Raw genomic sequence first — 56,556 nt, 5'->3', positions numbered from 1 at the left:
TTTTAATTTTTGTTGCAAGTATTCGTGTTATAGATGATTATGAAAAAAAAACAGGAATTCACGATGACAAACACATAGTTATCGATGAAGTTGCTGGGGTTTTTCTTGCTTGTGCTATTGCAGCAAGTGTTGAAAACTCGATAGTCAATTTTGTTTTGGCTTTTGTTTTATTTAGACTCTTTGACATTACAAAACCTTCTATTATTGGCAAGATAGATAAAAAAGTCAAAGGCGGACTAGGTGTAATGCTTGATGATATGCTAGCAGGATTGTTTGCTGGACTTTTAAGTGCGGTAATTTACGGATTTTTACTTAAATTTAATTTAGTTTTTTGGGATATAAATTTAAAAGATTTATTTTGAAATTTTGCTTAAATTAATTAAATTTTAAATTTTATTCTTATATAATTTAGTCTTTAATTTCAAAAAAGGAAAATATAAATGGCAAACCATAAATCTGCTGAAAAAAGAGCAAGACAAACTATTAAAAAAACAGAAAGAAATAGATTCTATAGAACAAGACTTAAAAATATAACTAAAGCCGTAAGAGAAGCTGCAGCAAATGGAGATAAAAATGCTGCTAATGAAGCTTTAAAAGTAGCCAATAAAAGCATTCATGCTATGGTAAGTCGCGGTTTCATTAAAAAACAAACTGCTTCTCGCCGTGTAAGCCGCTTAGCCCTTTTAGTAAATAAAATCGCATAATTTTCTATATAGTTTTTAATGTTAGCTAGCAAACTAGATCCTTTTTTAAAACGCTTTGAAGAGTTAAATTCTCTTCTTAGCAGCTCTGATATACTCAACGATATCAGTAAAATGACTACACTCTCTAAAGAACAAAAAAATTTAGAACCTATCGTTTTAAAAGCTAAAGAGTATTTAAAAACTTTAGACAATATAGAAGAAAATAAAGCTTTGCTAAACGATCCAGAACTTGGGGAACTTGCGAAAGAAGAACTAAAAATTTTAGAAGAATTAAAACCAAAACTTGAAGAAGAGATTAAAATTTTACTTCTTCCTAAGGATCCCAATGATGAAAGAAATATTTTTCTTGAAATTCGCGCAGGCACAGGTGGCGATGAGGCATCTTTATTTGTAGGAGATCTTGTAAAAGCTTATGCAAGATATGCTGAAAATCGCGGCTATAAACTTGAGATTGTAAGCTCTAGTGAAGGAAGTGTAGGTGGATTTAAAGAAATCATCATGCTTGTTAAAGGAACAGGGGCTTATTCAAGACTTAAATATGAAGGTGGAACGCACCGTGTTCAAAGAGTTCCTCAAACAGAATCTCAAGGACGTGTGCATACTTCTGCTATCACCGTGGCAGTAATGCCAGAAGTTGATGATATAGAAATCGAAATCAATCCAAACGATCTTAAAGTTGATGTGATGCGTTCTTCTGGACATGGTGGACAAAGTGTAAATACTACTGATTCGGCTGTTCGTATCACTCATATCCCTACAGGTATAGTTGTAGTCAATCAAGATGGAAAAAGCCAACACAAAAATAAAGAAAGTGCGATGAAAGTCCTAAAAGTAAGGCTTTATGAAATGCAAGAGAGTGAAAGACTAGCAAAAGAAAGCGAAGCAAGAAAATCACAAGTAGGAAGCGGAGATAGAAGCGAACGCATTCGCACTTACAATTTTCCACAAAATCGTATCAGCGATCATAGAATAAATCTTACTTTATATCGCTTAGATGCCATTATGCAAGATGGGCTTTTTGATGAAATCATAGAACCTTTAATCACTCATCATCAAGCCCAAGCTTTACAAGAACAAAATTTATAAGATTTTATACAAATTAATGCTTATGTGGGAATTTATGTGGATTTCCACTAGCACCTACATGTGCAACATTTCCATTTTCTATATCATAAGCTTGACCAAAACCTTTTACAAAGCGTCCTTTTTTAAATTCAAGCTTTACTAGATGAAAATCAAGCATCTTGCGTATAGTTTTAATGCCTCCTTCTCCTCCGGTTTGTTTTTCAAACTCATCATAAATTTGATCAAATCTTTCACCTCTCTCTAAAAAGCTTGCATTTACTCTATAGCGCAATCTTTTGCGAAGTATCACAGAAGCAGCTTTACTCTCATCCTCTAAAAACATTATTTCCATATTGTTTGGATTTACTTTGATGTTGTTAAAATGTTCACTTACTTCACTTATATAAATATAATTTCCCCATTGTGTGCTTACAAAAGGTGCATACGAGCAAACAACTTCTCCATTTGTATTTAAAGTTGCCAAAGCTACAGAATTAAAACTTAGCATAAATTCATTTAATTCTTTTTCTACGCCACTAAAATTTTGCTCGCTCTTTGCACTCATGCAAAGGGATATTATAGCATCTTTAATCGTGTTTTCATCGGCTTTTTTAGGAAATTCCACTCGTAAATTTTCTTTATCATTGTAAACAAGATCTAAGCCATTAAAATCAACACTTTTTAGAAAAACATCTTGTACTTGCTCAATACCACCAAATTTTTTACAAAGATCGACTAAATTTGATTTATGATGATCATTCATATGAGAAATAATGCTTTCAAAATTCATTTTTATCCTTTCTTGATTTTAAAATAAAATATTAAAAAAAATGGTATCAATTATCAAATTAAAAAGCACTTAAAATATATAAATTATCTATTTTAACAAAAATTTATACTAGATTAAGTTAATAAAGGATAAATTTATTTCTAAATTATTATGATATAAATTATCATTATTTATTTTATTTAAGGAGTAAAATTTGCACCCAAATAAAAAAGCTTTTAAATTATCTTTATTTGCATTATTGCTAATAACTAATTTAAATGCACAAGAATCAAATAAAGCTATCAATCTACAAAAAGTTGTTGTTAGTACAACAGGTTTTGAACAAGATGCGGATTCAAATTTACGCAATGTAATCAGCATAGAAGGCAAAGATCTACAAAATAAAGGTTATGTTTCCTTAGAACAAGCCTTAGAAAGAATTTCAGGCATTAGTTTTGTAAATTTTGGACTTGGACGCAATATAGATATGCGTGGACAAGGAAATAAATCCAATATAGCTGTAAAAGTTATGATCGATGGGCGTGCTATTAATGTTCTTGATAATTCCCATGGTGTAACCCCACTAGATAGTATCAATTTAGATAATGTAGAACGCATAGAAATCATACCTGGGGGTGGATCTGTGCTTTATGGAAGTGGTACTAGAGGTGGCGTGATTAATATCATTACAAAAAAACAAAAATCAGATGCTTTTGCTATAAATTTAAAAAGCAGTGCTTATGATCATGGTGGACTAGGTGGAAATTTAGGTATCAATGGTGCCAAACAAATAAATGAAAATTTAGCTTTTAGCTTTGATATACAAAGTTTTAACCTTGATGGATATCAAGAAGGTTATAATGAAAAAGGTTATTTTATCAACACAAAAACCTATATTGATATTAATGATAATAGCGATTTAACTTTGGGTTATAATTATTTTAAAAGCAAAAATACCAGCAGTGGCTATCTAACAAAAGCACAAGCTCAAAGCAATCCAACTCAAAAAGGTAAGAGTGATAATATCACACAAATCAATCGCCCTGAAATTTCTTTGGATTATCATTACTATTTTGATGATATATGGGAATTTAACCTAGAAACTTTTTGGCAAAATCAAAAGATCAATTATCTAAAAGATGAAATTTCTATGAAGGGAACTACAGCTTATCAAAATGGAAGTGGTTTTGAAGACACACTTACAGGAATAAGTTTAAAAAACAAGCTAAATTATGCAAATAATTCTTATTTTATTTTTGGTTATGAATTTACAAACCATGATGCAAAAAGAACAAGCATTATTCATTATGATGTAAATGCCGGCAAATTTCAAATGAGTCACACCATGACAACGCTTATGGATATGACTAAACAAAGCCATTCTATTTTCGCTCTTGATTCTCATGAATTTAATGATATTTTTAGTATTTCAGGTGGAGCAAGATATGAATATAGTCTTTATGACACAAATAGAAATTACACTAGCAATATGGTTATATCAAACATTCCTAAACCAAGCACTCCAGAACTTTTTTCAACCGATGATACAAGTCATAACTTCGCCTTTGAAATCACTCCAAATTTTAAATACTCAGACACAGGAAAGCTTTATATCAAATACGAAAGAGGTTTTGTCTCTCCAAGTCCAGCACAATTTGTCAACAAGGATAAAAATTCACAAAAGTATTATTCTGCAAATTTAAATCCTGAGATCTTTGATACCTTTGAACTAGGTATTGATGATTTTTGGTGGGATTTTTACGGCTTTAATCTAACTTTATTTTACACCCTAAGCAAAGATGAAATTTCTTATCTTGGAAACCCTCATTCTACTAGTGGATCTTGGTGGAAATATTATAATATAGATCAAACTCGCCGTTTAGGAGTAGAATTAAGCCTGAGTCAAAATTTTTTAGATGATGATTTAATCTTTAGAGAAAGTCTAACTTATCTTGATGCTAAAATTTCTAAAGGTGTTAATGACGGCATGAGAATTCCTTATGTTTCAAAAATCAAAGCCACAGCTGGGCTTGAATACGCTTGGAATAAAAATTTCTCAAATTTTATTGATTTAACCTATTTTTCTAGAGCAAAAGATGGTGGAACTATAGATGAAAATACAGGAAAAATGTCTAAAAATTCTTGGATAAGGGATTATTTTTTAACAGATATTGGCATGAAATATAATTATAAAAAATTACAAATTTTAGCAGGAATTCGCAATCTTTTCGATAAAAGATACTACACCTATCAAGACAGTATAAATGATCAATACCTAGTTGGAAATGGCAGAAACTACTATGTTGAATTTAAATACGCATTCTAAAATTTTAGTGATTATAGGGCTTTTGGTAGCTTATATAATCGCTTCTTTTACAGCACTTTGCTTAGGAGATGAGAATTTAAATCCAAAAGAGCTTTTTTCATATATCTTTAGCCAAGATGAAATTTTAAGACAAATCATCATAGATGGACGCTTACCACGCATTATAATGGCGATTTTAATCGGTATGCTTTTAGCTAGTAGTGGGGCTATCACTCAAAATGTATTTTCAAATCCTATAGCCGATCCTTATATCATAGGTATAGCTTCTGCGGCAACCTTTGGAGCGGTTTTGGCGTATTTGTTAAAATTGAATGATTATTATTATGGAATTTTAGGTTTTGTTTGCTCTGCCTTTTTTGCCCTAGGAGTTTTTAAAATTTCTTCTAGAACTTCTATAGCAACTTTACTCATTATCGGCATAGCAGCTTCATCTTTTTTAGGGGCTTTTACTTCTTTTTTCACTTATCTTATAGGCGAGGATTCTTTTAAAATAGTCGCTTGGCTTATGGGAAATATAGGCAATGCTTCTTGGTTTCGTGTGGGAATTTTAATCTTGCCTTTAATTTTTTGTTTGTTTTATTTTTACGCTCATAAAAACGAATTAAACATACTTTTAAGCGGAGATGATGAAGCTAGAAATCTAGGGGTAAATGCTCAAAAATTAAAGATAAATTTACTCATTGTCTCATCTTTGGCTGTATCTTTTGCGGTTGCTTTTAGCGGACTTATAGGCTTTGTTGGACTAATCATTCCTCATACCATAAGACTTTTGCTTAAAAATTATGATAATGCCTTAGTTATCCCTTTATGTACAGCATTTGGAGGATTATTTTTACTTATTTGTGATACTTTAGCAAGAACTCTTTTAGCTCCTGTGCAAATTCCGATTGGAATTTTAACTGCATTTTTTGGAGCTCCTATTTTTTTATACTTAGCTTTAAGCGCTAGGAGATTTTTATAATGCTAAAAATACATGATTTAAGCTTTGCTTATCACCAAAAAGATTTACTAAAAAACATTCATTTAGAACTTAAAAATCAGGCTTTTATAGGAATTTTAGGGCCAAATGGCTCAGGTAAAAGCACTCTTTTAAAACTTATACTTAAAAATTTAAGTCCAAATAAAGGAGAAATAAGTCTTTTTAATACAAATATCAAAGATTTCTCTCTTAAAGAATTTGCCAAAATTTGCGGCTTTGTGCCTCAAAAATCAGAATTAAACACCCCTTTAAAAGTCATCGATGTGCTTTTAATGAGCAAATATGCGAATTTAAAACACGCTTTTAGTTCTTATTCTAAAGAAGATATTTTAGAAATTAAAGAATTTGCTAAGGATTTAAGACTTGAAAAATTTCTAGAAAGAAGCATACTTTCTTTAAGTGGTGGTGAATTTCAAAGAATGCTTTTAGCAAGAGCTTTGCTTAAAAAGCCAAAAATTCTTTTTTTAGATGAACCTACTTCAGCCCTTGATTTAAACTATGCTATAGAGCTTTTAAGCCTTTGCGAAAAACTAGTTAAAGAAAAAAATATAGCCGTTGTTGCTATCTTGCATGATTTAAATTTAGCTTCTATGTTCTGCGATAAAATCCTTTTTTTAAAAGAAGGGGAAATAAAGTATTTTGGAACGAGTAAAGAGCTTTTTACTCAAGAAATTTTAAAAGAAATTTATGATTTAAACTGCGAGATTATTTATAAAAATTCTAAACCTTATATTTTAGCTTTAAAGGAGAAAAAATGAAAAAAATTTTAATTATTATGAGTTTGTTTTTAATCACACTAAATGCAAAAGAACGCCTTGTAGTGCTTGATCCTGCAAGCATAGAAACCCTTTTTATGCTTAAGGCTGAAGATCAAATCGTAGGCATTGCCACTTTACAACACTCAAATATCTATCCTAAAGATCAAACCTCAAAACTTACAAGTGTAGGCACTTTTTCAAATCCTTCACTTGAAAAAATAGTAGCACTAAAACCAAGTTTGGTGATTTTAAGCTCTTATTCTTTAAATTTAGAAGAAGGACTTAAAAATTTTGGTATCAAAAGTATCAATTTAAAAGCCGAGCGTTTAGAAGATATAACAAAAAATATCACAACCTTGGGCCAAATCACCAAAAAAGAAAAAGAAGCGGAGCTTTTAGAACAAGAATTTGCTCAAAATTTAAAAAAATTAAGCGATAAACCCTTAAATAAAAGTGCGATTTATCTTTATTCTAGCAACCCTTTAATGGCCTTTAATGATAATTCTTTAATAGCTGATATTTTAAGACTCATAGGGATTAAAAATTTAAGTCCGCAAAGTCAAATTTCAAGACCTGTTATATCAGCAGAATATATACTGAAACAAAATCCAGACATACTCATTCTTGGAATGAATGCCAAAAACAATCTTTTAGATACAAATGCTTTATTGAAAAATACCAAAGCAGTTAAAACAGGAAGTATTTATTTTAACAAAGATACACATATATTATTACGCCTTAGTCCTAAGATAATAGACAGAATTCAAGAATTTAAAACAAAACTTCAAAATAATAATTTTTAATCACCCAATCTTGCTTTAAAAAATTCGCAAGTTTGACAAAGTTTTTCTATGCGTTTATCTTCTTCAAAAGCTTTTTTCATCATCTTTATACGCGGTGATTTAAAAAGCTTATCAAAGTTATTTTCAAAAACATTTCCCAAGTTAATATCTGCTTTAGTATCCAAACAGCAAGGCACTAAACTTCCATCACTTAAAATCCCAATTTGCTCTTTTAAAGCATGGCATTTTCCTTTTTTATAAAGGGGTTCATCTTTTAAATTTGGCCATTTAAAAAGTTTATTTTGATGAAGCAAAATATGTCTTTGCAAGCGATTTTTACTTAAGTTTGTATCGATCTTAACTTCAAATTCTTTAGCTAAAAACTCATAAATTTTTAAATTTGACTTAGGTGCTTTAAAATTAGCATCTAAATTCCAAAGTCTTAGATTGATAAAAGAAAGGCTTTTTTGCTCTAAATGCTTTTTGCAAAGTTCTAAAATAGGCTTAAAATACTGTTCTAAAGAAATTTTGCTTTGACTTAAAAAAGACATTAAAGAAATATTGATTTGATGGATATTCTCATACCCTAACAATAAAGCTTGATTTTTAGAATTTAGATAAAAGCCACTTGTAGTGACTTCAAGTTTCATAGCTTCACCTTTTGCAATTTTTATATAATTTTCCAAATTAGGTAAAAGCAAAGGATCACCCAAAAGATGAAAAGTAAAAAGCTCAGCTTTATTAGAAATTTCATAAGCTAAGTTTTGAAATTTTTCTTCACTCATTACCCCGCGAATTCCTTTTCGAGAAGGACAAAAATCGCATTTTAAACCACAAATATCACTTAATTCTATATATATTTTTTTAAATTTCATTATATTTCCTAGAGTAAACATTTTACCAAAATTTATGAAATTTATTAAAATATGTAACATTTTTATCGATATTTTTATCTTTTTTATTTCTCTTCTTTATTTTTAAATATATTAAACAAAAATCACACTATACTTAAATAAAAATCTAAAATTAAGGAAGGGTTTACGCAAGAGCTTGCTCGCGCGAAAAAAATTCGCTCTATTATTGCTGCAAGTAGTGGAAATTTAGTAGAGTGGTTTGATTTTTATATCTATGCTTTTACAGCAACTTATTTTGCTCATACTTTTTCAACTTCAGATAATCCTGTTATCCAGCAAATCAATGCCTTTGGGGTTTTTGCAGCAGGATTTTTTATGCGTCCTATAGGCTCTTGGCTTTTTGGCTCTTTAGCTGATAAAGTAGGTCGTAAGAAATCTATGGTTATATCAGTGGTTTTAATGGCTTTGGGCTCTTTTATGATAGCAGCCTTGCCAAGCAAAGATACAGTGGGCGATCTTGCTATTATCTTACTTTTAGTAGCAAGACTCATTCAAGGCCTTAGTGTAGGTGGGGAATATGGCATAGCAGCTACTTATCTTTCAGAACTTGCTACAGAAGGAAAACGCGGTTTTTACTCATCTTTTCAGTATGTAACCCTAATAGGTGGTCAACTTTTGGCCGTTGCAAGCATTAGCATAATGTTTTTATTTTTTAGCATTGATGATATGAAAGATTATGCTTGGAGAATACTTTTTGTAATAGGCGGAATTTTAGCACTAGGCTCGCTTTTTGTAAGAAAAATGATGAATGAAAGTGCTACAAAACTTCACCAGCATGAAGATCGTGGTACTTTAAAAGCATTATGCAAATCTTGGAAACCTTTTTTAATGGTGCTTGGGGTTACTTCTGGAGGTTCTTTAGCTTTTTATACTATTACAACTTATACTAAAACTTTTATGGAAAATACGGGTATGGATAAAATGCTTGTTAATAATCTTTTCTTAGGTGCTTTATTTATACTAATGATCATTCAACCTCTTTTTGGATATATAGGAGATAAAATAGGTCACAAACGATCTTTAATTGTATTTTATATTTTGGCATTGGTAGGAATTTATCCTATTTTTTCACTTATAGCCAATAACACACAAAATAATCCTTCTTTGACATTTATGTTGGTGGTATTATTGTTTGTTGTTTTAAGTTTTTATACTTCAGTTGCAGGGATTTTTAAAGCAAAACTTTTTCCTGAGCATGTAAGAGCTTTAGGGACAGGTTTAGGTTATGCTATTTCAAATGCTGTTTTTGGAGGATCTGCTCCTTGGGTTGCTTTACAATTTAAAAATGCAGGTATAGAAAATGGCTTTTTTATCTATATAGCTATTTTTACAATCATCATGCTTATAGCTACTTTATGTTTGCCTAAAAAATCAGAGCTTAATTAATTTTAATGCTTTTAAAGAAAGTGCCGAAAGTGCGGTACTTTCTAACTCTTTTAAGGTTTTAAATTCATAATTTTTATTTTCATTGTTTAAAATTTGATGATAAACCTTGATATTAAGTTTATACTTAGTATAGCCGTGCTTAAACTCCCCTACAAAACCCATATCTTTAGAAAGTTTATACTCTCCTTCTTTAAAAAAAGGAAAATTATACATACCCTTATAAAGCTTATCTTGGCTTTGCCCTATGGCAAATTTTTTATTAAATTCAAACAAAAAAAGATTTAAATTTACACTCTCATAAAGTATTTTTTTAGCTCTTGGATAAAGCTCTGTATGAAATTTGCCTTGGCAAAAATCATACAAAGGACAAATCCCACACTTTGCATTTTTACTCACACAAACCAAAGCCCCTATATCAAGCAAGGCTTGGTTATGATCAAAAGCATGATTTAAATTTAAAAGCTCTTTAGCTCTTTTTTCAAGTTCTTTCATACTAGGATTTTCCAAAGTAAAAAGACGAGAAAGCACACGGCGTATATTACCATCAACAAAAGAAACCTTTTGATCATAACCAAAACAAGCTATAGCGCCTGCTGTATAAGCTCCTATACCGCTTAATTTTTTTAGATCCTCAACTTCTTTGGGTAATTTAGCCCCAAACTTATCCACACATTCTAAAGCTGCCTTTTTTAAATTTCTAGCACGAGTATAGTAACCAAGCCCTTGCCAAGCCTTTAAAAGCTCATCTTCATTAGCATTAGCCAAACTTTCTAAAGTAGGAAATTTTTGCAAAAAGGGGAAATAAAACCTTTCTAAAACTGATTTAACTTGAGTTTGCTGAAGCATAATTTCGCTGATATAAACCCCATAGGCTCTATCAATATGCTTTAAACTTTCATCACAATTTTGACTTTGTAAATTACGCCAAGGTAGAGTTTTGCGTCCATTTTTTTCATACCAAAGAAGTAAATTTTCTTGTAGTTTTTCAAGCTCTTTTTTTTGCATAAATGAGAGTATAACAAAAAATTTTAAAATTTTTTGTTAAAATTAGCTCAAATTAAATTATTAAGGATATCCATGTTAGCTTTTTTTAAAGGTTTAGGTATAGGTTTTTTATGTTTATTACTTTTTGTTGCAGGAGTAGTTTTTAATGTAGAATTTTTAGGCAAAAAAGACTCTAATCATGATTTATATTTTTCAAGAAATATAGAAGTAAGCAATACACTAAAACCCGATATTTTATATGCAAATATTAATTTTTGGGCAAATGAAAATTTAAGCTCAAAAATCACATTAGACGATAGTGAAAAAGCCGAAATCACAAATACTTTCAATCAAATTTTAGAACGCTCAAAAAAAGAAAATTTTTGTAGCGGAGGAAGTTTTTCTTTAGAACCTAATTTTTCCTATAAAGATGGTATACAAACTCCAAAAGGTCAAAGATTTGATGCGAATTTAGAATGTGAATTTAAAGAAAACCAACTTGCAGATTTTAACAAGCTTTTAAATGACATCAATTCTATCATAGCTAAAAATAATTTCATCAGCGTTTCAACACCAGCCATACAAACAAAATTTTCAAAAGATACACTAAACAACAACAAAGAAAATCTCTACAAAGAGCTTTTAAAAACATCATACGAATATGAAAAAACTTACTCTTTAGATCTTAATAAAACTTGTGTATTGAAAAATTTACAAGTAAATGCCAATGCCAATATCGCACCTAGAATGCTAAATGCAAAATCTGATAATATAGAACTTTCATCTCCAATTATCGGCGAAAAAGAACAAATTTTAAGTGCAAAAGCTTTATTTATTTGCAAATAACTTAAGGCAAAATAAACTCCTTTTAAGTTTATTTTGCTATACTTTTATCTTCAATTCTTTCAGAAATTTATGCGGGAATAGCTCAGGGGTAGAGCACAACCTTGCCAAGGTTGGGGTCGCGAGTTCGAATCTCGTTTCCCGCTCCATAATCACCCGCCCGGGTGGTGGAATTGGTAGACACAAGGGACTTAAAATCCCTCGGAATTTTTCTTCCGTGCCGGTTCAAGTCCGGCCTCGGGCACCACTTTTTCAACATTATCAGGGCGACATAGCCAAGCGGTAAGGCATGGGCCTGCAAAGCCTTGATCTCCGGTTCGAATCCGGATGTCGCCTCCAAAAAGGCAAAACTTTACTTTATCGGGAGATGGCTGAGTGGTCGAAAGCGGCGGTCTTGAAAACCGTTGAGGGTCACACCTCCAGGGGTTCGAATCCCTTTCTCCCGGCCACCAAAACTTTCTAGTTTATCAAGCTTATGTCATTCCTAAAATTATAAAGGATGCTACAGATGAAAAATAATTTCGGTCTTACTATTTTTGTTATATCCTAAAAAACTTAGAAAAACTATGGTTAATATAACTAAAAATAAGAAATACAAATGGAAAATTTAGAATTTATTATCTTAAAACAAAAATATAAAATTTTAAAAATATGTCAAATTTTAAAATACAAGGTAGCCAAATGAAAGAATTTTATATGAATTTAGCTTTAAATGAGGCTTGGAAATATCAGTTTTTAACCTATCCGAATCCGGCTGTAGGCTGTGTAATCTTAGATAAAAATGAAAAAATTTTAGCCATAAAAGCTCATGAAAAAGCTGGATTGGCTCATGCAGAACTTAATGCCATAGCTCATGCTTTTAAAAGTTTAAGACCTGAAATTTCATTGCCTAAAGAAGCAAACGCTTTACATGAGTTTATTTGCAAAAACCATCAAGGTGTATTTAAAGATAGTATAGCTTTTGTAACACTTGAACCTTGCTCTCATCAAGGAAAAACGCCTCCTTGCGCAAAACTCTTTAGCGAGCTAGGTTTTAAAAAAATTTTCATCAGCGTTAAAGATGAAAATAAAATCGCAAGTGGTGGGGCTGAATTTTTAAAAAAACAAGGCATAGAGGTTGAATTTGACATACTTAAAGAAGAAGGAAAAAAACTTTTAAAACCTTTTTTAAAATGGCAAAAAGGGCAATTTAAACTTTTTAAATTAGCCCTTTCTATGAATGGCTCGCCTCTTGGCAAAATCGTAAGCAATGATCTAAGTCGCACTTATACACATAAAATTAGAGCGGTGATTGATTTGCTTGTAGTCGGTGGAGAAACCATAAGAAAAGATCACCCTATACTAGATGCTAGGCTTTGCAAAGCAAAAGCGCCTAATCTTTGTATCTTAAGCCGTCAAAATATAGATAATTTTGATAAAAATATCCCTTTATTTAAAGTTCCAAACCGCCAAATTTATACCCAAATTCCAAGTGAAGCTAAATTTTTAATGTATGAGGGTGGAGAAAATTTTCTCAAAATCTTTAAAGATGAAATAGATATGTTTTTGATTTTCCAAAGTTCAAGTTTAAATGATGAAAAAAATGTTACAATACCTTTAAATTTCAAGCCACTTTATAGGAATTTTTTAGGGAGCGATACTTATGGCATTTATGAACTTTAGTGGATTTTTTTATGCGAGAAATGATTTAAGATTATTTAAAATAGAAAAGAAAAATGAATTAAAATCCTTTTTTTACAAAGACTACACCTTATCAAGCTATAAAGATGCTTTAAATTTAAACAATGAAATCTTTTTTTATCAAAGTTTAAAAGAAGGCTTATTTAAAGAAAATGATGAAATTTTAGTTTCAAATTTGGGTAAAAAGATCATACTTTTTAGAAATTTCACTCAAAATTGCGATAATTTTAATGAAGCAAAATTAAAACAAATATTGCTTTTATTTTTTTTATTATTAGCGAGTGTATTTTTTGCAAGTTTGGCTATGATTAATGAATTTGGAGCCATAGATCTTGTTTTTTTAATGATTTGCTTATTGCTTTTAGTGATGGGAGTAATTAATCTTGGCTTGCTTTTTAAGCAAATTCGTATTCTTAAAAGTTTTTCCAAAGAAGAAATGAAAGAATTTTTAAGTCAAAGAATGAAAAAATACACTAAAGTGTAAAAACACTTTAGCATACTGTTTTTAAATTTGTAGCAAGACCACCTAAAGAAGTTTCTTTGTATTTATAATTCATATCTTTTCCTGTTTCATACATGGTTTCTATAACCTCATCAAGGCTTACCATAGGAGTAGATTTACGTGTCATTGCCATTCTAGCAGCACTTATAGCCTTAATAGCTCCAAAGGCATTTCTTTCTATGCAAGGAATTTGCACAAGCCCTGCAACTGGATCGCAAGTTAAACCTAGATGATGTTCCATTGCCATTTCAGCAGCGTTGCATGCTTTAAAAGCATTAGCCCCTAAAACTGTTGCCATAGCCGCAGCTGCCATCGAACTAGCACTACCAATTTCTGCTTGACAGCCTGCTTCTGCTCCGCTAATACTTGCATTTTTCTTATAAAAAGAACCTATAAGCATTGCTGTTAATAAAAACTCTATAGCCTTTTCATCGCTAAAACCTATAGTATGATTTTTAAGATAAAGCATAACAGCAGGGATAACAGCACATGCTCCATTTGTTGGCGCGGTTACAACTTTTGCTCCGCTAGCATTTTCTTCAGCAATCGCAATAGCATATAAAGAAATAAAATCTATAATGCCCATAGGATCAGCTGTCATCGCCACTCTTTCTTTAAGTCCTTTGGCTCTACGCTTTAAATGAAGTTTTCCAGGCAAATAATCTTCATTTGGATGCGTACCATTATAATACACTTCTTGCATTACTTCCCAAATTTCAAGACAATAAGCACGAATTTCCTCTTTAGTGTGAAATTGCAATTCATAACGATAAGAAAGCTCTGCTAAATCCCAATCTCTTTTATCGCAAAGCTCTAAAGCTTCTTTTGCATTGTTAAGCTCTATATCTAGTTTTTTCTTTTTATTTTGGTTGGAATTTTTACCTTTTTTTTCTAATTGTGCAGCTGTTAAAACAAAGCCTCCACCTACAGAATAATAAGTTTCTTCATCAACTAACCCACCTTTACAATCATAAGCTTTAATCTTCATACCATTCTCATGTAAAGGTAAAAAATCTTTGGAAAATATCAAATCTTTTTCATAATTAAAACAAAGTTTTTTCTCACCACAAAAATCAATTTGAGCATTTTCAATAGCATTTTTATTTACTTCATCTTGTATTGCTGCGCTTAAATTTTTAGCTTCTAGGCCATTTAACCCCCAAATTACAGCCTTATCACTCAAGTGTCCTTTACCTGTTAATGACAAAGAACCATAAAGAGTAACCTCAACTCTATCAATTTCATCAAGCTTTTTAGCAACTTTTTTACAAAATAAATTTCCGGCAAGCATAGGCCCTAAAGTATGAGAAGAAGAAGGACCGACACCTATTTTAAAAATGCTTAAATTACTCATTTTTTATCCTTAATTTATAAAAGATTGTGAATTGCAGCAGAAATTGCAACTATTCCCATTACCAAAATAAAAAGATCTAAAAATTTATTACGAAATCTTGCCAAAATATCAAAACGATAAATACAATAAAGCGGCATCAAGAAAAGCAAAATAGCCAAAACAGGACCACCAATAGCCTCAATAATTCCTATAACACTTGGATTTTTATACGCAACAAGCCAAGCGATAACAAAGGTAATGATCGCTGTTAAAGTTTGAGCGAATTTACCTTGAATTTTACCATTACTTGCTTTATATAAAATACCGTTTAAGCCTTCTTGAGAACCAAGATAATGTCCTAAGAAACTTTTACTAATGGCCACAAGTGCAACAATAGGCCCAACATAAGTCAGCAAAGAAACTTCAGGAAATTTATTTGCTATAAAGGTAAGAATATTGATATTTTGATCTTTTGCTGATGCAAAATCTTCTGGTGTAAAAGTTAAAGCGCAAGAAAAAACAAAAAACATTACAACAAAAACCATAAGAATAATTGCCAAAGAAATAATTTTTCTAGCGCGAGGTTCAGCATAATCACCATATTCTTTTTTACAATAACAAGCAAGTGAAGAAATAATAGGAGAGTGATTAAAACTAAATACCATCACAGGAATAACAAGCCATAAAGTAACCCAAAAATTACTTGTTGAAATTACGGAAAAATCAACATTTGTAAATAATGATGAATTCCATTGTGGAATTAAAAGCAATGAAAAAATAAATAAAAATATAATAAAAGGAAAAACAAGAAAACTCATTGCTTTTGTTACAACATTTTCACCAAGAATAGAAATCAAAACCAAAACTCCAACAATCAAAAAACTCACCCACCAACGAGCAGCATGAGTAAGATCTGCATTGAAATTAAACTGATTGATTAAGAACTCAAGCAAAGTTGTTGTAAGATTAGCACTATAAACCAATAAAATAGGTAAAATAGCAAAAAAATACAAAAGTGTAATTAAAAATCCACCGCCCTTGCCAAAATAACTTTCTGCAACAAAAGTAATATCATCTTTTGGATTAGAACTTGAAAGCACAAAGCGACATAAATTTCTATGAGCTAAGTAAGTCATAGGAAAAGCTAAAACAAGTATAACTAACAAAGGTATCAATCCACCAAGCCCAGCACTAATAGGTAACAAAAGTACACCGGCTCCAATAGCTGTTCCAAAAAGAGATAAAACCCACCTTGTATCGTGACTAGTCCATTTAGGAGTATTCATTATTCTTCCTTAAATTTAAGATTACATCTCTTTTATTTTAGCAAAATATTTATAAATAATTGTTTTTTAAAAAAAATATTTTAAATCTTATGTAACATTTTGTAAATTTAATTTTATAAAAAAACAATCACTTGTATCAATAAAGTATTATTTTAAAACTAAATATATTTTGGGTTTTGCAATCAAAAAAGAAAAAATTTGGAAGACTATGCTTCCAAATTTTTGCATCAAATTTTCTAAGGGAGTTAAATTTTCAAAAATTAATCTAATTTTTGACCTAGGACATTTCCTTGCATATCCGTATAAACTTTCATGTTATTATTAAACTTAAATTTATAACCATTAATTTCTTTATCTATTTCAAGAATTTGAGCATTTGGTTGAGTTGCGCTTACTTTTTTCATAACACTAGGTAAAATAGTATGTGGTAAAGCCTTATATTTTCCATCAACTTCTTTCCAATCTCCATTGATCATAAAATCAATTTCAGTTCCATCATTTAAAATTACATCATAAGAATCTATATCTTTTTTCACCAAACCAATTTGAGCGGTTTTAAAATTTTTAGAAATAAATTCTTTGGCATTATTTGGAAGTTCGCTAGCAGGAACAACCATATCTTTAGCTAAAAGCACTGTAGCACCCAACAAAGCAAGTAAAGTTAATTTTGCTTTCATAGTTTCTCCTTTTTTGTCTTGGTTGGCGAAAGTTTAACTCAAAACTGTGAAGTGAATGTGAAACTTAAAAAATAATTTTCAAGCTTTCGTTCTCAACACTTATACCTTGACTTTTTATAAATTTTATTTCTTTTCCATCTTCAAATTTTAAAATATCTTTATCTTTTAGATTAATATCATAAGTTAAAATATGTAAAACAATATCATAAATACAAAAGAAAAGTTCTTTTTCTTCTATGTTTAAATCACAAACTTCAAGTTCTAATTTATCAAAATTTCTAAGCCCATAAGTATAAGCATTAACTCCATTTTCACTAGGATAAACACTAACATATATCCAATTATATACCGGTAAGCGATTATCATCTAACATTTTTGCATTTTCTATATAAAAACTGGGCTCTAGAACAACTGCACCTGTATAAAAACCTAAAGCATGTTTATTATCCAAACATAAAGCTGCAATTTTCGTAAACATTTTAGCTTGTTCTAATTTGCTTTGATCTTGACTTAGCACCGCTATAAGAAGGTGAGCTTTATGTTTTTTAGTTTGCTCTAAGGCATCTTTCCATATAAAATTAAAATTTGCATAGTATTCTGCTTCGTGATTAGGTATAGGATTTTTAATCAAATTTAGAGTAACCAACATATTTTCATGTGAAAAAATCACTCCCTCTTTGGTAAAATTTTCATCAGCTATTTTTATATTAAATTTATCTTCTAAAATGCTTTTTAACTCCGAAAAATTAAAATCAACTTCATCAAGAAGAACAAAAGAGGTAAAATTGTGATTTAAATCTATAGTCATATTAAACCCTATTAAATTTTTATAAATTATAACCTAATAAAAATAAAAACTATAAACAAGAATTTCTTAAAAATTATGATAATTGATATTAATTATAAATTTATTTTTTATATAGTATAATCTTTTAAAATTTAGTAAGTATATTTTTGGAGAAAAATGTGGCATTTCTAAAAGATTACATCGATTTAATTATCTTTTTAATTCTAGGAATTATGGCATTTATAGCTTTTTGGTGTGTTGTAGAAAGAATGCTATTTTTTAGAAAAATTAACTTTAAAAATTATGAGAATCAAGAGCAATTTGATGATGCGATTAGTGAAAATTTAACCACTATATATATCATCTATTCCAATGCCCCTTATATAGGACTTTTAGGCACTGTAATAGGCATCATGGTTACATTTTACGAAATGGGCTTAACGGGCAATATAGATGTCAAATCTATAGTTGTGGGACTTTCTTTAGCTCTTAAAGCTACAGCCTTAGGACTTTTGGTTGCTATTCCTGCTTTAATGGCTTATAATACCTTACTTAGAAAAGTTTCCCTCTTAAGTAATGCTTATAAGGCAAATAAAAATGCTTAAACTACCAAAAAATGAAGGTTTAAATATAGTTCCATTTATAGACATTATGCTTGTTTTGCTTGCTATAGTACTTAGTATTTCAACCTTTATTGCGCATGGAAAAATTCAAATCTCACTTCCTTCAAGTGAAAATGCTACCAATATAAGCAATAATGAAAAAAAACTTCTTATAACCATAGACGAAAAAAATACTTTTTATTTAAATGATAAATTAGCTGATTTAAATGAAGTTCAAAATGCTATTTTTTCACTTGATAAAAAAACCATAGTAGAACTAAAAAGCGATAAAAATGCTAAATTTGAAAGCTTTGTAAAAATTATAGATTTTTTAAAAGCCAAAGAACATGAAAATTTTCAAATTCTTACTGAGAAAAACAAATGAAAACTTTATTTTTAAATCATAAATACCAAGCTTCTTATATAACTTTTATAGTCTTTATACCTTTGCTTTTTGTCATTTTTCACTCAAATGACTTTTTTAAAATGGAAATTAAAAATGAAGATTCTTTTTCTTTAGCAATAAAACAGTTTACCCAAACTAATCCAACAAATGAGACTAAACCAACAGAATCCATTATAGAACCTATCAAACCAAAACCTCAGCCAAAAGTTATTAAAAAAACTCCTGAAAAAATGCAAAAAAAGATAAAAAAAACACCTTCACATCCAATACCAAATAAAATCCCAATAGCACCAACTCAAGAAGTTAAAACTTTTACAAAAACAACTGATACAAATGTCAAACCTAAAATCACCCAATTAACACAAGGAAAAGATAATCACCCTGTATTAAAAGAAATCCAAAAAGCTATACAACAAGCACAATTTTATCCAAGGCAAGCAAAAAAAATGCGTATGCAAGGAACTGTAAAAGTAGAATTTTTATGGAAAGAAAATAAAACTTTAACAGATTTAAAAATCATAGAAAGCTCAGGATATGATTTGTTAGATAAAAGTGCTTTAGAAAGCATAAAAAAAGCTTCTTTAAATTTTCCACACTATAACGGGGATTTAAGAATTACACTACCTATTATATATGATTTTAAAATCTTAAGAGGGTAAAATTATAATTTGCTACACTCTCTTATCTACAATTTGTGTTTCTTGATTTTCAATTTTATTTTGAAAATCTTTACTTAAATTCTGACTTAATTCTTGCAAAGATTTTTGCTTCAGTTTTTCAAATTCTTCAGGATTGCTAGCCTCAAGCTTTGCCTGCTCATCAGCACTTAAAGCACTTAAACCTTTTTCTTGGGCTTTTTGAAGTAAATCTTCGTCTTCTTTTTCTTTGATATTATTTTCCTTATCATCTTTTTTATTGATTTTTTGCGGATCTATGGTTTTCATAGCATTAGCTCCACCACCTGATGCTTCTTTAATGTCGCTTAAAATTTCTCTCATGCTAGGCTCTTTAACATCACTATCATCAACTTTACCATCTTTATTTACATCTTTATCAATAAAAAAATTTAATTTTTCTTCTATATTTGCATCATCAGATATTTTTTCATCGCTTGTTTTAAAGCCTAAATTTTGCATACTTTGTTGAAGGGTGCTTGTATTAAAATTTAATTTTACACTTTGTTGTTTATTATTTAAATTTGAATTTAAAGAACCAAAATTATCTTTTACACTTTCAAACCAATTTGAAACAAATTGGTTTGCTTCGCCATTAAGCCTTATACTACCATCATTTCTAGCAACATAATTCGTATAAGAACTGAAATTTTTTTGTAAACTACTATAATTTTCATCGCTTAAATTTAAAGCTATAAGTTCACCTTGCTTATTTTCAAAAACAACCTTAACACCATCGCTATTTAAACTCGAAAGATCTTGCACGGGAATTTTATCTTGATCTTCTTTTTTTAATACGCTAAGCTCTTTTTTATCAACATTATTAGTTAAAGAATGAGTTAAACTAGTAGAAGTATCGATTTTCATTATTTATCCTTTTTTACATTTTGCAAATAAACCTAAACGACACATTTTTCTCTCATGTGAATTTTTTAAAGAATTACACTTTTTAAGTTCTTGCTCGTAGTTAGCACAAGAATTTGCAAAAGCAAAAGAACTCAAAATGCTTAAAACCAAAATTATTTTTAACATTTTCCAATCCTTATTTTAAAGATTTTTTAGTTAAAATTATACCTTTTATAATCGACAAAATCTTAAAAAATTTTATAATCTCAGAAAGGAATCAATGAAAGCATTAGCTCTTTTTAGCGGTGGGCTTGATAGTATGCTTGCAATGAAACTCATCACTGCACAAGGCATAGAAGTTAAAGCTCTAAATATCAACATAGGTTTTGGAAGCACAAGTGATAAAAGCGAAATCATGAAAAAGCGTGCGGCAATGGTAGGTGCAGATTTTGAAATGATAGATGTAAGAAATTCCTATCTTCAAGAAGTGCTTTTTAATCCACAATATGGCTATGGCAAACATTTTAATCCTTGTATAGATTGTCATGCTTTTATGTTTAAAACTGCTCTTGCTATGTTAAAAGAAGAAAATGCAAGCTTTATCATCACAGGAGAAGTTTTAGGACAACGCCCTATGAGTCAAAGAAGTGATGCGATGGCAAAGGTTAAAAAACTTGCTCTTGATGAAGAAGATTTAATCTTACGTCCTATGTGTGCAAAAAACCTACCTCTAACCAAACCTGAAAGAGAAGGTTGGGTAGATAGAGAAAAACTCGAAGGTATTAGTGGAAGAAGTCGTAAAAGACAACTTGAACTTGCAGCTAAATTTGGCTTAGAAGACTTTGAAAGCCCAGGTGGAGGTTGTTTGCTAACTCTTGATAGTTTTGCTAAAAAAATTCGAGATTTCATAGAATTTGACAAAGATATGCAGGTTAATGACGCACAACTTTTAAAATATGGTCGTCATTTAAGATTACCCAATGGAGCTAAAATGATCATAGGTAGAAATGAACTTGAAAATACTCTTTTAAAAGGTTTAAAAACTCCTAAATATGAAGTAATAGAACTTGGAGATTTAATCGGAGCTTACTCTTTGGTAGATGAAAAAATTTCAGAAAAAGACTTAGAACTTGCCTTAAAAATAGCCCTTACCTATACTAAACACGAAGTAGGAAAAAGCCATGAACTTAAATTTAAAAATCAAGCTTATACAAGTATAGCTTTTGAAAATAAGGCTGATATTAATCAATTTTTTATTAGTTAAAGTATAAAGTATTTAGCAAAACAAGCGATATAGTATTTGAATCTTTTCAAAATATTGCAATCAAGCCCATGAAAATGGGCTTTTTTATTTTAATCCATAAGCATTTTTTAAATTGTTTAAATTCGCACTCGCATTCAAAAGCAAACAATCAGCCAAAACCAAACGCACCATAGCACTAGCTACAACACTTCCTCTAACACCTACACAAGGATCATGCCTACCTTTGAGTTCAAATTCCAAATTATTGCCAAATTTATCTATACTTTCTTGCTTGGCAAAAATAGAAGGAGTAGGTTTAAAATAAGTTTTTAAAATAAGATTTTCTCCATTTGAAATTCCTCCTAAAATTCCTCCACTATGATTGCTTAAAAACTTGCCATCTTTTAAAGCATCATTATTACACGATCCGCGCATTTTGCTTGCATTAATACCTTCGCCTATTTCAACTGCTTTAACAGCATTAATTCCCATTAAAGCATGAGCTAATTTAGAGTCTAACTTATCATAAAGAACTTCTCCAAGTCCCACAAGCATACCACTAACTTTTGTAAAAACAGCAGCGCCTACACTATCTTTTGAATTTCTAGCATTTAAAATTTCATTTTTAAAGTCACTTTCTAGTTTTGGATCAAGGCAAAAAATTTCACTTTTCTTAGCAAATTCAAAATCAAATTCTTCTTCTTTCAAATTTGATACAAAAGTTCCTATTCCAAAAACACCACTTTGAACACAAATGCCAAATTCACACAAAAGCATCGCTGCAACTGCACCACCAGCCACTCTAGCAACACTTTCTCTAGCGCTTGATCTACCTCCACCCCTATGATCTCTTATGCCATATTTATAAAAATAAGCAAAATCCGCATGAGCAGGACGAAATAGATCTTTTAAATTATCATAATCCTTAGAATGAGCATTTTCATTAAAAACTACTATAGCTATAGGATGACCCGTTGTATATCCTTCAAAAACTCCACTTAAAACCTGAGCTTTATCGCTTTCTTTTCTTGGTGTTGCAAATTTACTTCCGCCTTTGCGTTTATCAAGCTCATTTTGTAAAAATTCTTCATCAAATTTAACTCCAGCAGGCACTCCATCAATAATACATCCAACAGCCACACCATGAGACTCACCAAAACTTGTAAATTTCAATCTCGTACCAAAGGTATTCACTATAAAGCTCCTAATTTCTCAAGTGCAATTTTTGCTGCCATTTGCTGTGCTTCTTTTTTGCTTCCCGCAATAGCTCTTGCAAGTTCTTTACCATCAAGCATTAAAGCGATTTCAAATTGCTTTAAATGATCAGGACCAAAAGCACGCACTGTTTCATACTGCGGAGTTTGTCCGATTTTTCCCTGTGTAATCTCTTGTAATTTTGTTTTATAATCTTTTATAAGAATTTTTGCATCAATTTGAGGGAAATTTTTTTCTATAAGTCTTAAAGCAATAGTTTTTGCAAACTCAAACCCAGCTTCTAAATGTATAGCACCTATAATGGCTTCTAACGCATCTGAAAGTATAGAAGGCTTTTCTTTTCCTCCATTGTTTTCCTCAGCAACACTCATAAAAATAAAATCGCCCAAATTTAAACTATTTGCAATTTTTGCAAAAGACTTTTCATTCACTAAAGCCGCTCTAAGCTTAGATAAATCTCCTTCGGCATCTTTGGCGAATTTATGAAAAAGGTATTCACCCACAACTAAATCAAGCACGGCATCACCTAAAAATTCCAGGCGTTCGTTGTTGTAAGATTTTTTAAAACTTTTATGGGTTAAAGCATGTATAAGAAGACTTTTATCTTTAAATTCATAAGTTAAACTCTGCTCTAGTTTTTCAATGTTTTTCATCATTTTCCCTTGCAATTTTCAAAGCAGCTTCACGCGCCAATGTATCACATCTTTCATTTTCCAAATGTCCATTATGTGCTTTTACCCAAAAAGCCTTAATCTTATGAGATTTTGCCACTTTAATATATTCCTTCCATAAATCTATATTTTTTTTACCTTTAAAATCCTTTTTTATCCATCCTTCTAGCCATTCATTAATACTTTGAACCATTAGGTTAGAATCTGTAAAAAGCGAAATTTCACAAGGCTCTTTTAAAGCCTTCAAAGATTCAATAATTGCCATTAGCTCCATTCTATTGTTAGTAGTATTAGCCTCAGCTCCAAAACCTTCCTTTTGATACTCCTTATAACGCAAAATATAAGCCCATCCGCCAAAACCTGGATTATTAAGACATGAACCGTCTGTATAAATTTCAATGTGTTTCATTGTTTTTCACTTCATAAATAATTGTACAAGTATTAAACTCATAACAAATAGGACAGTGATAAAAAAATAAAGGCATAACATTTTTACACTCAGAACAACGATATGAAAATTCTAACCCCGCATTAAAAGAATTATCTTTTAAAATTTTTAACATTTTAAAATTAGAATTTTTAAAAACAAACTGATGTGTATCATCATGCTTTGAAATTTTACCCAAAGCATAAAAGAATTCTAAAAAATCTTGATTTTCTAAATTAAACGCTTCATTTTCTCTATAAAGCAAATCACAAATATCAAAAAAATTTTGCCCTAAAAACATATGATATTTTTCAAAAACTAAACGCCCTAACATAGGATTATCTTCTATTTTAAATTCTAAAAGTTTTTTCTTTTTTTCTTCATCAGTGATATTAAAAGTACAAAGTTCTAAAGCTTTGATAAAATCATGCTCTTTTTGCACATCTTCATTAAGCTCAAAAAGACATTCTAAAAGTTCTAAATTTTCTTTATAAGAACGGAGTTTTAAATAAACAATTTTTAAAAGTTTTAAGGCTTGTATATTTCTTGGACGCAGTTTTAAAACTTGTAATAAAACTTCTTTTGCACGCTCTAAAAATCCTGCTTTAAAATAAACTTTTGCTAAAGAAAGGAAAATAAATTCTCTTTCTTGTTTATCTTTACATTTTTCAAGAGCAATCAAATAAATTTGAGTTGCTTTTTCAAATTCCCCACTTTTGGTAAAAATTTCAGCCAAAAAACTTAAATTTCCAAAACTCAAGCTACTATTTCTTAACAACTCTTTATGAGCGTTATCCATTTCAAATTTTTTTATAAATTTTTCAAGCTTTTGTTCTTCATCTTTGTTAGCAAATATTTTCCAAATATAATTTGCAACAGCTACAACAAATACTAAAATGGTTAAAATTATAAGCCCTACTAAAGGGTCTCTGTATTCTACAAAGAAAAAATCCATAGTCTCGCTCTAAAAATTTTATGCCAAATTATAGCCAAATCTTTGTATAATTTTAACAAGGTTTGTAAAATGATAACTAAAGAAAGTATAGAAAATTTATCCCAAAGACTTAATATTGTTGATATTATAGAAAATTATATTGAAGTAAAAAAACAAGGCTCTAGTTTTGTGTGTATCTGTCCTTTCCATGCAGATAAAAACCCGTCTATGCATATCAATCCTACCAAAGGTTTTTATCATTGTTTTGCTTGCAAGGCTGGTGGAGATGCTTTTAAATTTGTAATGGATTATGAAAAATTAAGTTTTGCCGATGCAGTTGAAAAAGTTGCAAGCCTTAGTAATTTTACTTTGAGTTATACAAAAGAAAAACAAGAAAATAAAAAAGAGCTAAAGTCTATACTACCAAGCTTAAATGCATATTTTAAAGATAATCTCAAACACCACAAAGAAGTTTTAACCTATCTTTACCAAAGAGCTTTAAATGACAAAGATATAGCCAAATTCGAATTAGGTTTTGCAGGAGCAAGTGAAGATAGTATAAGATTATTGCAAAATCAAAAAATTCCTTTAGAAGATGCTATGAGTGTTGGAGCTTTAAAAAAAGATGAAAATAATGAATTTTACGCAAGTTTTATATGGCGTATCACCTTTCCAATCTACGATCATAAAGACTTATTAGTAGGGTTTGGAGGGCGTACTTTAAATCCCAATGTACCGGCAAAGTATGTAAATTCACCCCAAAATATACTTTTTGATAAAAGTAGAATTTTTTATGCTTTTAACATCGCTAAAGAAAATATAGCCAAAAAAAAAGAAATAATAGTATGTGAAGGCTACATGGATGCAATAGCTTTTCACAAAGCAGGGTTTAACAACGCTGTAGCAGTTCTTGGAACAGCATTAACCGAACATCATCTACCCTTAATCCGCCGTTATGATGCAAAAGTGATTTTATGTTTTGACAATGATGAAGCAGGATTAAAAGCTGCGACACGATCTGCATTTTTATTAAGCACAAACAAAATAGACGGTAAAGTGGCAATTTTACAAGGCGGAAAAGATCCCGCTGAGCTCGTAGCAAAAAATGAAAGCACAAAACTTCATAATATACTCGATGAAGGAATAGAGCTTGGTGAATTTTATATCAGACGCTTAATATCCACTCATTCCATAATTTCTGCTCTTGACAAACAAAAAGCTTTAGAAACTATACAAAAATTCACCTTTAATCTTGAACCTTTAGTGGCAAATTCTTACACTGGTCTAGTTTCAAATTTATTAAAAGTGGATGAAAAATTTATCGTCTTATCACAAAATTCAAAAAAAACCATACAAACCCCTTTAATTTCTCAAAATAAATACAATTTTCCTAAAGAAAAAATTCACATTGCAGAATTAGAACTTATAGCTTTTTTAAAACAGCATCCAGATATATGTAACGATTTTAAGCAAATTAGTGATAGTGTTTGTTTTAAGCATAAAATTTTATTGGATAAAATTTTAGAAAAAAAAGGTTATGAAGATAGTGATATTAGAGAATTTGAAAGTAAAAATATTCGAAAAAATTTAAACTATAGCGAATTCTTGTTAGGTATTTGCAAGGTTAATTTAGCTTTTTTAAACAATGTAAAAATTAAAAATTCTACACTCGCATTAAAAAAACAACTTTTTACGCTTATTGATAAAAATTTAAATCTTCTAATTAAAAATTTAAATACCGAAGAATTAAATAATTTTTTAAAAGAATATTTAAGCTTCTTAAAATATGAAAAAAACGAAGAAATTCTGCAACAATCATTTAGAAACTTAAATGGAATTTTTAGTAACAAAAACTTTACAGCTTATGATTTAGGATTTAGCGCACAAGATAATGACGAACCTTTTTAATTTATTTAAATTTCAAGCCTTAATTTACCTTTTTTTAAACACAATCACGCTAAAGTATATAAAAATTTTTAAGGATAAATTATGATGCCTTTTAGTGATGAAGAGCTTATAAATCCTGTTAAAGCAAGTTTAGAAAAGAGCTTGCCTATGCTTGAACGTGATGGCGGAGGGCTTGAATTTTTAGGGATTAAAAATGGGGTTGTTTATGTCCATTTAATAGGAGCTTGCAAAGGTTGTGCATCAAGTGGAACGACACTAAAATACGGTCTTGAAAGGCAACTTAAGATTGATATTCATCCAGAAATCACTATAATCAATTTAAACGGCGGAGCAGACGAATTTGCAAAATTATAAAAAACTTGGAATTGAACATTTTTACAAAAAAGATTTTAAAACTGCAAAAATGTATTTTTCTATGGCCTATGAAAAACGCAAAAATAAACGCTTGCTAAATTTTATCTGCCTTTGCGATCTTGCTTTAAAATCTCCTAAAGAAGCTTCTTTACTTTTTGATTTTTATATAGAACATTACAAAATCTCTAGCATTGATAAAGACTTAGAAGAAATTTTAAGTACAATTGAATTTAAAAAACAAGAAAACGAACAAGAAAACGAATTTGAAGATGGGCATGCGTTAAATTATCAAGATTTTTTAAAAAGCGAAGAAGAACTTGGCTTTCAAAAAAGTTTTGAAAATATCATTAATAGCACTAAATTAGTTATTGATAATCGTGATGATTTTTTAGATTTTTTGGAAAAATTACTTGATAATGGCTATAAAGATATGACTTTAAATTATATAGAAAATGTTATGCCTCATTTTTGGGCAAATGATAGATTTATCAAACTCCAAGAAAAACTCATAGGATTTAAAAGTGAAATTAAAACTTGAAAATTCATTCATTACAGATAATACCTTAGAGTGCGAAAAAGAATGCTTTTTTTTACAAACCACACAAAATACTAAATTTCACGCTCAAGCCTTAGAAAAAGGTGCAAAAATTATTGATGTAAATGAGTGTAAAAAACTTTTAAAAATCGATGAAAAGATTCAAATCATAGGAATCACAGGAACCAATGGCAAAACCACAACCGCAGCAGCGATTTATTCTATCTTATTGGATTTAGGTTATAAATGCGGGCTTTGCGGGACAAGAGGAGCTTTTATCAACGATGAACAAGTTGATGAAAAATCCTTAACCACCTCCCCTATTCTTAAAACCTTAGAGTACCTACAAATAGCCACTCAAAAAAAATGTGATTTTTTCATCATGGAAGTAAGCTCACACGCACTCGTTCAAAACCGTATCGAAGGCTTAAATTTTGCTGCTAAAATTTTTACCAATATCACTCAAGATCATTTAGATTTTCACGGTACTTTTGAAAATTACAAAGAAGCAAAAGAACTTTTTTTTACAGATGAGAGTTTAAAATTTATCAACAAAGATGCTTTGGCTATTAAATTTAATGTGCGTAACGCTTTTACTTATGGCATAGAAAATCCTGCTTTATATCAAATCAAAGCTTATTCTTTAGAAGAAGGTATTAGCGCTATTGTAACAAATAAAAATCAAACTTTTCACATAGACTCGCCCTTGCTAGGACTTTTTAATCTTTACAATCTTCTAGTTGCTAGTGCTTGTGTGAATGAACTCGTAAAGCCTGATTTAAAAGACTTGGAAAATGCTATCAGTGGATTTGGCGGGGTTTGTGGCAGGGTAGAACAAGTAGCAAAAGGCGTGATTGTGGATTTTGCTCATACGCCTGATGGCATTGAAAAAGTGCTTGACACTCTTAAAAATAAAAAGCTCATCGTTGTTTTTGGAGCAGGTGGAGATAGAGATAAAACCAAACGCCCTTTAATGGGAAAAATCGTCGAACATTTTGCAAAAATTGCTATCATTACAAGTGATAATCCACGCAGCGAAGAACCAAAAACCATCATGGAAGAAATTTTATCAGGCTTCGCTAAAAAAGAAAAAGTTTTAGTGATAGAAGATAGAAAAGAAGCCATAAAAAAAGCTTTAGAACTAAAAGAAAATGACGATTTAGTCGTTATTTTAGGCAAAGGTGATGAAACTACTCAAGAAATTAAAGGGATAAAATATCCTTTTAGCGATAAAGTAGTTGTTAATGAAATTTTAAAAAATCAAGGATAATCAATGTTTGAAAATATGGATTTTTCTAAAATGGGAGAACTTTTAAATCAAGTTCAAGAAAAAGCAAAAAATATAGAATTAGAACTTGCAAATCGTGAATTTAGCGCCAAAAGTGGAGCAGGACTTGTTAAAGTAAGCGCCAATGGAAAAGGCGAGATTATCGATGTTAGCATTGATGATTCTTTACTTGAAGATAAAGAGTCCTTGCAAATTTTACTTATTTCTGCAATTAATGATGTTTTGGCTATGGTTGCGCAAAATCGTTCCAATATGGCGAATGATGTTTTAGGCGGTTTTGGAGGTATGAAATTATGAAAAAAATTTTAATTATTTGCATGCTTTTTACTTTGTCTTTTGGTATAGAAAGACCTAAATTTGAAGATTTTTTAGCAGGTTATGAAAGAAATAAGGCAAGCATGCTCAACTATGAAGGAATGCCAGCTTTTGCACTCAGTGAAAATTTACTTGCTGTATTAAAACAACCTAATGCTAAGCTTAATAAATATGTAAAATACGATCCATTTTTAAATTTATATCTTGTAAGAACTGACTTTAGCCTAATCCCTACTCCTATGGGTGATGAAGAAAAACTTACTCGTAATGATTGGGTTGGAATTTGGGATCCTAATAAACCTTATATAGGACATATTAAGTATTTAGCTCAAAATATTGATGAAAAAGATCAACTTGATTTTAATTCTAAAATAGGACTTTTAGGGACTCCATGCTGTGAAATGATGGGGATTGCTTTAAATAATAGCTCTTTTATAGGCAATCGCTATTTAAAACATTTTATGAAATATAACGATGTTTATTGGGGGGATATTGGCGTTGATTTTGTTGTTCGAGAAAATAAAATTTATGTTAACAATGTAAGAAAAAATCCACAATTTTTAATCAACGATCAAGTTATAAGTGTTGATGGCTTGCCCGCCAATGATTTAAGAAAACTCAATGAAAAAATTCTTTTTGCAGATCGCGGAAGCACTCTTTATTTTCAAGTGTTGCGTGATAATATGGATTTAAATATTTCTACTGAAGTTTTTGCAAAAGATTTGAGCAAATTTAACCTTCCTGATTCTAAACCAAAACCAAAAATTACAAATTTCACAAGCAATCTTGGTTTAACGGTTAATACTAGTCTTGTTGTAACCAAAATAGATCCAAAATCAAAAGCATCAAATGCAGGATTTATGGTAGGAGATAAAATTTTACGCGTTAATAATATTATTTTAAATAATTTTAAAGAATTACAAAATATTTTAAGCGCTGGTAATGACTTTAGCATCTTAATTGAACGCAAAAGTACTAAATTACCTTTATCAAATTTCAACAATGAACTAGGCGGAAATGCCAACTCAGGTGGCGATGGTAAATTTCAATTTTTCATAAGGCTTACTAAGTGAATTTAAAAGAACTTTTTATCCATCACTTAGAAAAAAATCTACCTAAGGTTGAAAGCTTTCATCCTTTTTTTAATGAAGCTTTAGCCCTTATGCTAAAAGCAGGAGGAAAGCATTTTCGTGCACAATTGCTTTTAAGCGTAGTACAAAGCAATAAACCTGAACTTTTAAATCAAGCTTTAGATGTGGCTTTAGCTTTGGAATTTATCCATACTTATTCACTCATACACGATGATTTACCCGCTATGGATAATGCGGACTTTAGACGAGGAATTCCAACCTTACACAAAAGCTACGATGAAACTACAGCCATCTTAGTGGGCGATGCTTTAAATACTGAAGCTTTTTTAGCTCTAAGTCATGCTCATTTAAAAGATGAAATCAAAATCAAACTCATAAAAACCCTTGCCTTTAATGCAGGACTTAATGGAATGGTTATAGGACAAGCTATTGATTGTTTTTTTGAAGACAAAAGACTGAGTTTAAATGAACTTGAGTTTTTACATACACACAAAACCGCAAGATTAATCGCTGCAGCTTTAAAAATGGGTTGTGAAATTTGCGAACTTAACAACGAAGAAAGCAATCAAATTTACAAACTTGGTTTAAAACTAGGACTGATTTTTCAAATCAATGATGATATTATCGATGTAACTACAAGTCAAGAACAAAGCGGAAAGCCTACTAACAACGATATTCATAAAAATTCTTTTGTCAATTTGCTTGGACTTGAACAAGCCATAAAAACAAAAGAAAATCTTCTTAGTGAATGCGAACAAGACTTAGAAAAACTTAATGAAAAACTCGCACAAATGATACAAAATTTAATAATTCAATACTTATAAAGGCAAAAAATGGACATTCAAATTTTACAAGAACAGGCAAATACTCTAAGATTTTTAAGTGCCGATATGGTGCAAAAAGCAAACTCAGGACACCCAGGTGCACCTTTGGGCTTAGCAGATATTTTAAGTGTTTTAAGTTATCATTTAAAGCACAATCCTAAAAATCCCACTTGGCTAAACCGTGATAGACTTATATTTTCAGGTGGACATGCAAGTGCTTTGCTTTATAGTTTTTTACATTTAAGTGGCTATGATTTAAGCTTGGAAGATCTTAAAAATTTCCGCCAACTTCATGCTAAAACCCCTGGACACCCTGAAATTTCAACTCTTGGAGTAGAAATCGCTACAGGCCCTTTAGGGCAAGGCGTTGCCAATGCCGTAGGCTTTGCTATGGCAGCAAAAAAAGCACAAAATTTGCTAGGTAGTGATTTAATCGATCATAAAATTTATTGTCTTTGCGGAGATGGGGATTTACAAGAAGGCATTTCTTATGAAGCTTGTTCTTTAGCAGGACTTCACAAACTTGATAATTTCATACTTATTTACGATAGCAACAATATCTCCATAGAAGGCGATGTAGGTTTAGCCTTTAATGAAAATGTAAAAATGCGTTTTGAAGCACAAGGATTTGAAGTTTTAAGTATAAATGGACACAATTACGAAGAAATCAATAAAGCCTTAGAACAAGCTAAAAAATCCACAAAACCTTGTCTTATCATCGCAAAAACAACTATAGCAAAGGGTGCAGGAGAGCTTGAAGGCAGTCATAAAAGCCATGGTGCACCTTTGGGCGAAGAAGTGATTAAAAAAGCCAAAGAACAAGCAGGTTTTGTTCCAAATATCAGTTTTCATATCCCACAAGCAAGCAAAATCCGCTTTGAAAGTGCTGTAGAACTTGGGGATTTAGAAGAAGCAAAATGGAAAGATAAACTTGAAAAAAGTGGTAAAAAAGAACTTTTAGAAAGGCTATTAAACCCTGATTTTAGCAAGATAGCTTATCCTGATTTTAAAGGAAAAGATCTTGCTACAAGAGATAGCAATGGTGAAATTTTAAATGTTTTAGCTAAAAATTTAGAAGGATTTTTAGGTGGAAGTGCGGATTTAGGCCCTTCAAATAAAACAGAACTTCACGGTATGGGAGACTTTATAGAAGGTAAAAATATCCATTTTGGCATCAGAGAACACGCTATGGCAGCGATTAACAATGCTTTTGCAAGATATGGAATTTTCTTACCATTTTCGGCAACTTTTTTCATCTTTAGCGAGTACTTAAAACCTGCCGCAAGAATAGCAGCCCTAATGAAAATCAAACATTTTTTCATTTTCACACACGATAGCATAGGTGTGGGCGAAGATGGACCAACACACCAACCTATAGAACAACTTAGCACTTTTAGAGCTATGCCAAATTTTTTAACCTTTAGACCTGCTGATGGAGTGGAAAATGTCAAAGCTTGGCAAATAGCCTTAAATGAAGGTATTCCAAGTGCTTTTGTGCTTTCACGCCAAAAACTCAAAGCTCTAAATGAACCCGTTTTTGGAGATGTAAAAAACGGAGCATATTTACTTAAAGAAAGCAAAGATGCTAAATTTACACTTTTAGCGAGCGGAAGTGAAGTTTGGCTTTGTTTAGAAAGTGCAAACGAACTAGAAAAACAAGGTTTTGCTTGTAATGTTGTTTCCATGCCTTGTTTTGAACTTTTTGAAAAACAAGATAAAGCTTATCAAGAAAGATTGTTAAAAGGTGAAGTTATAGGTGTTGAAGCAGCGCATTCTAATGAACTTTATAAATTTTGCCATAAAGTGTATGGTATAGAAAGTTTTGGAGAAAGTGGCAAAGACAAGGATGTTTTTGAACACTTTGGCTTTAGCGTTTCAAAGCTTGTAAATTTTATCCTTAGCAAATAAAATGAATACAAATTTCAAATTTCAAAATAACACTCTTTTTATCTTTGGAATTTGGGATAAAACAAGTATTTATAAGTTAAAAATAAAAGATTTTTTAGCTTTGATTCAAAGCAAGGAAGTGATTTTTGATTTTAAAGATCTAAAAGCAATCGATACCGCTGGAGTGAGATTTTTCCTTGCTTTGGAAAATGACCTTAAAGATAAAAATATTAAAATCACCAAAGAAGGCTTAAATTCACGCTTTCAAACCCTTTTTGAACTTTGTGAAAAAAACTACCAAAGACTAAGCAAAACAAAAAAATCACATAAAAATTTCAGTGAATACTTTATCGATCTTGGAAAATTAAGTTTAGAACTTTTAAAAATTTTAAGAAAATTCATCAATTTCACAGGAGCTTTTTCCACAAGTCTTTTTTTATGCCTTAAAAATCCTAAAAATTTTCGCTTTATTGCTTTTTTATATCATATAGAAAATTCTGCTTTTAAAGCCTTGCCTATAGTTATTTTAACTGCTCTTTTAGTAGGAGTGGTTTTAGCCTATCAGGCCGCTTATCAACTCGCACAATTTGGAGCCAATATTTTCATAGTAGATTTGATGGGAATTTCAGCCACTAGAGAACTTGCACCTTTAATCGCCGCCATAGTGATCGCAGGAAGAAGTGCAAGCTCTTATACCGCACAAATTGGAGTGATGAAAATTACTGATGAAATTGCAGCTATGAATACTATGGGTTTTCGTTCTTTTGAATTTATTATTATTCCACGTGTTATGGCTTTGGTAGTGGCTATGCCTTTAATCGTTGCCATTAGCGATGCAATCAGTATTATAGGTGGAATGATGGTTGCAAAATTAAATCTTGATATTTCTTTTGCCGAATTTTTAAGACGCTTTAGAGAAGCTGTAGATATAAAACATATCTTTATAGGACTTGTAAAAGCACCTATTTTTGGATTTTTAATAGGGCTTATTGCTTGTTTTCGTGGTTTTGAGGTAAAAAACACTACACAAAGCATAGGAATTTATACCACAAAAAGCGTTGTAAATGCTATTTTTTGGGTGATAGCTTTTGATGCTTTATTCTCTGTTATTCTAACTTCTGCAGGAATTTAAATGGTTATTAAAGCACAAAATATCATTACAAAATTTGGAGAAAAAATCGTCCATGATGGCGTAAGTTTTGAAATCAAAAAAAACGAAATTTTTGGTATTTTAGGAGGTAGTGGAAGTGGAAAATCCGTCCTTTTAAAACAAATGCTTATGCTTGAACATTTTGATGGTGGAGAATATGAAATTTTAGGTTATAAACTTAAAAATATCAACGAAGAAGATGCACTTGCTTTGCGTAAAAAATGGGGTGTGGTTTTTCAGTTTGCTGCACTTTTTAGCTTTTTTAATGTTTATGAAAATATAGCCATTCCTTTAAAAGAATACACTCATTTAGATGAAAATAGCATACAAGAACTGGTTTTAATGAAGCTAAAAATGGTAGGTTTAAACGAAAGTGTTTTAAAACAATTTCCAAGCGAACTTAGTGGTGGTATGCAAAAAAGAGTGGCAATTGCTAGAGCTTTAGCACTTGATAGTAAGTTACTTTTTTTAGATGAACCTACCTCAGGACTTGACCCTCATAGTAGTCGCGAATTTGACGATTTGGTTTTAGAATTAAAAAAAAGTTTTGATTTAAATATCATTTTGGTTACACATGATAAAGAAAGTATGAAAAATTTACTCGATCGCTTTATCATTTTAGAAAATAAAAAAGTTGGATTTTGCGGTACTTATGAAGAATTACGCCTGCAAAATGAACGACTTTTTAAAAGATTTATGGAGTAAAAGTGGAAAATAGAGCAAATTATTTTTTTGTAGGACTTTTTGTTTTTGGAGTGTTTTTTGCAAGTCTTGGTTTCATACTTTGGCTTGGTGGATACTCTAAAGAAGAAAGTTTTAAGTATTATGAAATTCACACGCAAGAATCCGTTGCAGGACTTGGCATAAAAGCACCCGTAAGGCTTTTGGGCGTGGAAGTAGGTAGCGTAGAAGAAATCAGCATTTACAATCAAGATGAACTCGGCGTTAACATACGCATTAAGGTCAAAAACAATACCCCTATAAAAGAAGACACCTTTGCTACTTTGCAACTTCAAGGTATCACAGGACTTAAATTTGTCCAACTTCAAGGCGGAAGCAAAAATAGCAAAGATTTAGTATCTATACAGGGAAAACTTCCAGTCATTCCTTTTAAAGAAAGTTTTTTAGCAACCATAGACAGACAAAGTGAACATATTTTTTCTTTGGTTAAAACGGCCGATGATAAATCAAAAGAACTTTTAAGCGAAAAAAATCTTAAAAATCTAGAAATCTTTTTGCAAAATCTAGCAGAATTAAGTGCAAATTTAAATGCTAATTCTAAAAATTTAAGCCTTAATCTTTCAAACACAAGTTTAAAAATAGGAAAAATGGCTGATAATATAAGCCTTAGTGCGCAAAATTTCAACTCCAGTCTTAAAGACATAAAAGAAAGCACGATGATTTTAAAAAATTTCATAAAAAAAGCTGATGAAAAATTAAACACTTATGATGATATTAAAGCATCTTTGATGCAAAATTTAGAGCTTTTTAAACGAATTTTAATTGAAAGCAATATTCTAATAGAAAATTTACAAAACAGCCCTGCTGATTTGATTTTTAAAGAAACTAAACCTAAACTAGGACCAGGAGAAAAATAATGCTAAAGCAATTATTCTATATTTTGACTTTTATTTTTATATTATGCGGATGCTCTTTAAGACACGAAACCATCAACAAAAATGAAAATATCATATTAAAAGATGAAGGAATAGACTCAAATATTTTTTTTAAAAAAACCGGTAAAATTCTTAAAATTCGCAATGCAAATGCACCTTGGTATTTAAACTCGCGAGCTATTGTTTATATAGATAATGGTTTTAGCAACAAATACGCACATTATTTCTGGGGAGACTTACCAAGCAATCTTTATTCTTTTTTAATTTTATCAAAATTTGAACAAAGCAATATTTTTACAACCTTACTTTCTTCAACAAGCTCTTTAAATGCGGATTATGCCCTTGAAAGCAGGATTAACTCTTTTGAACAAATTCTTAACAACAATGAAAACTACGCTCAAATTTCTATAAGCGTAAATTTCATAAATCTTGAAAACAATCAAATAATAGCTCATAAAATTTTCAATACTAAAGAAAAAATAGAAAAAAAAGATATCCGCTCTACTTATAATGCTTTTCAAAAAGCCTTAAATAAAATTGGAAATGAGATTGTTTTTTGGGTAAATTCTAATTTATCCTAATTTAGGAACACTTTTTGCTTTTTAAATATTTAGCAATATTTTTGAAAGGTAAACAATGAAAAGTGATTTAGATATATTTAAAAAACACTTAGGCGAAATTCAAAGCGTGAATGAATTTAAAACAAATCAAATTTGCTCTCAAATCAATGATGCAAATGATTTTATAGGAGCACTTCAAGTACTTGATATGTCTTTAAAAAAAATAGAAAAAAGCATTCTAGAAAGAATAGATGAAAATTCAGATGATATGCAAAAAAGAACTCTTGATGCCACAGCATCACAACTTATACAAAACTGCTCTTTCATGGGAACAGCCCTTTTTGGAAATATTTTCAATGTTTATGTTGGTAAAAAACTTTTTGAATTTGAAATTGCTAATCCACTTTTAATTCTTCAAACAAGTAATTACGAAGGTGTATTAGCCTATATACAAGATAAAAGAGATGAAATAAAAATCATTCTATCAGAGTTAGCAACCGCAATCACCATGGGCGAAACTGTGGATAATGCTGGAATTTATAACTCTACAATGGATTTTAAAAATTTATTTAAATAAGAATAGTAATCATTTGTTCTCTTTAAGCAAATATAATATATTTTAGCTTAAAGAGATTTTCCAAACTCTAAAAGAGAGTTAGGCTACGAATAAAAAGGGGGAGGGAAATAGCCTAACCCAAACGAGATCTTAAAAGATCTCTTTAAACTAAAATAAATATTTAGATAATTTAACAATTTTTATTAAATTATCTAAACCATATTTATGTTTTAGTTTAATACGATGTGACATTTTATTCTAAAAACACTTAATCTGCTATAAAAATATCATTTAGTAACTTAAATTATTAAAGAATATTACTACAATATTATTTAAAAAATTTTAAATTTTTAGAATTTTAAGAAAAAAATATTATTTTTATAATTTAATATCATATCATAGAAAGAATTTCAGCACGCCCATTAATCACAGCAACACAATGTTCATAATGAGCCGCATTAAGCCCATCAATACTTCCAGCATCCCATTTTCCATTATAATGCTTTGGTGTTCCATCTTTTTGGCATATCATAGGCTCTATGCAAAACACCATTCCATTTTTAATTTTAGGGCCACTTTTTGCACTCGCACCTTTTTCTAAATAATTTAAAATTTCAGGCTCTCCATGGGGCTTTCGTCCTATACCATGTCCACAATATCCACGAAGCGGGACAAAACCTCTTGCATGGATAAATTCGCCTAAAGCAGCTGAAAGTTCCTTAAAACGCATTCCATCATGAATAATATCTATAGCATGATATAACGCGTCTTTAGCACAAGAGATTAAAGCTTTATCAGTGGGTGAAACTTCTCCTATAGCAATAGTTCTTGCTGCATCCCCATAATACCCATCAATCAAACTTCCCACATCAAGACCTAAAATATCACCCTCTTTGATAATTTTATCATCTGGAATTCCATGGATACAAACTTGATTTAAAGATGTGCAAATGGCACCTGGAAAACCATAAAGTCCCTTAAATGATGGCTTGGCGCCAAGGCTTAAAATATAATCTTCTGCCATTTTATCGATTTGTTTTAAGCTCATTCCTATTTTAATTTCATTCTCTAAAAAATTTAAAGTTTTTGCTACAATTTGATTTGCTATTCTTAACTTTTCTATTTCATCTGGTTTTTTCAATTCTATCATTTTATTTCCTTATAAATTTAGCCAAATTTTAGCAGTATTTTTTAAAGATTCAACATCGCTTGAAGCATAAAAATGCAATCTTGCTTTATGATTTTTCAAATCTATATTTTCTCTTTCTTTAAGAAATTCAACTATAGCATCTCCTGAATGAATTAATTTTGTTTTATCGCCAAAATACTTACTTAAAGAACGACCTAGTAAAGGGAAATGAGTACAAGCGAGTATCAAAGCATCTGGAGTTGTGATATTTTTAAAATAATACTCCATAGCACTTTGCAAAAAATCTCCTTCAAAAATACCTTCTTCAACCATAGGCACAAAAAGCCCTGTAGCTAAAGCATTTATATTTGTATATCCTTGAAATAATAAACGCTTTTGGTATTCTTCTGATTTAATGGTTGCTTTTGTTGCAATGACTAAAATTTCTTTATTTTTATCATGTAAAGCTTTTATCGTTGCTTCAACCCCTGCATCAATTACACCATATACTGGAAAATGTGCTTTTGCTTTTAAAGCATCTAAAGCATAAGCACTAGCAGTATTACATGCAATGATAAGCATATCAATTTGGAATTGTTCAAAAAATTCCAATGCTTCAAGACAGAACTTTATAATAGTATCTTTATCTTTCACCCCATAAGGAACTCTTGCGGTATCTCCATAATAGATAATTTCATCAAACAGTCTAGCTTCATAAAGAGATTTTAAAACACTAAGCCCCCCTACTCCGCTATCAAATACACCTATTTTCACTTTAATACCTTCTTGCTCCTATATAACGAGCCTTCCAATAAGAACTATTTAACTCGACTTCTTTTACTCCACCTTTAGTAGATAAATGTATAAATTTTCCCTTGCTCGTATAAATACCAACATGCATACCATTTGGCCCTCTACCTGTCTTAAAAAATACCAAATCTCCTGTTTGCAATTTTGATTTAGAAACTTTTCTCCCAGAACCTAATTGAGTTTTTGTAGTGCGAGGTATGCGTATATTAAGCTGAGCTAATGCACTCTGTGTAAATCCTGAACAATCAGCACCTTTTTTAGTAGTTCCACCTAAAACATAAGGAGTTTTTTTCCATTCATTTGCTATAGTTTTAAGTTTTGTTTCTTTATTTGTATTATAAATCGGACGAGTATAGTTTAAATTCTGATAAAAACTACATCCACTTATAAAGAATACAATCGTGATGATGAAAAAAATATGCCTCATCAGTCCCCTTAAGATCGAGTAGCAAAGAATTTAAGATAAATAAAACCCCAAATCCCAGAACAAAATGAAGCTATAAGAATAGCTAAATTATCTGCATAATTAAAAATATCACTGACTTCATACGCCAAGCCATCGATAAACAAACTCATTGTAAAACCAATACCTGTAAGTATACAAACCCCATAAAGTTGTTTCAAATTTGAACCTTGGGGCAAGGCTGCAAATTTAAAGCGGATTGCCAAATAAGAAAACAAAAATACACCCACTTGTTTACCCACAAAAAGCCCCAAGAAAATACCTATACTTACACCTGAAAAAATTGCTCCCATATCGATATTGGATAAATTTACCCCAGCGTTAGCAAAAGCAAATAAAGGCAAGATAACAAAAGTGAGCCAAAATTTTAGACTTTCATAAATTTCTTCTAAAAATGCTTCTCCATTTTTAGTTTGCATCGGTATAAAAAACGCTGTTATGATTCCAGCCAAAGTTGCATGCACACCACTTTTTAAAACACTAATCCAAAGAATAACTGAGCAAATAAAATAAAAAGACTTTCTTGTTATTCCTAAAATATTTAAAACAAGCATTACCAAAATAGCAATTCCTGCAACGACAAAAGCAACTATTGATAATTTTGTCGTATAAAAAATAGCTATAATTAAAATAGCACCCACATCATCAAAAATAGCCAAAGAAAGTAAGAAAATTTTTAAACTTGATGGAATATGCTTACCACACATCATTAAAATCGCTAAGGCAAACGCTGTATCTGTAGCTGTAGGTATAGCCCAACCTTTTAAGGTATAAGCATCTCCTATATTCACCAAAGCAAACAACATTGCTGGTATAAGTATACCCCCTAAAGCAGCCATAAAAGGTAAAACAATATTTTTAGGATTTTTAAAATCCCCATGCAAAAATTCCTTCTTAAGCTCAAGCCCTATAGCAAAGAAAAATATAGATATAAGCCCATCATTTATCCAAAGCAAAAAAGGTTTATTAAGCTCAAATTCACCTACACTAAATCCGACTTTTAAATTTAGAAATTCTCGATAATGTTCGCTAAAAGATCCATTTTGCACAAGCAAAGCAAGCAAAGTACAAACTATAAGTAAAACACCACCAAAAGCCTCATTTAAAACTAAAGTTTTTAATTTATGTACTATATTATTCATTTAACAATCTTAAGATAAATAAAACCAACAATGGCACTTAAAAAACTAGCTATTAAAATAGCAAGTTTATCCGCATGTTCAAAAATATCACTATTTTTATAGGCCAAACCATCAATAAATAAGCTCATCGTAAAACCAATGCCTGTTAAAATACATATACCATAAAATTTTCCATATTTAATATTTTCAGGTAGTTTTGCAAGCTTAAGTTTGATAGCAATAAAACAAAAAGTAAAAACACCTAGTTGCTTTCCTAAAAATAATCCTAGAATAATTCCAAGGCTTACAGGTGAAAATACTGAACCAAGATGCATATCTCTGATATCAATCCCAGCATTAGCAAAAGCAAATAAAGGCAAGATAAAATAAACCACCCAAGGATTTAAATCCTTAAGAACTTCATGCAAATAAGGTTTTTTATTTTTTGTATCAAGCGGTATAAATAAAGAAATAATCACACCAGCCAAAGTCGCATGTACTCCACTTTTAAGCATAGCTATCCACAATACAACACCTACTAACACATACAAAGAAAGATGGGTGATGTGATAATAATTTAACAAAAGCAGAGCAAATATACAAAACAAACAAATAATAATCGCCAAAGCTGAAAGCTGATCTGTATAAAATAAAGCAATAATAACAATAGCGCCCAAATCATCAAAAATAGCTAAAGAAAGTAAAAAAAGCTTTAAACTTGTAGGAATTTTATTTCCTAAAAGCATCAAAATGCCTACTGCAAAAGCTATATCAGTTGCTGTAGGTATTGCCCAACCTTTCATAGCAAAATCATGGGAATAATTAATAGTAGCAAAAATTAAAGCAGGAGTAATCATACCCCCAAAAGCTCCAAATATAGGTAAAGACACAGCTCTTATATTTTTAAGCTGTCCGCGTAAAATTTCATATTTTAACTCAAGCCCTATACATAGAAAAAATATAGCTATCAAACCATCATTTATCCATAAATCCAACGACTTTGAAATTTGAAAATGATCAAATCCTACTGTAAAATTAGCATGAAAAAAATCTGTATAAATAACACTTAAAGAAGAATTTTTACATAATAAGGCTAAAAATGTAAAAAATATAAGCAAAATACCAGGGAAAGTTTCACTTAAAACCATCTTCTTTATCATTTGCATCCTTGCTCCTAAATAAATATTATAAAAATTTAATACGATAAATAAAATGGCAAAATTATAACGAAAAAATACTAAAGAAATAATTATTTAAAAAAACAAGCTCAAGATACCAACAAGTTCTTAAGCTTGTTCTTAAGATATTTAAGCGTAAATATCCAAACCACTAGAGCTAGAAACTTGTGGAGCGGAGGCTTGAGAGACACCTTCCATACCTTCGATGAGTTCATTCATCAATGCCTCGTTTGTGTCCATAGATTTTTTCAAAACTGAAGTATTAACAGCAGTCATTAAATTAGCATTACCCATAGAAACATCTGAAACCATATCATCCTCCTTTTAGATTGAGTCTTAAGACTTTATTTAAATCGGATGATATTTTTAAAACTTAATATTTTTTACTAAACTTTTTAAAATTTTTCAAGGAAACCAATATCTGAAATTAAAAATCATAAATTTTTTAAGATAAAATCCTATTTTAAAAATTTTTACACTATGAAACAATAAGCAAAATATAAATGGTTGGTACTTTTAAAAGTGAATTAAATGGATAAAAATTTATTTCAATAAATTTAAGTTTTATCTTATTTTATACGATTTATAATATAATCAAAAATTACAACTTAAGAAAAAAATGAAAAAAATATCTTAAGTTTAGTAAACATTGTAAACTAAGAGGTTAATGAAATGATACTGGTAACACCTTGTGGCGTTATGGATACCACAAATTTTGGCAAAAGTGAAGTAAATAGGCAAACTATAGATTTTTCTTTAAAATCTCAAGAAAAAAAAGAGAAAGTAGAAGCTGAAGCTGAGAAAGAAGAAGTAAATAAAGACAATAGCGATTCTACAAACACAGATACCAACAAAAAAGATAAACTTTTGGATATATCTGCTTAGTCTAAAATATACTATAGCTATATCTCCTTAAAGAATACGCAATAAATGATTTTTTGATTTTTATTAAGCTTTTAAAACACTAAAAAATGAAAAATTAAAAATACAAAAACAATATCCCAAAGTGCATAGCTTAGAAGAAAGCCTTGCGATACTTAAAAACAACCCATATTAAATCACAAAAATAAGATATATTTAAAAATTTATTAAAATATATCTTAAATATAATTAATAAAAAATATTATCGATACAAAAGCTTATTTTTTAGTTCTATTTAAGATTTTTAATATTATACTAGCCATTATTTATTTTGATAATAAATATTATTTTTATCAAAAACCAAGGGTAATGATAATGAAAATTTTTAAAATTATATTTTTAATTGTAAGTATTTTTTTATCAAGCTCAGCTTTTGCTAGAGTAGATGATTATATTAATGAAGCAAATCTTATCAAAGATATGCTAAAACAAAGCATAGAAACTTACAAAAAGGGTGATAATCTAGGTGCTAAAAAGCTTAGCGAAGATGCGTATTTTCAACATTTTGAAAATATGGAAGGCCCTATAGGAAGAAACATAGGAAGAAAAGCCATCACCATGGAGCGTAAATTTGTAAATTTGCGTCGCATGTATAAAGATGAAGCTCCTTTAACACAAATTAATGCTTTAATTGATAGTCTTTATTATGATCTTGATGAAGTAGCCCCAATCTTACAAAATGGATATCGTTTAAAAGCAGAAGCAAGCGATACAAACTATGATAAGGCTAAAGCTGAAAAATCAAGCCTAGAAGCCAATGCCAAACGCGAAGCTGATGCAGAAGCTTTAATCGCACAAATGATGGGCGTGGATAAAAAAGATTTAGCACAAAGCTCTTTAACCACCCAAGTTCCTACACCTACAAACAACGATGCGAGCAAACTTACAGATGATAATGCAAGCGCTGATTTACAAGCTGCTGCTGCAATGGACGCAAGATTGCAATTTATACTAGATAATATCTCTACCAAATTTTCACAGGCAGCTAATGCTTTTAAAGAAAAAAACTACCAAGCTAGTAAAGATTTTTTAAATGATGCCTTATTTAGTGATTATCGCAATACCAAAGTAGAAATTTTAGTAAATAAATTTACCAAAGCAGGAAACGATCAAAAAATTCAACAAGCCATACGCACCCTTATACGCCAAATCAACGATGCAAAAATAGATGAAAAAGACTTAAGAAATGGCTTAGATAACATAGAAGAACAAATTTTTGATGTTTTCTTACAAATTCCAAATTCAGAACTTTCAAGTTTGCAAATTTCAGGCTTTAATGATGAAACAAAAGGCAAAGATTATGCCAAAGTTTCTAATGATATCAAACTTGCCTTAGATGGAATTTTGAAACATTATGATGGCTTTAGCGCTTCTATAGTAGATGATTTGCAAGGAATTTATCTAGATACTTTTGAAGCAAGCGGTATGGAAAATAAAATCGGTGCTGTAGATAGCGGCTTAAAACTTAAAATAGAAAGTTTATTTTCCAAAGGCGTAGCACTGATTAAAGCAAGTGCAGATAAAAAAGAGCTTGAAGCTACTTTTAATGACTTAGAACAACTCATAGCAAACAGTGTAGATAAAATTCAAGATTCCACCCCTTATTCGTTGTTTATATGGGCTTTAGGCATTATTTTGCGTGAAGGCTTGGAAGCTTTGATTATCGTTGTAGCCATTGTTTCTTATCTTGTGCAAAGTGGCAACAAAAATCGTCTAAATATCGCCTATAGTGCTCTTTTTACAGGAGTGATTTTAAGTTTTATTACCGCTTTTGGAGTTTCTTGGCTATTCAAAGAAAATGCAGGACAAAGTAGAGAGCTTATAGAGGGTATTACCATGCTTATAGCCGTATTACTACTCTTTTATGTGGGCTTTTGGCTACTTTCAAACGCACAAAATAAAAAATGGACAAGCTTTATCAAACAAGGTGCTATAGATGCTATATCAAACAATAGTGCAAAAACCCTTTGGATCACCGTATTTTTAGCTGTTTATAGAGAAGGTGCAGAAACTGTGCTTTTTTATCAAGCCTTGCTTTTTGATACTAAAACAAGCACTGATTTTAGTGCTGTTTTTGGTGGGCTTGGACTTGGAATTTTAATACTTATTGTTTTATATTTTCTTTTAAAAGCAGGAGCCATTCGCATACCTGTAAAACAATTTTTCTATATCACTTCTTACATTATTTTTTACATGGTTTTTGTTTTTACAGGCAAAGGCATAGCTGAACTCATAGAAGGAAAAGTCATCATTCCTAGTCTTATACCTATGAATTTTGAACCGATTTTATGGCTTGGAATTTATCCTTACTATGAAACCTTAATCCCTCAATTTATAGTTTTGATCATGCTAATTATTGGCATTTTAATAACAAAACAAATTTCAAAAAAAGGAGTAGAATCATGATAAAAAAAGTTTTATCAGTAGTTGCTGCAGCTGCGGTTATTAGTACAAATTTATTTGCAGGCGAAGTGCCGATCGGCGATCCAAAAGAACTTAATGGCATGGAAATAGCCGCTGTTTATTTACAACCTATTGAAATGGAGCCAAGAGGTATTGATTTAGCTGCATCTTTAGCAGATATTCACCTAGAAGCTGACATTCACGCACTTAAAAACAATCCAAATGGTTTTCCAGAAGGTTTTTGGATGCCTTATTTAACTATAGCTTATGAACTTAAAAATACCGACACAGGTGCAATTAAACGTGGAACTTTGATGCCTATGGTGGCTGATGATGGTCCTCACTATGGTGCAAATATTGCTATGGAAAAAGATAAAAAAGGTGGCTTTGGCGTAGGAAATTATGAACTTACTTTTTATATCTCAAATCCAGAAAAACAAGGTTTTGGACGCCATGTTGATGAAGAAACAGGCGTGGGCAAGTGGTTTGAGCCTTTTAAAGTAGATTATAAATTCAAATACACAGGCACGCCAAAATAATTTTACGCTCGGATTTTCCGAGTGTTTAAATATTTTTATTTTTATTTGAAAAAATTAAAATAACAATGTTTAAAGAGTAAATTATGAGTATATATTTTGTGCATTTTCTTATCAGTGTTTTGCCACTAAGTATTTTAATAGCCTTTATCACTCCTGATAAAAAATATATTTTTAAAAGTTTTTTAGTAGTTTTTTTGGGCTTTTTATTTGGATATTTTGCTTTTTTTATCGCGGCACAATTTTTAAAAACCGAAAATTTAATCTTTAATTTTGATTTTGTTTTTATAGGTTTATTGCTAGTAAGCTTTATATTTTATTTTTGGAAAAAAATTGAAATTTTAAATTTTATTTTATTAGGAATTTTAAGTTTTTGCACCGCTTTGCATTATTATTTTTTAAGTCAAGATTTCCCTATTTTTACTAGCTCTTTAATCGATAGCGAAGGTATAAGCTCTTTAGGTTTTATTGCTTTAGCCTTGCTTGTTTGTATTTTGATTTTCTTCTTTTTAAAATGGCAAAAAAATTTTAATCAAAAAACAAGCTTTATGCTGTTTTTACTGCTTATCCTTATAGAAAGCGATAAAGCTCTAGCCAATATCTTGCTTACTTTAATGCGAAATTCCATCATAGAAACTCATGCTTTTTTGGTGAGTTTTGTAGGAAAAAGTAATTATTTTGGTGTTTTTGGAATTTATGTTTATTTAATTTTCATCACTTTTTTAGCATTCTTAAGCTTAAAAATTCGCAAAAAAAATATAAGCAAAAAACAAATTTTAGATATAAATTATCGCAAAAATGAAGCTAAAACAAGTCTTATTAATCGCTATTTTTCCAGTGTTTTTATCTCCTGTGTTATAAGTTTTTGCATTGTTTTATACTTTTTTATGGTAAGCTCTAAGCCTTTAACCATAGATGAGCCTAAAGAAATTTTACCCGATAAGAATGGCAAATTTATCTTTGATATAGCTCTTTTAAGGGATAACAAACTCCACCGCTTTGCTTATATCAGTGCTGAAGGCAAAGTGATAAGGTTTTTTCTTATCAACAAAAGAGAAGATAAGGATTCTCCTGTAGCTGTTTTTGATGCTTGTATGATTTGTGGAGATATGGGCTATATCAAAAAAGATGGACAACTCATTTGCATTTCTTGCAATGTGCGTATTTTCTTGCCTAGTGTAGGCAAAAGCGGGGGTTGCAATCCTATCCCACTCAAATACGAATACGATGGTAAAAAAATCACCATAGATGTTAAAGATGTAATAGCAGGATCTAATTATTTTAGTCAAATCAAAGAAATCGAAGTGCAAGATCCTGTATCAAAAACAAAAATTATAAACACCCAAGCTCCTTTTTCTTATAGCTATAAAGGGATTACTTATTATTTTTCAAATCAAAACAACTATGAAGAATTTAAAAAAGATCCTGCAAAATATGTAGAAGAAAACGAAGCCCAATTTTTAATCCAAAGGAGAAACGATGTTGGCTAAAATGATTTTTAACTCTATATTTAAAAACAAAATTCAAAAATTTTTAGCCTTTCTTACTTGTTTTTTAGCCACGCTTTTACTCTCTACTATGCTAAATATTACCCTAAGTATAGGCGATGAAGTAACTAAACAACTCAAAAGCTATGGCTCTAATATCCTTGTTTTACCCAAAGGCTCAAGCCTTAGTATAGAAATAGGTAATGAACTTTATGAACCCTTAAAAAACAAAAACTACCTAGAAGAAAAAAATTTATATATGATTAAAGACATTTATTGGCGTAACAACATCACCGCACTTGCTCCTTTTTTAGAAGGTAAAATCGCAATTGAAAACTCCCAGCAAAAAGCACTTATTTATGGCACTTATTTTCAAAAAGCCATAAAAATTAAAGATGATGATGATTTTATCACAGGTATAAAAAGTCTTTATCCTTATTTAGCAGTCCAAGGGGAATGGGCAAAAGATGATAGCAATGAAATCATGCTAGGCGAAGACTTTGCTAAAAACAATAAACTAAAATTAGGAGATACTATCAAACTCATAGGAGAAAACAATCAAAGCAAAGAAGCAAAAATCGTAGGCATTTTACTTCATGCCAATCCTAAAATGTCAAATAAAATCATCGCTCCTTTAAATTTAGCTCAAGATTTACTCAACAAACAAGGGCTTTACTCAAGTGCAGAAGTAAGAGCTTTTACCATACCTGAATCAGCCCTTTCTGAAAAAGTGCGTCGCATGGGCGAAGAAAAATTAGATCAGTTAGAATATGACAAATGGTATTGCTCAGCTTATGTAGGCTCAATCGCTAGTCAAATTAGTGATGGCTTACCAGGTGCTGATGCAAAAGCTCTAAATGCTATAAGCGATGCTCAAAGCTTGGTGGTTAAAAAGATCCAATCCTTAATGGGCATTACTTGTATTATTTGTCTTATTGTTGCAAGTATTGCGATTTCAAGTCTGATGAGTTCTGAAATTCATCGTAGAAAAAAAGAAATAGGACTTTTAAAAGTACTTGGTGCTAATACTTTTCAAATTTATCTCATCTTTGCTAGTGAAAATTTAATCGTAGCTTTATTTGCTGCTTTATTTGGCTTTATTTTTGGCACAGCACTTTCTCAAATCATCAGCCTTAGCATTTTTGGATATTTTATTGATATAGCCTTTGTAGCTTTACCTTTAAGCTTTATTTTTGCAGGACTTATTGCCTTGCTAGGTTGCTTGCTTCCTATCAAAAATATCACACAACTTTCAGCTGCAGGAGTGCTTTATGGTAGATAAGTTTTTCCTTAATGAGCTTTTTAAAAGCATTAGCTTTTCTTATCAAAGACTTTTTATAATAGTTTTAAGTGTTTTTATAGGAGCACTTACTTGCTCAGCTTTTTTAAATATTTATTTTGATATTGACACCAAACTTTCTAAAGAATTAAAAGCCTATGGAGCAAATGTAATGATAAGCCCGAAGCAGGATGAAAATTTTATCTCCAATGCTGAGTATGAAAAAATAAAAGAAAATTTAAAGGCTAGAGCTTTAACTCCTTTTTTGTATGATTTTTTAAATTTAGGTAGTACAAGCGGAGTGGTTTTAGGCACTGATTTTAGGGCTTTAAAAATCACTAAACCTTTTTTAGAAGTTAAAGAAGGAAGCTTTTCTCTAAATGATTTTGATGAAAATTCAGCCTTTTTAGGGGTTAATTTAGCCAAGCAACTAGGCCTAAAAACAGGCAATGAACTTCAAATTTACAATCCAAACAACGGAAAAAGCATAAAACTTACCATAAAAGGCATACTTTCAAGCAATGATGAATTTGATAGCATTGTTTTAGCCCCTTTAAGCGTGGTGCAAAATTTAAGCGATAGAGCCGGTATTAACTATGCTAATGCTGTAGTTTATGGAAATTTTGATGAAGTTAAAGCCAAAACACAAGCAATCAACAATGAATTCATCGATGCAAAACCTATATCTTCAGTATCCTTAAGCGAAGGTTTAGTACTTGGAAAAATCAAAGCTTTAATGTTTTTAATCATACTTGTAGTATTGATCATAGTCACCACTAGCGTTAATACGACCTTAAGTTCTATTATATTTTCTCGCAAAAAAGAAATCGCACTGCGTTTAGCCTTGGGTGCAAAAAAAAGTGAAATTTTTAAACTTTTTGCTAGTGAATGCTTTATAGTAAGTTTTTTTGCTAGTTTAATCGGAGCTTTTTGTGGGATATTTTTAGCCAATGTCTTTGGTTATTTGATTTTTAATTCTAGTATTGATTTTAGATTTATAGCTGTTTTTATAGCCTTAATCATTTCTTTGATTTTTGCCTTTTTGGCTGCATTTTTTCCTATAAAAAGAGCATTAAAAATCAATGTGTGTGAAAATTTGAAAGGTGAATGATGAAAAAAGAACTTATTAAAATAAACAACTTAAATAAAGAATTTGGCAAAGTTAAAGCCTTAAACAATATCAACTTAAGCGTCTATGAAGGAGAATGGCTTGCCATCATGGGTCCATCAGGAAGTGGAAAATCAACGCTTTTAAACATACTATCACTCATGGATACTCCAAGCTCTGGGGAGTATATCTTAGACAATGAAAACCTAGAGCAAATGGATGAAGAGCAAAAAATCACCTTGCGTCGTGAAAAAATAGGACTTGTCTTTCAACAATTTCATCTTATCCCCTATCTTAACGCCTTAGAAAATGTTATGCTCTCTCAGTATTATCACTCAAGCGTAGATGAAGAAGATGCTAAAATGGTTCTTGAAAAAGTAGGACTTTCACATAGACTCACTCATTTACCTAGCCAATTAAGTGGCGGGGAACAACAAAGAGTTTGTATAGCAAGAGCTTTGATCAACAACCCAGAGCTTTTACTCGCAGATGAACCCACAGGGAATTTAGATGAAGCCAATGAACAAATCGTTCTTCAAACCTTGCAAAAATTAAAAAATGAAGGTAAAACCATAGTTTTAATCACACACAATCCTGATTTAGCCAAATTCGCAGATCGAACCCTTATCTTACAACATGGGGTGTTAAAATGAAAAAAAGCCTTTTAATCTTAAGCATTTTGTTTTTGCTCAATGCTTGTTCTTTTGAAAATTCAAAAGATACTGGAAAAGTTGGAGAAAAAAGCGCTGAAATTTCAGCTAAAGATACTTTAGGAAAAGCTGTAAAACTTGCTGATGATAATACAAGTTTAAAAGTCTTAGTCTTTTTTCAAAATGGCTGCCCTTCTTGTTTAAAAGAACTCCCTTCTTTGGATGAATTCATACAAAATCACCCCAATAAAATCAGTGTTTATGCTATAAATTCCATCGATAATGCCAATGTGGTTAAAGTTTTAGCCGAACAATTTGACTTTAAAAATGTAAAAGTTTTAAAAGACGATCTTAAAATCACCAATGATCGTTATGCTGTGTTTGCAACCCCTACTACCATCATCATTAAAGATGGGATGATAAAAGATAGAATTTTAGGAGAAAAACCATGGGAATTTTTCGAATCCAAGCTTATTTCTTTGCTTTAATCATAGCTTTATTTTTTGTAGCTTGTGATAGTGGAGAAAATTTTAAAGCTTTAAATAGTGATAAAACCTATAATTTTGCCTACAATGGTTTTGAAAAAAGCCTAAAAATAAATGATAAAGCACAAAATTTTGCCTTAATATTTTTCACAAAAGATTGTGGAGTTTGTAAAGAACAAATTCCTATTTTACAGAATTTGGCTAAAAATTATGATTTTAATATCTTTGTGGTTTTAGGCGATGCAAATGATGCAAATGATGCAAAAGCTTGGGCTGATGAAAAAGGTTTATCTAATTTAGCAATGTTTTATGAAAAAAGAGCAGCTAAATACCTTTCAAGTGCCATTGGGGAAATATATGGAGTACCTGTGCTTAGTTTTTTCAAAGAAGGAAAAATGGATGAAAAATTCATAGGCTTAACTCCTTATAGCATACTTGAAAAAGAAATCAAAAAAGTAAAAAGCTAAAAATTTACTTTAAAGCTTTTTATCTCCTATAAAATATCCATAAAGCTCATAGCTTCCATCTTTTTTCATCAAAATTACAGGATATTTTTCACTATAACCTTGTTCCATTCCTGGGCTTCCTTGCGGCATGCCAGGAGCTGAAATTCCTATAACATCTTTAGGTTTGTTTTCAAGCAACCATGCTATGGCACTTTCAGGAACATGCCCTTCAATAGCATAGCCTTCGATCACACCCGTATGGCAACTTTGATACTCATCTTTTATACCCATTTTTTCTTTGATTTTAAGAAAATCATTGGTTTTATGAATACTAACCTCATAACCCTTAGCTTTCATATAATCAACCCAAAGATCACAACAGCCACAAGTAGGACTTTCATAAACTTGTATTTCCTTAGCCTGCGTAAGAGTGAGTAAAAAAAGAATGGTTAAAATTGTTTTTTTCATAATTGCTATCCTAAGTAAAAAATATGTAATAATACTTTTATAAAGTTAATACCATCACATTTTTAACACTAAAAATGAATTTACAAAAATTTAATCAAGAAAAAGATTTTTAATGGGTGCTGATTTTGTCTTTACGGCAAAGATATAAAAGATAAAACGATTTTAAAAAAAACTAGAATTTTTTAACTTAAAAAGCTTAAAATTTAGATATACTTTATACTTACTATGTTTTTTCATAGTATGTTCTAATAGTGGATTTCCACCAAGAGTGAAAACTCAAGGCGGATTTTTATTTGCAATATTTACTTAATAGAATAATTATGATCGCTTGTTCCTCCACATAAATATCCCTTCTTATCAAAACTTGCAATTTCGCAAGAAAGAGTAGAGAGCTTAGCTCTTTTACCATCACTAGTTAATATAAGAACTTGTTTATAATAAACATAATTGCTTTTATCTGAATATATTTTTTGTATTATAGCTTGAGTTGAATTATAAGTTCTTGGATCAACTTTTGCAACAATATCTGCTTCATAAAAAGTTGCCTTTTTAAAAAGTGGCTGATCTATAATTGGTTTGATGCTCTCTTGGAAATATTTGTTTTGCATTTCGCTTGCTGAAACTGGAACTAAATCTTTTTTATTGATAACTATCAAATCTGCAAATGCTGACACATTTAAAGCAACTAAAGCTGCTAAAGCTAAACCTAATTTTTTCATTTTATCTCCTTGAATTGAATTTTGTATATTTTAATTATTTTTCAAATCTTTTGCAAGATAATTTTTAAATTTATCTAAATTAAATTTGCATTTTATCTAACAATCATAAGAAATTTTAAAATGAAATAAAAATTTATGAGAAATCAACTCTTGTTTGAAAATAATAAAAGTAAGTGGTGCGGATGAAAGGACTTGAACCTTCACGCATTGCTGCACCAGATCCTAAGCCTAATGCGTTTTGTTATCATTTTTTATCAAAGTATTGAAAAATAGGCGTTTTATTGTTTAAGTTTATCTTAAAAATAGCATTATTTTATACCATTTTGAGAAAAAAACCGCTACCAAAACCGCTACCACTAAAATTCATTTGAGATACTATTTTTAGTATATTTTTAATTTTATATTATGTAAAAAATAATAAAATTTTCTGCGTAAATTAAAAGCAAAAAAGGAATATCTTGAAAAATCTAGTAAAAATAAAAGAATACAAGGGTATATATTTTATAGACAAAGATAAGAAATTGGAGGATATAAAAGAAATTAGCTTAGTAGAATTACAAAGAAGATTAACTATACCATACGAATTGGCTATAAGATATTATGAAGGAAAAAAATCAAATTATGAGATATTTCCTATTTTAAATAACACCCAGACCCTTAAAAAGAATTGTGAGTTAATTGCCTTACAAAGAATTAATGGAAAATTTGCAAAGAAATTTAAAATTAAAGAACCTAAACTAAATGAAGTGTTTGAAGAATGGATTAGTATGCGAAAAAATACTATTTCTAAAAAACATTATGAGGTAACCATATTTTCATATAATGCACATATAAAAGATATTATAGGAAACATCAAAATAAAACAAGTCAAATTAAAAGATATGCAAAATATTGTCAATAAAATGATTGATCAAGGTAAATCTCCAAGAACAACAAAAACGATAAAAGATATACTTTCTCCAGTATTTGAATTTGCTATTAAAAATGATTATATAGAAAAAAATATAGCAAGAGAAATAGAGATACAAAAATTTGATAACAAAAGATATTTTACTATTGATGATGAGGATAGAAATGCTCTTTATAAAGCTATTATAAATTATGAAAATTTAATGATAAGAGCTATGTTTATATTTCTTTTACATGGAAGAAGAAAAAGTGAAGTTCTTACATTAAAATGGGACAATATTGACTTTGCTAATAAAATTTATTTTTTACCTTCAAGCCAAAATAAATCAAGGAAAAACTTACAATTTCCGTTAAGTTCTTTACAAATAGAAGCTTTAAAAAGCATTGGAGTAAAAAATAAAGGATATATTTTTATTAAAGAAGATGGAAACCCCTATAAAGATATAAGATGGCATTGGGATAAAATAAATCAAAAATTAAAAACTCCTATTAGATTGCATGACTTAAGACATTTAATAGGATATATAGGTATTAATATGGGTATATCTTTAGAAGCTATTGGAGAAACATTAGGACATTCAAGCATAGGAGTTACAAAAAGATATGCAAATATTAAAAATGAAACTATTAATAGTACTCTAAATGCTATTTTTAGTAATTTTAAAACTGAAAAACACTAATTTACAATGGTTTTTTAGGTTTTTCGGTTTTTTAGTTAAGTGTGATTAAAATTTTAAACTATTTTTAGAGCTATTAAGTTTTAAATATTCATCAAGATCATCTTTTTTAAAAACAAGTTTTTTGCCAATTTTACAAAAAGGAACTTTTCCTAAATTACAATCCTTGTAAAGTTTTGAAGTGCTTATTTTTAAATAGTTTGAAGCCTGTTGTACATTTAAATTTTCATCAGTTTTATTCTTGATTAATTCATTTTCTTTTAAAATCTTTTTAAAGATATCTTCAAGATCACTAGCTTTGCAAATTACTATATTATCCATTATTTTTCCTCATTTTTTAAGTAATAAAAAATCGAATTGTTATCAAAACGATTTTTTAGCATGCACCATTTTCCTTTTTTTGCATATTCTTGCAAAAGTTTTCTTGCCTTTTCACGACCGACATATCTTTTGCAATTTCTTAAGACTAGGTTGATTAATTCATTTTGCTTAAAACGACCCATCTTTAAAATCTCTAAAACAGTTTTTATAAACTCGATCTCATAAGAACTCATCTCAACGCTATCAAATTCCATTTTTTCTAAATTGCTAAAATTTAAAACTTTGAATGCTATTTTTTCAAGCAAAAATCTTCCAATTTTTTCTGGTTTTAATAAAATAGAATTCATTTCTTCATTATACTCACACTTATAGCTAAAATCGGCGTAGTCGACGATTTGGTGGCTATCAGAAAAAACTCCGCTCTTATTTAAATGATGAATAAAAAGCACAGTCCCACCTCTTTTTCGAATTATTTTCTCTTTTGAAAATAAATAATTGGGATCTATAAATCTTCCTATTTTTTTGGTAACGCAATTTAGAGAATCAACAATCATAAATACATTGAACTTACTTTGAATTTTTATTATTTCATCACATATATTTTCAAAAAGCATAAATTTTTTATCATAACACGTTAAGTCAATTAAAAAAAAACGATTTACAAAATTTTCAAGAAGATTTGCAAAACCATATTTTTTTAAACTCGAAATTCCCATGTCTGCATTTATGTAAAACACTCTAATTTCATTATCTTTCTTTAAAATTTCCTTGCAAAAATACAAACAAACACTCGTCTTTCCGCTAGCACTACTACCGTAAAGCAAGCCCAAAGATTCTTTTGGAATCAAATTTTTTAAGAGCCATGATTCCTGACAAGAATGAAAATTTTCTAATTTGAGTGAAAATTTTTTTATATTTTCCATGATTTAATCCTTTTTTAGAATTATAAATTCTTTTTTTTAAAATAATATAAATTTTTATTTTTTTTTTAAGAAAAATGTCTTAATATTTTAATAATTTTATACAGGATAATTCTATTATGATAAAAGAAAATATTAAGTTTTTAAGAAAACAACATAAATTGACACAACAAGAGTTGGGAGAAATTTTAAACGTAGGACAAAAAACAGTAAGTATGTGGGAAAAAGGGTATAACAACATTACACTTCCTATAATACTAAAAATATGTGAGCATTTTCAAATTAGTCCAAATGAGCTACTAGCAAATAATTTAGCGGATGTGGAATTTCATAGAAATCTTAGAAATTACAATAGACTTACACATGAATTACAGATAAAAAATGGCTTAAATGATTTTTTAAAATCAAACATTGTAAATATGCAGCTTCAAAAAATATCTAAACATATTCGTTCTCTCAAAGGCGTAGGATTTATAGAGAAATTAAGCGAAAGCTGGAATGGAAACGGAGAGAAAATGCTTTTAATTCTTCTCTTGTTTATCAAGCACTTAAACAAGATAGAATTAAGTCACACAACAATGAGTAAAAAAGATTTTATAAGCATGTTAAAGAAGTTTAAAATTTCTCTAAAAAATATCAAATTATACTCTTTAGTTTTAAGTGAAAAAGACAAAAGAAATATTATAGAATGGGCAGAAAAAAACTTAGATGAGATCGATGTAAATGCTTTATTTGTTGATTTAAGAAAAGATGTTGAAAAAATAATTATAAATGAGCTTAATTCGTTTAATTATTTAATTTTTAAGGATTAAAACAGATAATATTTACTGGTTGCTATTTACCAACTAAAATTTTGCAACAGAATATAAAATCATTCTGCATAAAGATTTGTTGGTTTTTAAAATAACTATTTTTGTTATTCTTTGAATTTTTTATATTATATTTTGGCTGTTTTATTTATGTAATTTTACATAAATAAAAAGTTTTTCCAATTTTACAACAAAATCCTTTATGCTATGAGTAAAAAATAAGTCTAGCTTTTTAGCTAGGCTTAGTGATCTCGTATAGCACCGAATATATGTTTGTATTTACAATGTCCGCTTCTTATATATTCTGCGATTTTACTTTTTCTTCTATGCTTTTTCTCATCATAGGGAACTATTTTTATATTTTTAGCAAGGAATAATACAAAAGCAATTACAAGACTAGATACAGATAAAAGCCCTAAAATACCTATAAAGCTAGTGATAATTTTTAAATATACCAAAAGCAAAACAATAGCTGCAACTCCGCAAGAAAGCCAAAGAGTAAGTATGAGTTTTTCGGTTGTAGTCATTTTTGATTTTTTAAGTTTTACTTCTACTTTATCCATTGTTATTTCTTTCATATTAACTTATTTATATAACATAATTATATTATATTTTAATAAATTTTTGTAAGTATTTTTGCTATTAAATGCTTATTTTATAGGGTTTGGAACGGATTTCTTTTTTTGTCTGACTACAACTTAACTTTAAGTTGATTGCAAGTTAATATGCAATTTTAATCTCTATTGCAGTCCTTCTCAAATGGATTACACGAGCAATCAAAACATAATTATTATGATCCAAGAGGTGTTATGACTGATCACAATAAAGCCATAGACGATT

63 protein-coding genes and 5 tRNA genes (1 of these 68 only partly in view) are annotated in these 56,556 nt (G+C 30.0%); 43 read left to right on the top strand and 25 right to left on the bottom strand.

The genetic code is table 11. The annotated features are described in order from the left end of the window. The 3 genes from AJ884_RS09290 to prfA all read left to right on the top strand — a co-directional run. Nucleotides 1-362: the 3' portion of a phosphatidylglycerophosphatase A gene (locus AJ884_RS09290; RefSeq protein ID WP_002862253.1), read on the top strand. The gene continues 139 nt to the left of window position 1, outside the view; only the last 362 of its 501 coding nucleotides appear in the window; its start codon lies beyond the left edge, outside the window; its stop codon occupies nucleotides 360-362. 78 nt (nucleotides 363-440) lie between these two features. Beyond that, nucleotides 441-704, top strand: coding sequence for a 30S ribosomal protein S20 (gene rpsT / locus AJ884_RS09285; protein ID WP_002856547.1), 264 nt, complete (start codon nucleotides 441-443; stop codon nucleotides 702-704). Nucleotides 705-722: 18 nt separating this feature from the next. Continuing rightward, nucleotides 723-1,790, top strand: a complete 1,068-nt coding sequence (gene prfA / locus AJ884_RS09280; protein WP_070286651.1) for a peptide chain release factor 1 — start codon at nucleotides 723-725, stop codon at nucleotides 1,788-1,790. A gap of 13 nt (nucleotides 1,791-1,803) precedes the next feature. Here prfA and AJ884_RS09275 read toward each other — a convergent pair whose 3' ends face one another. Next, nucleotides 1,804-2,559, bottom strand: a complete 756-nt coding sequence (locus AJ884_RS09275; RefSeq protein WP_070286650.1) for a HugZ family heme oxygenase — start codon at nucleotides 2,557-2,559, stop codon at nucleotides 1,804-1,806. A gap of 193 nt (nucleotides 2,560-2,752) precedes the next feature. Between AJ884_RS09275 and AJ884_RS09270 the strand changes: the two genes are divergently transcribed. From AJ884_RS09270 to AJ884_RS09255, 4 genes are read left to right on the top strand one after another with little or no spacing between them, the layout of a single operon-like run. Continuing rightward, nucleotides 2,753-4,864, top strand: a complete 2,112-nt coding sequence (locus AJ884_RS09270; RefSeq protein ID WP_070286649.1) for a TonB-dependent receptor — start codon at nucleotides 2,753-2,755, stop codon at nucleotides 4,862-4,864. Next, entirely contained in the window at nucleotides 4,839-5,825 is a 987-nt protein-coding gene (locus AJ884_RS09265) for a FecCD family ABC transporter permease (protein WP_070284871.1), read from the top strand. The genes AJ884_RS09270 and AJ884_RS09265 overlap by 26 nt, the downstream gene beginning before the upstream one ends. Then, on the top strand, nucleotides 5,825-6,601 hold the full coding sequence (locus AJ884_RS09260; protein ID WP_070284869.1) for an ABC transporter ATP-binding protein: 777 nt from the start codon (nucleotides 5,825-5,827) through the stop codon (nucleotides 6,599-6,601). The genes AJ884_RS09265 and AJ884_RS09260 overlap by 1 nt, the downstream gene beginning before the upstream one ends. Then, entirely contained in the window at nucleotides 6,598-7,404 is an 807-nt protein-coding gene (locus AJ884_RS09255) for an ABC transporter substrate-binding protein (RefSeq protein ID WP_070284867.1), read from the top strand. Before AJ884_RS09260 ends, AJ884_RS09255 begins: the two co-directional genes overlap by 4 nt. Here the strand turns inward: AJ884_RS09255 and AJ884_RS09250 are convergent. Further along, the gene (locus AJ884_RS09250) at nucleotides 7,401-8,258 is read right to left on the bottom strand and encodes a radical SAM/SPASM domain-containing protein (protein ID WP_070286648.1); all 858 of its coding nucleotides are present in this window, start codon (nucleotides 8,256-8,258) and stop codon (nucleotides 7,401-7,403) included. The genes AJ884_RS09255 and AJ884_RS09250 overlap by 4 nt on opposite strands. Nucleotides 8,259-8,408: 150 nt before the next feature. On the opposite strand from AJ884_RS09250, the gene AJ884_RS09245 reads away from it, so the two are divergent. Next, nucleotides 8,409-9,683 carry an MFS transporter gene (locus tag AJ884_RS09245; protein WP_070286647.1) on the top strand — a complete coding sequence of 425 codons (1,275 nt, stop codon included), beginning with the start codon at nucleotides 8,409-8,411 and terminating at the stop codon, nucleotides 9,681-9,683. Here the strand turns inward: AJ884_RS09245 and mutY are convergent. Beyond that, entirely contained in the window at nucleotides 9,669-10,688 is a 1,020-nt protein-coding gene (gene mutY / locus AJ884_RS09240) for an A/G-specific adenine glycosylase (RefSeq protein WP_070286646.1), read from the bottom strand. The two genes, AJ884_RS09245 and mutY, sit on opposite strands and share 15 nt — an antisense overlap. Before the next feature lie 72 nt (nucleotides 10,689-10,760). Between mutY and AJ884_RS09235 the strand changes: the two genes are divergently transcribed. The 7 genes from AJ884_RS09235 (at nucleotide 10,761) to AJ884_RS09205 (ending at nucleotide 13,674) form a co-directional block, all read left to right on the top strand. After that, nucleotides 10,761-11,513 carry a hypothetical protein gene (locus AJ884_RS09235; RefSeq protein ID WP_070277971.1) on the top strand — a complete coding sequence of 251 codons (753 nt, stop codon included), beginning with the start codon at nucleotides 10,761-10,763 and terminating at the stop codon, nucleotides 11,511-11,513. A gap of 71 nt (nucleotides 11,514-11,584) precedes the next feature. Continuing rightward, nucleotides 11,585-11,659, top strand: a tRNA-Gly gene (locus tag AJ884_RS09230). A gap of 9 nt (nucleotides 11,660-11,668) precedes the next feature. Further along, a tRNA-Leu gene (locus AJ884_RS09225) sits at nucleotides 11,669-11,757 on the top strand. 18 nt (nucleotides 11,758-11,775) lie between these two features. After that, nucleotides 11,776-11,849 (top strand) — tRNA-Cys (locus tag AJ884_RS09220). 22 nt (nucleotides 11,850-11,871) lie between these two features. After that, a tRNA-Ser gene (locus tag AJ884_RS09215) sits at nucleotides 11,872-11,959 on the top strand. Between the two features lie 202 nt (nucleotides 11,960-12,161). Continuing rightward, nucleotides 12,162-13,172 (top strand): bifunctional diaminohydroxyphosphoribosylaminopyrimidine deaminase/5-amino-6-(5-phosphoribosylamino)uracil reductase RibD, encoded by a 1,011-nt coding sequence (ribD, locus tag AJ884_RS09210; protein ID WP_074470060.1) that lies wholly within the window; start codon nucleotides 12,162-12,164, stop codon nucleotides 13,170-13,172. After that, entirely contained in the window at nucleotides 13,153-13,674 is a 522-nt protein-coding gene (locus AJ884_RS09205) for a hypothetical protein (RefSeq protein ID WP_002862267.1), read from the top strand. The genes ribD and AJ884_RS09205 overlap by 20 nt, the downstream gene beginning before the upstream one ends. 7 nt (nucleotides 13,675-13,681) lie before the next feature. Here the strand turns inward: AJ884_RS09205 and AJ884_RS09200 are convergent, their stop codons facing one another. From AJ884_RS09200 to AJ884_RS09185, 4 genes are all read right to left on the bottom strand, one after another. Further along, complete coding sequence (locus tag AJ884_RS09200; protein WP_002855898.1) at nucleotides 13,682-15,046, bottom strand: L-serine ammonia-lyase; 1,365 nt, start codon at nucleotides 15,044-15,046, stop codon at nucleotides 13,682-13,684. Between the two features lie 14 nt (nucleotides 15,047-15,060). After that, the gene (locus AJ884_RS09195; RefSeq protein ID WP_002862268.1) at nucleotides 15,061-16,311 is read right to left on the bottom strand and encodes an aromatic amino acid transport family protein; all 1,251 of its coding nucleotides are present in this window, start codon (nucleotides 16,309-16,311) and stop codon (nucleotides 15,061-15,063) included. A 260-nt stretch (nucleotides 16,312-16,571) separates the two neighbouring features. Then, nucleotides 16,572-16,988, bottom strand: a complete 417-nt coding sequence (locus AJ884_RS09190; protein WP_002856602.1) for a PepSY-like domain-containing protein — start codon at nucleotides 16,986-16,988, stop codon at nucleotides 16,572-16,574. 64 nt (nucleotides 16,989-17,052) lie between these two features. Continuing rightward, a complete protein-coding gene (locus AJ884_RS09185) occupies nucleotides 17,053-17,796 on the bottom strand; it encodes a DUF4261 domain-containing protein (RefSeq protein WP_002881746.1) in 744 nt (247 codons plus the stop codon). A gap of 158 nt (nucleotides 17,797-17,954) precedes the next feature. On the opposite strand from AJ884_RS09185, the gene exbB reads away from it, so the two are divergent. From exbB to AJ884_RS09170, 3 genes are read left to right on the top strand one after another with little or no spacing between them, the layout of a single operon-like run. After that, entirely contained in the window at nucleotides 17,955-18,380 is a 426-nt protein-coding gene (exbB, locus tag AJ884_RS09180) for a TonB-system energizer ExbB (RefSeq protein ID WP_002862270.1), read from the top strand. Further along, nucleotides 18,373-18,762, top strand: coding sequence for a TonB system transport protein ExbD (gene exbD / locus AJ884_RS09175; RefSeq protein ID WP_002851470.1), 390 nt, complete (start codon nucleotides 18,373-18,375; stop codon nucleotides 18,760-18,762). The genes exbB and exbD overlap by 8 nt, the downstream gene beginning before the upstream one ends. Beyond that, a complete protein-coding gene (locus AJ884_RS09170) occupies nucleotides 18,759-19,442 on the top strand; it encodes an energy transducer TonB (RefSeq protein ID WP_002862271.1) in 684 nt (227 codons plus the stop codon). Before exbD ends, AJ884_RS09170 begins: the two co-directional genes overlap by 4 nt. Nucleotides 19,443-19,454: 12 nt before the next feature. Here the strand turns inward: AJ884_RS09170 and AJ884_RS09165 are convergent, their stop codons facing one another. Beyond that, a complete protein-coding gene (locus AJ884_RS09165) occupies nucleotides 19,455-20,324 on the bottom strand; it encodes a hypothetical protein (protein ID WP_002862272.1) in 870 nt (289 codons plus the stop codon). A 3-nt stretch (nucleotides 20,325-20,327) separates the two neighbouring features. Then, complete coding sequence (locus AJ884_RS09160; RefSeq protein WP_002778908.1) at nucleotides 20,328-20,489, bottom strand: hypothetical protein; 162 nt, start codon at nucleotides 20,487-20,489, stop codon at nucleotides 20,328-20,330. Between the two features lie 94 nt (nucleotides 20,490-20,583). Here AJ884_RS09160 and AJ884_RS09155 point away from each other — a divergent pair, with 94 nt between their 5' ends. Continuing rightward, nucleotides 20,584-21,567: an MnmA/TRMU family protein gene (locus AJ884_RS09155; RefSeq protein WP_002862273.1), complete on the top strand. Its 984-nt coding sequence runs from the start codon at nucleotides 20,584-20,586 to the stop codon at nucleotides 21,565-21,567. Nucleotides 21,568-21,651: 84 nt separating this feature from the next. Here the strand turns inward: AJ884_RS09155 and aroC are convergent, their stop codons facing one another. The 4 genes from aroC to AJ884_RS09135 are packed head-to-tail and all read right to left on the bottom strand — an operon-like array spanning nucleotide 21,652 to nucleotide 24,814. Next, complete coding sequence (gene aroC / locus AJ884_RS09150) at nucleotides 21,652-22,740, bottom strand: chorismate synthase (protein ID WP_002862274.1); 1,089 nt, start codon at nucleotides 22,738-22,740, stop codon at nucleotides 21,652-21,654. Further along, on the bottom strand, nucleotides 22,740-23,414 hold the full coding sequence (gene rnc / locus AJ884_RS09145) for a ribonuclease III (protein WP_070277977.1): 675 nt from the start codon (nucleotides 23,412-23,414) through the stop codon (nucleotides 22,740-22,742). The genes aroC and rnc overlap by 1 nt, the downstream gene beginning before the upstream one ends. Further along, the gene (gene rnhA / locus AJ884_RS09140) at nucleotides 23,401-23,841 is read right to left on the bottom strand and encodes a ribonuclease HI (protein ID WP_002851277.1); all 441 of its coding nucleotides are present in this window, start codon (nucleotides 23,839-23,841) and stop codon (nucleotides 23,401-23,403) included. The genes rnc and rnhA overlap by 14 nt, the downstream gene beginning before the upstream one ends. Next, nucleotides 23,828-24,814: a hypothetical protein gene (locus AJ884_RS09135; RefSeq protein ID WP_044779894.1), complete on the bottom strand. Its 987-nt coding sequence runs from the start codon at nucleotides 24,812-24,814 to the stop codon at nucleotides 23,828-23,830. Before AJ884_RS09135 ends, rnhA begins: the two co-directional genes overlap by 14 nt. 69 nt (nucleotides 24,815-24,883) lie before the next feature. On the opposite strand from AJ884_RS09135, the gene dnaG reads away from it, so the two are divergent. The 13 genes from dnaG (at nucleotide 24,884) to AJ884_RS09070 (ending at nucleotide 36,898) form a co-directional block, all read left to right on the top strand. Beyond that, complete coding sequence (dnaG, locus tag AJ884_RS09130) at nucleotides 24,884-26,701, top strand: DNA primase (RefSeq protein ID WP_070277979.1); 1,818 nt, start codon at nucleotides 24,884-24,886, stop codon at nucleotides 26,699-26,701. 81 nt (nucleotides 26,702-26,782) lie between these two features. After that, a complete protein-coding gene (locus AJ884_RS09125; protein ID WP_002866611.1) occupies nucleotides 26,783-27,055 on the top strand; it encodes a NifU family protein in 273 nt (90 codons plus the stop codon). Further along, nucleotides 27,042-27,593, top strand: coding sequence for a histidine kinase (locus tag AJ884_RS09120; RefSeq protein WP_070277981.1), 552 nt, complete (start codon nucleotides 27,042-27,044; stop codon nucleotides 27,591-27,593). The genes AJ884_RS09125 and AJ884_RS09120 overlap by 14 nt, the downstream gene beginning before the upstream one ends. Then, on the top strand, nucleotides 27,577-28,860 hold the full coding sequence (locus tag AJ884_RS09115) for a UDP-N-acetylmuramoyl-L-alanyl-D-glutamate--2,6-diaminopimelate ligase (protein ID WP_070277984.1): 1,284 nt from the start codon (nucleotides 27,577-27,579) through the stop codon (nucleotides 28,858-28,860). Before AJ884_RS09120 ends, AJ884_RS09115 begins: the two co-directional genes overlap by 17 nt. Nucleotides 28,861-28,863: 3 nt before the next feature. Then, the gene (locus tag AJ884_RS09110; RefSeq protein ID WP_052949887.1) at nucleotides 28,864-29,175 is read left to right on the top strand and encodes a YbaB/EbfC family nucleoid-associated protein; all 312 of its coding nucleotides are present in this window, start codon (nucleotides 28,864-28,866) and stop codon (nucleotides 29,173-29,175) included. After that, a complete protein-coding gene (locus AJ884_RS09105; RefSeq protein WP_002870243.1) occupies nucleotides 29,172-30,266 on the top strand; it encodes a PDZ domain-containing protein in 1,095 nt (364 codons plus the stop codon). The genes AJ884_RS09110 and AJ884_RS09105 overlap by 4 nt, the downstream gene beginning before the upstream one ends. After that, a complete protein-coding gene (locus AJ884_RS09100) occupies nucleotides 30,263-31,108 on the top strand; it encodes a polyprenyl synthetase family protein (protein WP_070277987.1) in 846 nt (281 codons plus the stop codon). Before AJ884_RS09105 ends, AJ884_RS09100 begins: the two co-directional genes overlap by 4 nt. Before the next feature lie 9 nt (nucleotides 31,109-31,117). Beyond that, complete coding sequence (gene tkt / locus AJ884_RS09095; protein WP_070277989.1) at nucleotides 31,118-33,016, top strand: transketolase; 1,899 nt, start codon at nucleotides 31,118-31,120, stop codon at nucleotides 33,014-33,016. 1 nt (nucleotide 33,017) lies between these two features. Further along, nucleotides 33,018-34,127, top strand: coding sequence for an ABC transporter permease (locus AJ884_RS09090; RefSeq protein WP_070277991.1), 1,110 nt, complete (start codon nucleotides 33,018-33,020; stop codon nucleotides 34,125-34,127). Next, nucleotides 34,128-34,850 carry an ABC transporter ATP-binding protein gene (locus AJ884_RS09085; RefSeq protein ID WP_002862283.1) on the top strand — a complete coding sequence of 241 codons (723 nt, stop codon included), beginning with the start codon at nucleotides 34,128-34,130 and terminating at the stop codon, nucleotides 34,848-34,850. It begins immediately after the preceding gene. A gap of 2 nt (nucleotides 34,851-34,852) precedes the next feature. Continuing rightward, nucleotides 34,853-35,743 (top strand): MlaD family protein, encoded by an 891-nt coding sequence (locus AJ884_RS09080; protein WP_002862284.1) that lies wholly within the window; start codon nucleotides 34,853-34,855, stop codon nucleotides 35,741-35,743. Next, a complete protein-coding gene (locus AJ884_RS09075; protein ID WP_002862285.1) occupies nucleotides 35,743-36,342 on the top strand; it encodes an ABC-type transport auxiliary lipoprotein family protein in 600 nt (199 codons plus the stop codon). The genes AJ884_RS09080 and AJ884_RS09075 overlap by 1 nt, the downstream gene beginning before the upstream one ends. A 55-nt stretch (nucleotides 36,343-36,397) precedes the next feature. Continuing rightward, nucleotides 36,398-36,898 (top strand): flagellar FLiS export co-chaperone, encoded by a 501-nt coding sequence (locus AJ884_RS09070; protein ID WP_070286645.1) that lies wholly within the window; start codon nucleotides 36,398-36,400, stop codon nucleotides 36,896-36,898. A 370-nt stretch (nucleotides 36,899-37,268) separates the two neighbouring features. Here the strand turns inward: AJ884_RS09070 and map are convergent, their stop codons facing one another. The 6 genes from map to AJ884_RS09040 all read right to left on the bottom strand — a co-directional run bounded on the left by map (nucleotide 37,269) and on the right by AJ884_RS09040 (nucleotide 41,890). After that, nucleotides 37,269-38,027 (bottom strand): type I methionyl aminopeptidase, encoded by a 759-nt coding sequence (gene map, locus AJ884_RS09065; RefSeq protein WP_002856112.1) that lies wholly within the window; start codon nucleotides 38,025-38,027, stop codon nucleotides 37,269-37,271. Nucleotides 38,028-38,036: 9 nt separating this feature from the next. Beyond that, entirely contained in the window at nucleotides 38,037-38,780 is a 744-nt protein-coding gene (murI, locus tag AJ884_RS09060) for a glutamate racemase (RefSeq protein ID WP_002862287.1), read from the bottom strand. A 1-nt stretch (nucleotide 38,781) separates the two neighbouring features. Then, nucleotides 38,782-39,243, bottom strand: coding sequence for a C40 family peptidase (locus AJ884_RS09055; protein WP_002862288.1), 462 nt, complete (start codon nucleotides 39,241-39,243; stop codon nucleotides 38,782-38,784). 8 nt (nucleotides 39,244-39,251) lie between these two features. After that, nucleotides 39,252-40,421, bottom strand: a complete 1,170-nt coding sequence (gene nhaA, locus AJ884_RS09050; RefSeq protein WP_070277993.1) for a Na+/H+ antiporter NhaA — start codon at nucleotides 40,419-40,421, stop codon at nucleotides 39,252-39,254. Continuing rightward, nucleotides 40,418-41,566, bottom strand: coding sequence for a Na+/H+ antiporter NhaA (nhaA, locus tag AJ884_RS09045; RefSeq protein WP_032603391.1), 1,149 nt, complete (start codon nucleotides 41,564-41,566; stop codon nucleotides 40,418-40,420). Before nhaA (AJ884_RS09045) ends, nhaA (AJ884_RS09050) begins: the two co-directional genes overlap by 4 nt. 141 nt (nucleotides 41,567-41,707) lie before the next feature. Then, the gene (locus AJ884_RS09040; protein WP_002856010.1) at nucleotides 41,708-41,890 is read right to left on the bottom strand and encodes a YjfB family protein; all 183 of its coding nucleotides are present in this window, start codon (nucleotides 41,888-41,890) and stop codon (nucleotides 41,708-41,710) included. Nucleotides 41,891-42,250: 360 nt separating this feature from the next. Between AJ884_RS09040 and AJ884_RS09035 the strand changes: the two genes are divergently transcribed. The 9 genes from AJ884_RS09035 (at nucleotide 42,251) to AJ884_RS08995 (ending at nucleotide 50,914) form a co-directional block, all read left to right on the top strand. Continuing rightward, nucleotides 42,251-42,463 carry a hypothetical protein gene (locus tag AJ884_RS09035; protein ID WP_002862290.1) on the top strand — a complete coding sequence of 71 codons (213 nt, stop codon included), beginning with the start codon at nucleotides 42,251-42,253 and terminating at the stop codon, nucleotides 42,461-42,463. 351 nt (nucleotides 42,464-42,814) lie between these two features. Beyond that, nucleotides 42,815-44,905, top strand: coding sequence for an FTR1 family protein (locus AJ884_RS09030; RefSeq protein WP_070286644.1), 2,091 nt, complete (start codon nucleotides 42,815-42,817; stop codon nucleotides 44,903-44,905). Then, entirely contained in the window at nucleotides 44,902-45,441 is a 540-nt protein-coding gene (locus AJ884_RS09025) for an iron transporter (protein ID WP_002778842.1), read from the top strand. Before AJ884_RS09030 ends, AJ884_RS09025 begins: the two co-directional genes overlap by 4 nt. A gap of 83 nt (nucleotides 45,442-45,524) precedes the next feature. Then, complete coding sequence (locus tag AJ884_RS09020) at nucleotides 45,525-46,928, top strand: Fe-S-containing protein (protein ID WP_070277996.1); 1,404 nt, start codon at nucleotides 45,525-45,527, stop codon at nucleotides 46,926-46,928. Beyond that, nucleotides 46,918-48,207 (top strand): ABC transporter permease, encoded by a 1,290-nt coding sequence (locus AJ884_RS09015; protein ID WP_044779903.1) that lies wholly within the window; start codon nucleotides 46,918-46,920, stop codon nucleotides 48,205-48,207. The genes AJ884_RS09020 and AJ884_RS09015 overlap by 11 nt, the downstream gene beginning before the upstream one ends. Continuing rightward, nucleotides 48,197-49,315, top strand: coding sequence for an ABC transporter permease (locus AJ884_RS09010; protein WP_002862294.1), 1,119 nt, complete (start codon nucleotides 48,197-48,199; stop codon nucleotides 49,313-49,315). The genes AJ884_RS09015 and AJ884_RS09010 overlap by 11 nt, the downstream gene beginning before the upstream one ends. Further along, complete coding sequence (locus tag AJ884_RS09005; RefSeq protein ID WP_002860103.1) at nucleotides 49,312-49,965, top strand: ABC transporter ATP-binding protein; 654 nt, start codon at nucleotides 49,312-49,314, stop codon at nucleotides 49,963-49,965. The genes AJ884_RS09010 and AJ884_RS09005 overlap by 4 nt, the downstream gene beginning before the upstream one ends. After that, nucleotides 49,962-50,450, top strand: a complete 489-nt coding sequence (locus tag AJ884_RS09000) for a TlpA family protein disulfide reductase (protein ID WP_002851267.1) — start codon at nucleotides 49,962-49,964, stop codon at nucleotides 50,448-50,450. Before AJ884_RS09005 ends, AJ884_RS09000 begins: the two co-directional genes overlap by 4 nt. Continuing rightward, the gene (locus AJ884_RS08995) at nucleotides 50,411-50,914 is read left to right on the top strand and encodes a TlpA family protein disulfide reductase (protein WP_070233505.1); all 504 of its coding nucleotides are present in this window, start codon (nucleotides 50,411-50,413) and stop codon (nucleotides 50,912-50,914) included. The genes AJ884_RS09000 and AJ884_RS08995 overlap by 40 nt, the downstream gene beginning before the upstream one ends. 9 nt (nucleotides 50,915-50,923) lie before the next feature. Here AJ884_RS08995 and AJ884_RS08990 read toward each other — a convergent pair whose 3' ends face one another. The 3 genes from AJ884_RS08990 to AJ884_RS10000 form a co-directional block, all read right to left on the bottom strand. Then, nucleotides 50,924-51,361, bottom strand: coding sequence for a DUF411 domain-containing protein (locus AJ884_RS08990; RefSeq protein WP_044779906.1), 438 nt, complete (start codon nucleotides 51,359-51,361; stop codon nucleotides 50,924-50,926). 302 nt (nucleotides 51,362-51,663) lie between these two features. Beyond that, on the bottom strand, nucleotides 51,664-52,080 hold the full coding sequence (locus AJ884_RS08980; RefSeq protein WP_070209896.1) for a hypothetical protein: 417 nt from the start codon (nucleotides 52,078-52,080) through the stop codon (nucleotides 51,664-51,666). A 174-nt stretch (nucleotides 52,081-52,254) separates the two neighbouring features. Next, nucleotides 52,255-52,431 (bottom strand) — tRNA-Leu (locus tag AJ884_RS10000). Nucleotides 52,432-52,538: 107 nt separating this feature from the next. Between AJ884_RS10000 and AJ884_RS08975 the strand changes: the two genes are divergently transcribed. Further along, a complete protein-coding gene (locus AJ884_RS08975; protein ID WP_002807533.1) occupies nucleotides 52,539-53,669 on the top strand; it encodes a tyrosine-type recombinase/integrase in 1,131 nt (376 codons plus the stop codon). A gap of 45 nt (nucleotides 53,670-53,714) precedes the next feature. Here the strand turns inward: AJ884_RS08975 and AJ884_RS08970 are convergent, their stop codons facing one another. Together AJ884_RS08970 and AJ884_RS08965 are read right to left on the bottom strand one after the other, a co-directional pair. After that, nucleotides 53,715-53,987 (bottom strand): helix-turn-helix domain-containing protein, encoded by a 273-nt coding sequence (locus AJ884_RS08970; RefSeq protein ID WP_002807532.1) that lies wholly within the window; start codon nucleotides 53,985-53,987, stop codon nucleotides 53,715-53,717. Then, nucleotides 53,987-54,910: an AAA family ATPase gene (locus tag AJ884_RS08965; RefSeq protein WP_002822189.1), complete on the bottom strand. Its 924-nt coding sequence runs from the start codon at nucleotides 54,908-54,910 to the stop codon at nucleotides 53,987-53,989. Before AJ884_RS08965 ends, AJ884_RS08970 begins: the two co-directional genes overlap by 1 nt. A 116-nt stretch (nucleotides 54,911-55,026) precedes the next feature. Here AJ884_RS08965 and AJ884_RS08960 point away from each other — a divergent pair, with 116 nt between their 5' ends. After that, complete coding sequence (locus AJ884_RS08960) at nucleotides 55,027-55,719, top strand: helix-turn-helix domain-containing protein (protein ID WP_002807530.1); 693 nt, start codon at nucleotides 55,027-55,029, stop codon at nucleotides 55,717-55,719. A 239-nt stretch (nucleotides 55,720-55,958) separates the two neighbouring features. On the opposite strand, the gene AJ884_RS08955 is transcribed toward AJ884_RS08960, so the two are convergent. After that, a complete protein-coding gene (locus tag AJ884_RS08955) occupies nucleotides 55,959-56,279 on the bottom strand; it encodes a hypothetical protein (RefSeq protein ID WP_032704054.1) in 321 nt (106 codons plus the stop codon). Between the last annotated feature and the right edge of the window lie 277 nt (nucleotides 56,280-56,556).

The sequence above is a fragment of the Campylobacter sp. BCW_6463 genome (assembly GCF_001762785.1).
Classification (GTDB): Bacteria; Campylobacterota; Campylobacteria; order Campylobacterales; family Campylobacteraceae; genus Campylobacter_D; species Campylobacter_D jejuni.
The sequence above is the reverse complement of the archived record's forward strand: the minus strand, read 5'-3'. Positions and strand labels throughout refer to the sequence as shown.

Bases quoted from the DNA above. Each gene is read 5' to 3' on its own strand.
- rpsT (WP_002856547.1), top strand. From the start codon at position 441: ATGGCAAACCATAAATCTGCTGAAAAAAGAGCAAGACAAACTATTAAA.
- prfA (WP_070286651.1), top strand. From the start codon at position 723: ATGTTAGCTAGCAAACTAGATCCTTTTTTAAAACGCTTTGAAGAGTTA.
- AJ884_RS09275 (WP_070286650.1), bottom strand. From the start codon at position 2,559: ATGAATTTTGAAAGCATTATTTCTCATATGAATGATCATCATAAATCA.
- AJ884_RS09265 (WP_070284871.1), top strand. From the start codon at position 4,839: ATGTTGAATTTAAATACGCATTCTAAAATTTTAGTGATTATAGGGCTT.
- AJ884_RS09260 (WP_070284869.1), top strand. From the start codon at position 5,825: ATGCTAAAAATACATGATTTAAGCTTTGCTTATCACCAAAAAGATTTA.
- AJ884_RS09255 (WP_070284867.1), top strand. From the start codon at position 6,598: ATGAAAAAAATTTTAATTATTATGAGTTTGTTTTTAATCACACTAAAT.
- AJ884_RS09250 (WP_070286648.1), bottom strand. From the start codon at position 8,258: ATGAAATTTAAAAAAATATATATAGAATTAAGTGATATTTGTGGTTTA.
- mutY (WP_070286646.1), bottom strand. From the start codon at position 10,688: ATGCAAAAAAAAGAGCTTGAAAAACTACAAGAAAATTTACTTCTTTGG.
- AJ884_RS09235 (WP_070277971.1), top strand. From the start codon at position 10,761: ATGTTAGCTTTTTTTAAAGGTTTAGGTATAGGTTTTTTATGTTTATTA.
- ribD (WP_074470060.1), top strand. From the start codon at position 12,162: ATGTCAAATTTTAAAATACAAGGTAGCCAAATGAAAGAATTTTATATG.
- AJ884_RS09205 (WP_002862267.1), top strand. From the start codon at position 13,153: ATGGCATTTATGAACTTTAGTGGATTTTTTTATGCGAGAAATGATTTA.
- AJ884_RS09200 (WP_002855898.1), bottom strand. From the start codon at position 15,046: ATGAGTAATTTAAGCATTTTTAAAATAGGTGTCGGTCCTTCTTCTTCT.
- AJ884_RS09195 (WP_002862268.1), bottom strand. From the start codon at position 16,311: ATGAATACTCCTAAATGGACTAGTCACGATACAAGGTGGGTTTTATCT.
- AJ884_RS09190 (WP_002856602.1), bottom strand. From the start codon at position 16,988: ATGAAAGCAAAATTAACTTTACTTGCTTTGTTGGGTGCTACAGTGCTT.
- AJ884_RS09185 (WP_002881746.1), bottom strand. From the start codon at position 17,796: ATGACTATAGATTTAAATCACAATTTTACCTCTTTTGTTCTTCTTGAT.
- exbD (WP_002851470.1), top strand. From the start codon at position 18,373: ATGCTTAAACTACCAAAAAATGAAGGTTTAAATATAGTTCCATTTATA.
- AJ884_RS09170 (WP_002862271.1), top strand. From the start codon at position 18,759: ATGAAAACTTTATTTTTAAATCATAAATACCAAGCTTCTTATATAACT.
- AJ884_RS09165 (WP_002862272.1), bottom strand. From the start codon at position 20,324: ATGAAAATCGATACTTCTACTAGTTTAACTCATTCTTTAACTAATAAT.
- AJ884_RS09160 (WP_002778908.1), bottom strand. From the start codon at position 20,489: ATGTTAAAAATAATTTTGGTTTTAAGCATTTTGAGTTCTTTTGCTTTT.
- AJ884_RS09155 (WP_002862273.1), top strand. From the start codon at position 20,584: ATGAAAGCATTAGCTCTTTTTAGCGGTGGGCTTGATAGTATGCTTGCA.
- rnc (WP_070277977.1), bottom strand. From the start codon at position 23,414: ATGAAAAACATTGAAAAACTAGAGCAGAGTTTAACTTATGAATTTAAA.
- rnhA (WP_002851277.1), bottom strand. From the start codon at position 23,841: ATGAAACACATTGAAATTTATACAGACGGTTCATGTCTTAATAATCCA.
- AJ884_RS09135 (WP_044779894.1), bottom strand. From the start codon at position 24,814: ATGGATTTTTTCTTTGTAGAATACAGAGACCCTTTAGTAGGGCTTATA.
- dnaG (WP_070277979.1), top strand. From the start codon at position 24,884: ATGATAACTAAAGAAAGTATAGAAAATTTATCCCAAAGACTTAATATT.
- AJ884_RS09125 (WP_002866611.1), top strand. From the start codon at position 26,783: ATGATGCCTTTTAGTGATGAAGAGCTTATAAATCCTGTTAAAGCAAGT.
- AJ884_RS09110 (WP_052949887.1), top strand. From the start codon at position 28,864: ATGTTTGAAAATATGGATTTTTCTAAAATGGGAGAACTTTTAAATCAA.
- AJ884_RS09105 (WP_002870243.1), top strand. From the start codon at position 29,172: ATGAAAAAAATTTTAATTATTTGCATGCTTTTTACTTTGTCTTTTGGT.
- tkt (WP_070277989.1), top strand. From the start codon at position 31,118: ATGGACATTCAAATTTTACAAGAACAGGCAAATACTCTAAGATTTTTA.
- AJ884_RS09090 (WP_070277991.1), top strand. From the start codon at position 33,018: ATGAATACAAATTTCAAATTTCAAAATAACACTCTTTTTATCTTTGGA.
- AJ884_RS09085 (WP_002862283.1), top strand. From the start codon at position 34,128: ATGGTTATTAAAGCACAAAATATCATTACAAAATTTGGAGAAAAAATC.
- AJ884_RS09075 (WP_002862285.1), top strand. From the start codon at position 35,743: ATGCTAAAGCAATTATTCTATATTTTGACTTTTATTTTTATATTATGC.
- AJ884_RS09070 (WP_070286645.1), top strand. From the start codon at position 36,398: ATGAAAAGTGATTTAGATATATTTAAAAAACACTTAGGCGAAATTCAA.
- map (WP_002856112.1), bottom strand. From the start codon at position 38,027: ATGATAGAATTGAAAAAACCAGATGAAATAGAAAAGTTAAGAATAGCA.
- AJ884_RS09055 (WP_002862288.1), bottom strand. From the start codon at position 39,243: ATGAGGCATATTTTTTTCATCATCACGATTGTATTCTTTATAAGTGGA.
- nhaA (WP_070277993.1), bottom strand. From the start codon at position 40,421: ATGAATAATATAGTACATAAATTAAAAACTTTAGTTTTAAATGAGGCT.
- nhaA (WP_032603391.1), bottom strand. From the start codon at position 41,566: ATGCAAATGATAAAGAAGATGGTTTTAAGTGAAACTTTCCCTGGTATT.
- AJ884_RS09040 (WP_002856010.1), bottom strand. From the start codon at position 41,890: ATGGTTTCAGATGTTTCTATGGGTAATGCTAATTTAATGACTGCTGTT.
- AJ884_RS09035 (WP_002862290.1), top strand. From the start codon at position 42,251: ATGATACTGGTAACACCTTGTGGCGTTATGGATACCACAAATTTTGGC.
- AJ884_RS09030 (WP_070286644.1), top strand. From the start codon at position 42,815: ATGAAAATTTTTAAAATTATATTTTTAATTGTAAGTATTTTTTTATCA.
- AJ884_RS09025 (WP_002778842.1), top strand. From the start codon at position 44,902: ATGATAAAAAAAGTTTTATCAGTAGTTGCTGCAGCTGCGGTTATTAGT.
- AJ884_RS09020 (WP_070277996.1), top strand. From the start codon at position 45,525: ATGAGTATATATTTTGTGCATTTTCTTATCAGTGTTTTGCCACTAAGT.
- AJ884_RS09015 (WP_044779903.1), top strand. From the start codon at position 46,918: ATGTTGGCTAAAATGATTTTTAACTCTATATTTAAAAACAAAATTCAA.
- AJ884_RS09010 (WP_002862294.1), top strand. From the start codon at position 48,197: ATGGTAGATAAGTTTTTCCTTAATGAGCTTTTTAAAAGCATTAGCTTT.
- AJ884_RS09005 (WP_002860103.1), top strand. From the start codon at position 49,312: ATGATGAAAAAAGAACTTATTAAAATAAACAACTTAAATAAAGAATTT.
- AJ884_RS09000 (WP_002851267.1), top strand. From the start codon at position 49,962: ATGAAAAAAAGCCTTTTAATCTTAAGCATTTTGTTTTTGCTCAATGCT.
- AJ884_RS08995 (WP_070233505.1), top strand. From the start codon at position 50,411: ATGGGAATTTTTCGAATCCAAGCTTATTTCTTTGCTTTAATCATAGCT.
- AJ884_RS08990 (WP_044779906.1), bottom strand. From the start codon at position 51,361: ATGAAAAAAACAATTTTAACCATTCTTTTTTTACTCACTCTTACGCAG.
- AJ884_RS08980 (WP_070209896.1), bottom strand. From the start codon at position 52,080: ATGAAAAAATTAGGTTTAGCTTTAGCAGCTTTAGTTGCTTTAAATGTG.
- AJ884_RS08970 (WP_002807532.1), bottom strand. From the start codon at position 53,987: ATGGATAATATAGTAATTTGCAAAGCTAGTGATCTTGAAGATATCTTT.
- AJ884_RS08965 (WP_002822189.1), bottom strand. From the start codon at position 54,910: ATGGAAAATATAAAAAAATTTTCACTCAAATTAGAAAATTTTCATTCT.
- AJ884_RS08960 (WP_002807530.1), top strand. From the start codon at position 55,027: ATGATAAAAGAAAATATTAAGTTTTTAAGAAAACAACATAAATTGACA.
- AJ884_RS08955 (WP_032704054.1), bottom strand. From the start codon at position 56,279: ATGGATAAAGTAGAAGTAAAACTTAAAAAATCAAAAATGACTACAACC.